At 70.5% G+C, this 56,278-nt stretch carries 53 protein-coding genes and 1 riboswitch (2 of these 54 only partly in view); of the genes, 23 read left to right on the top strand and 30 right to left on the bottom strand.

The window, feature by feature from the left end:
- On the top strand, positions 1-1,357 hold the 3' portion of the coding sequence (locus ACIQLK_RS11985) for a thiamine pyrophosphate-binding protein (RefSeq protein ID WP_400365025.1). The gene continues 302 nt to the left of window position 1, outside the view; only the last 1,357 of its 1,659 coding nucleotides appear in the window; its start codon lies off the left edge, out of view; it ends in the stop codon at positions 1,355-1,357.
- A gap of 86 nt (positions 1,358-1,443) precedes the next feature.
- Here ACIQLK_RS11985 and ACIQLK_RS11980 read toward each other — a convergent pair whose 3' ends face one another.
- From ACIQLK_RS11980 to ACIQLK_RS11970, 3 genes are all read right to left on the bottom strand, one after another.
- Positions 1,444-1,680: a PLDc N-terminal domain-containing protein gene (locus tag ACIQLK_RS11980; RefSeq protein WP_400365024.1), complete on the bottom strand. Its 237-nt coding sequence runs from the start codon at positions 1,678-1,680 to the stop codon at positions 1,444-1,446.
- A gap of 84 nt (positions 1,681-1,764) precedes the next feature.
- Complete coding sequence (locus tag ACIQLK_RS11975) at positions 1,765-3,645, bottom strand: FAD-dependent monooxygenase (RefSeq protein WP_400365023.1); 1,881 nt, start codon at positions 3,643-3,645, stop codon at positions 1,765-1,767.
- Positions 3,646-3,661: 16 nt separating this feature from the next.
- The gene (locus ACIQLK_RS11970) at positions 3,662-5,044 is read right to left on the bottom strand and encodes an MFS transporter (RefSeq protein ID WP_400365022.1); all 1,383 of its coding nucleotides are present in this window, start codon (positions 5,042-5,044) and stop codon (positions 3,662-3,664) included.
- Between the two features lie 104 nt (positions 5,045-5,148).
- On the opposite strand from ACIQLK_RS11970, the gene ACIQLK_RS11965 reads away from it, so the two are divergent.
- The 6 genes from ACIQLK_RS11965 to ACIQLK_RS11940 are packed head-to-tail and all read left to right on the top strand — an operon-like array spanning position 5,149 to position 11,605.
- Positions 5,149-6,645, top strand: a complete 1,497-nt coding sequence (locus ACIQLK_RS11965) for a fumarylacetoacetate hydrolase family protein (RefSeq protein ID WP_400365021.1) — start codon at positions 5,149-5,151, stop codon at positions 6,643-6,645.
- Complete coding sequence (locus ACIQLK_RS11960) at positions 6,642-7,325, top strand: GntR family transcriptional regulator (protein ID WP_400365020.1); 684 nt, start codon at positions 6,642-6,644, stop codon at positions 7,323-7,325. The genes ACIQLK_RS11965 and ACIQLK_RS11960 overlap by 4 nt, the downstream gene beginning before the upstream one ends.
- A 23-nt stretch (positions 7,326-7,348) precedes the next feature.
- Positions 7,349-8,860 (top strand): 5-carboxymethyl-2-hydroxymuconate semialdehyde dehydrogenase, encoded by a 1,512-nt coding sequence (hpaE, locus tag ACIQLK_RS11955; protein WP_400365019.1) that lies wholly within the window; start codon positions 7,349-7,351, stop codon positions 8,858-8,860.
- Positions 8,861-8,889: 29 nt separating this feature from the next.
- Positions 8,890-10,053: a 3,4-dihydroxyphenylacetate 2,3-dioxygenase gene (gene hpaD / locus ACIQLK_RS11950; protein WP_400365018.1), complete on the top strand. Its 1,164-nt coding sequence runs from the start codon at positions 8,890-8,892 to the stop codon at positions 10,051-10,053.
- Entirely contained in the window at positions 10,053-10,838 is a 786-nt protein-coding gene (locus ACIQLK_RS11945; RefSeq protein ID WP_400365017.1) for a 2-keto-4-pentenoate hydratase, read from the top strand. Before hpaD ends, ACIQLK_RS11945 begins: the two co-directional genes overlap by 1 nt.
- Complete coding sequence (locus ACIQLK_RS11940; RefSeq protein ID WP_400365016.1) at positions 10,823-11,605, top strand: HpcH/HpaI aldolase/citrate lyase family protein; 783 nt, start codon at positions 10,823-10,825, stop codon at positions 11,603-11,605. The genes ACIQLK_RS11945 and ACIQLK_RS11940 overlap by 16 nt, the downstream gene beginning before the upstream one ends.
- 15 nt (positions 11,606-11,620) lie before the next feature.
- Here the strand turns inward: ACIQLK_RS11940 and ACIQLK_RS11935 are convergent, their stop codons facing one another.
- Together ACIQLK_RS11935 and ACIQLK_RS11930 are read right to left on the bottom strand one after the other, a co-directional pair.
- Positions 11,621-12,589, bottom strand: a complete 969-nt coding sequence (locus ACIQLK_RS11935; protein ID WP_400365015.1) for a squalene cyclase — start codon at positions 12,587-12,589, stop codon at positions 11,621-11,623.
- A 52-nt stretch (positions 12,590-12,641) separates the two neighbouring features.
- Entirely contained in the window at positions 12,642-13,445 is an 804-nt protein-coding gene (locus tag ACIQLK_RS11930; RefSeq protein WP_400365014.1) for an NAD(P)H-binding protein, read from the bottom strand.
- A 166-nt stretch (positions 13,446-13,611) separates the two neighbouring features.
- Here ACIQLK_RS11930 and ACIQLK_RS11925 point away from each other — a divergent pair, with 166 nt between their 5' ends.
- The 4 genes from ACIQLK_RS11925 to ACIQLK_RS11910 all read left to right on the top strand — a co-directional run bounded on the left by ACIQLK_RS11925 (position 13,612) and on the right by ACIQLK_RS11910 (position 16,697).
- Positions 13,612-14,472, top strand: coding sequence for an ABC transporter substrate-binding protein (locus ACIQLK_RS11925; RefSeq protein ID WP_400365013.1), 861 nt, complete (start codon positions 13,612-13,614; stop codon positions 14,470-14,472).
- Positions 14,473-14,506: 34 nt separating this feature from the next.
- A complete protein-coding gene (locus tag ACIQLK_RS11920; protein ID WP_400365012.1) occupies positions 14,507-15,352 on the top strand; it encodes an amino acid ABC transporter permease in 846 nt (281 codons plus the stop codon).
- A complete protein-coding gene (locus ACIQLK_RS11915; RefSeq protein WP_400365011.1) occupies positions 15,349-16,083 on the top strand; it encodes an amino acid ABC transporter ATP-binding protein in 735 nt (244 codons plus the stop codon). Before ACIQLK_RS11920 ends, ACIQLK_RS11915 begins: the two co-directional genes overlap by 4 nt.
- 128 nt (positions 16,084-16,211) lie before the next feature.
- Positions 16,212-16,697: a GNAT family N-acetyltransferase gene (locus ACIQLK_RS11910; RefSeq protein WP_400365010.1), complete on the top strand. Its 486-nt coding sequence runs from the start codon at positions 16,212-16,214 to the stop codon at positions 16,695-16,697.
- Between the two features lie 134 nt (positions 16,698-16,831).
- Here the strand turns inward: ACIQLK_RS11910 and ACIQLK_RS11905 are convergent, their stop codons facing one another.
- Complete coding sequence (locus ACIQLK_RS11905) at positions 16,832-17,722, bottom strand: bifunctional methylenetetrahydrofolate dehydrogenase/methenyltetrahydrofolate cyclohydrolase (protein ID WP_400365009.1); 891 nt, start codon at positions 17,720-17,722, stop codon at positions 16,832-16,834.
- A 124-nt stretch (positions 17,723-17,846) separates the two neighbouring features.
- A complete protein-coding gene (glyA, locus tag ACIQLK_RS11900; protein ID WP_400365008.1) occupies positions 17,847-19,121 on the bottom strand; it encodes a serine hydroxymethyltransferase in 1,275 nt (424 codons plus the stop codon).
- Between the two features lie 38 nt (positions 19,122-19,159).
- A riboswitch (ZMP/ZTP riboswitch) is annotated at positions 19,160-19,243 on the bottom strand.
- 67 nt (positions 19,244-19,310) lie between these two features.
- Here glyA and ACIQLK_RS11895 point away from each other — a divergent pair.
- Together ACIQLK_RS11895 and nagA are read left to right on the top strand one after the other, a co-directional pair.
- Positions 19,311-20,789, top strand: a complete 1,479-nt coding sequence (locus ACIQLK_RS11895; protein WP_400365007.1) for a family 20 glycosylhydrolase — start codon at positions 19,311-19,313, stop codon at positions 20,787-20,789.
- Positions 20,777-21,925, top strand: coding sequence for an N-acetylglucosamine-6-phosphate deacetylase (nagA, locus tag ACIQLK_RS11890; RefSeq protein WP_400365006.1), 1,149 nt, complete (start codon positions 20,777-20,779; stop codon positions 21,923-21,925). The genes ACIQLK_RS11895 and nagA overlap by 13 nt, the downstream gene beginning before the upstream one ends.
- 150 nt (positions 21,926-22,075) lie before the next feature.
- On the opposite strand, the gene ACIQLK_RS11885 is transcribed toward nagA, so the two are convergent.
- The 5 genes from ACIQLK_RS11885 to ACIQLK_RS11865 all read right to left on the bottom strand — a co-directional run bounded on the left by ACIQLK_RS11885 (position 22,076) and on the right by ACIQLK_RS11865 (position 27,450).
- Positions 22,076-22,975 carry an ROK family protein gene (locus ACIQLK_RS11885; RefSeq protein WP_400365005.1) on the bottom strand — a complete coding sequence of 300 codons (900 nt, stop codon included), beginning with the start codon at positions 22,973-22,975 and terminating at the stop codon, positions 22,076-22,078.
- A gap of 1 nt (position 22,976) precedes the next feature.
- On the bottom strand, positions 22,977-23,939 hold the full coding sequence (locus ACIQLK_RS11880; protein ID WP_400365004.1) for a carbohydrate ABC transporter permease: 963 nt from the start codon (positions 23,937-23,939) through the stop codon (positions 22,977-22,979).
- On the bottom strand, positions 23,936-24,907 hold the full coding sequence (locus ACIQLK_RS11875) for a carbohydrate ABC transporter permease (protein ID WP_400365003.1): 972 nt from the start codon (positions 24,905-24,907) through the stop codon (positions 23,936-23,938). The genes ACIQLK_RS11880 and ACIQLK_RS11875 overlap by 4 nt, the downstream gene beginning before the upstream one ends.
- A 58-nt stretch (positions 24,908-24,965) precedes the next feature.
- Positions 24,966-26,228: an extracellular solute-binding protein gene (locus ACIQLK_RS11870; RefSeq protein ID WP_400365002.1), complete on the bottom strand. Its 1,263-nt coding sequence runs from the start codon at positions 26,226-26,228 to the stop codon at positions 24,966-24,968.
- Positions 26,229-26,313: 85 nt separating this feature from the next.
- Entirely contained in the window at positions 26,314-27,450 is a 1,137-nt protein-coding gene (locus ACIQLK_RS11865) for an ROK family protein (RefSeq protein ID WP_400365001.1), read from the bottom strand.
- 115 nt (positions 27,451-27,565) lie between these two features.
- Between ACIQLK_RS11865 and ACIQLK_RS11860 the strand changes: the two genes are divergently transcribed.
- Both ACIQLK_RS11860 and ACIQLK_RS11855 read left to right on the top strand, forming a co-directional pair.
- Entirely contained in the window at positions 27,566-27,994 is a 429-nt protein-coding gene (locus tag ACIQLK_RS11860; RefSeq protein WP_400365000.1) for a YrdB family protein, read from the top strand.
- Positions 27,991-29,358, top strand: a complete 1,368-nt coding sequence (locus tag ACIQLK_RS11855; protein ID WP_400364999.1) for an FAD-binding oxidoreductase — start codon at positions 27,991-27,993, stop codon at positions 29,356-29,358. Before ACIQLK_RS11860 ends, ACIQLK_RS11855 begins: the two co-directional genes overlap by 4 nt.
- Here the strand turns inward: ACIQLK_RS11855 and ACIQLK_RS11850 are convergent.
- Positions 29,349-29,972, bottom strand: a complete 624-nt coding sequence (locus ACIQLK_RS11850; RefSeq protein ID WP_400364998.1) for a hypothetical protein — start codon at positions 29,970-29,972, stop codon at positions 29,349-29,351. The genes ACIQLK_RS11855 and ACIQLK_RS11850 overlap by 10 nt on opposite strands.
- 118 nt (positions 29,973-30,090) lie before the next feature.
- On the opposite strand from ACIQLK_RS11850, the gene ACIQLK_RS11845 reads away from it, so the two are divergent.
- The 3 genes from ACIQLK_RS11845 to ACIQLK_RS11835 all read left to right on the top strand — a co-directional run bounded on the left by ACIQLK_RS11845 (position 30,091) and on the right by ACIQLK_RS11835 (position 32,571).
- Positions 30,091-30,519: a hypothetical protein gene (locus ACIQLK_RS11845; protein ID WP_400364997.1), complete on the top strand. Its 429-nt coding sequence runs from the start codon at positions 30,091-30,093 to the stop codon at positions 30,517-30,519.
- A 111-nt stretch (positions 30,520-30,630) separates the two neighbouring features.
- Entirely contained in the window at positions 30,631-32,055 is a 1,425-nt protein-coding gene (locus ACIQLK_RS11840; RefSeq protein WP_400364996.1) for a L,D-transpeptidase family protein, read from the top strand.
- A 63-nt stretch (positions 32,056-32,118) separates the two neighbouring features.
- Positions 32,119-32,571: a GNAT family N-acetyltransferase gene (locus tag ACIQLK_RS11835; protein ID WP_400364995.1), complete on the top strand. Its 453-nt coding sequence runs from the start codon at positions 32,119-32,121 to the stop codon at positions 32,569-32,571.
- A gap of 61 nt (positions 32,572-32,632) precedes the next feature.
- Here the strand turns inward: ACIQLK_RS11835 and ACIQLK_RS11830 are convergent, their stop codons facing one another.
- A complete protein-coding gene (locus ACIQLK_RS11830) occupies positions 32,633-34,849 on the bottom strand; it encodes an NADP-dependent isocitrate dehydrogenase (protein WP_400364994.1) in 2,217 nt (738 codons plus the stop codon).
- 114 nt (positions 34,850-34,963) lie between these two features.
- On the opposite strand from ACIQLK_RS11830, the gene ACIQLK_RS11825 reads away from it, so the two are divergent.
- From ACIQLK_RS11825 to ACIQLK_RS11815, 3 genes are read left to right on the top strand one after another with little or no spacing between them, the layout of a single operon-like run.
- Entirely contained in the window at positions 34,964-35,932 is a 969-nt protein-coding gene (locus tag ACIQLK_RS11825) for an acetylxylan esterase (RefSeq protein ID WP_400364993.1), read from the top strand.
- Positions 35,932-38,448: a glycosyl hydrolase 2 galactose-binding domain-containing protein gene (locus ACIQLK_RS11820; protein ID WP_400365570.1), complete on the top strand. Its 2,517-nt coding sequence runs from the start codon at positions 35,932-35,934 to the stop codon at positions 38,446-38,448. Before ACIQLK_RS11825 ends, ACIQLK_RS11820 begins: the two co-directional genes overlap by 1 nt.
- A complete protein-coding gene (locus ACIQLK_RS11815; protein WP_400364992.1) occupies positions 38,445-39,368 on the top strand; it encodes an N-acetylglucosamine kinase in 924 nt (307 codons plus the stop codon). Before ACIQLK_RS11820 ends, ACIQLK_RS11815 begins: the two co-directional genes overlap by 4 nt.
- Before the next feature lie 1,127 nt (positions 39,369-40,495).
- On the opposite strand, the gene ACIQLK_RS11810 is transcribed toward ACIQLK_RS11815, so the two are convergent.
- The 16 genes from ACIQLK_RS11810 to ACIQLK_RS11735 all read right to left on the bottom strand — a co-directional run bounded on the left by ACIQLK_RS11810 (position 40,496) and on the right by ACIQLK_RS11735 (position 54,822).
- Complete coding sequence (locus ACIQLK_RS11810) at positions 40,496-42,307, bottom strand: ABC transporter ATP-binding protein (RefSeq protein ID WP_400364991.1); 1,812 nt, start codon at positions 42,305-42,307, stop codon at positions 40,496-40,498.
- Positions 42,304-44,124 (bottom strand): ABC transporter ATP-binding protein, encoded by a 1,821-nt coding sequence (locus ACIQLK_RS11805; protein WP_400364990.1) that lies wholly within the window; start codon positions 44,122-44,124, stop codon positions 42,304-42,306. Before ACIQLK_RS11805 ends, ACIQLK_RS11810 begins: the two co-directional genes overlap by 4 nt.
- Before the next feature lie 311 nt (positions 44,125-44,435).
- Entirely contained in the window at positions 44,436-44,927 is a 492-nt protein-coding gene (locus tag ACIQLK_RS11800; RefSeq protein ID WP_400364989.1) for a methylated-DNA--[protein]-cysteine S-methyltransferase, read from the bottom strand.
- Positions 44,924-46,426, bottom strand: a complete 1,503-nt coding sequence (locus ACIQLK_RS11795) for a DNA-3-methyladenine glycosylase 2 family protein (protein ID WP_400364988.1) — start codon at positions 46,424-46,426, stop codon at positions 44,924-44,926. Before ACIQLK_RS11795 ends, ACIQLK_RS11800 begins: the two co-directional genes overlap by 4 nt.
- Before the next feature lie 63 nt (positions 46,427-46,489).
- Complete coding sequence (locus ACIQLK_RS11790; RefSeq protein WP_400364987.1) at positions 46,490-47,149, bottom strand: hypothetical protein; 660 nt, start codon at positions 47,147-47,149, stop codon at positions 46,490-46,492.
- Positions 47,146-47,949: a hypothetical protein gene (locus ACIQLK_RS11785; RefSeq protein WP_400364986.1), complete on the bottom strand. Its 804-nt coding sequence runs from the start codon at positions 47,947-47,949 to the stop codon at positions 47,146-47,148. Before ACIQLK_RS11785 ends, ACIQLK_RS11790 begins: the two co-directional genes overlap by 4 nt.
- Positions 47,946-48,617: a hypothetical protein gene (locus ACIQLK_RS11780; protein ID WP_400364985.1), complete on the bottom strand. Its 672-nt coding sequence runs from the start codon at positions 48,615-48,617 to the stop codon at positions 47,946-47,948. The genes ACIQLK_RS11785 and ACIQLK_RS11780 overlap by 4 nt, the downstream gene beginning before the upstream one ends.
- Complete coding sequence (locus ACIQLK_RS11775; protein WP_400364984.1) at positions 48,614-49,825, bottom strand: hypothetical protein; 1,212 nt, start codon at positions 49,823-49,825, stop codon at positions 48,614-48,616. The genes ACIQLK_RS11780 and ACIQLK_RS11775 overlap by 4 nt, the downstream gene beginning before the upstream one ends.
- 14 nt (positions 49,826-49,839) lie before the next feature.
- Positions 49,840-50,178: a hypothetical protein gene (locus ACIQLK_RS11770; RefSeq protein WP_400364983.1), complete on the bottom strand. Its 339-nt coding sequence runs from the start codon at positions 50,176-50,178 to the stop codon at positions 49,840-49,842.
- A 151-nt stretch (positions 50,179-50,329) separates the two neighbouring features.
- On the bottom strand, positions 50,330-51,169 hold the full coding sequence (locus ACIQLK_RS11765) for a hypothetical protein (protein ID WP_400364982.1): 840 nt from the start codon (positions 51,167-51,169) through the stop codon (positions 50,330-50,332).
- Positions 51,166-51,783: a hypothetical protein gene (locus tag ACIQLK_RS11760; RefSeq protein WP_400364981.1), complete on the bottom strand. Its 618-nt coding sequence runs from the start codon at positions 51,781-51,783 to the stop codon at positions 51,166-51,168. Before ACIQLK_RS11760 ends, ACIQLK_RS11765 begins: the two co-directional genes overlap by 4 nt.
- Positions 51,767-52,336 (bottom strand): hypothetical protein, encoded by a 570-nt coding sequence (locus ACIQLK_RS11755; RefSeq protein WP_400364980.1) that lies wholly within the window; start codon positions 52,334-52,336, stop codon positions 51,767-51,769. Before ACIQLK_RS11755 ends, ACIQLK_RS11760 begins: the two co-directional genes overlap by 17 nt.
- A complete protein-coding gene (locus tag ACIQLK_RS11750) occupies positions 52,336-53,598 on the bottom strand; it encodes a hypothetical protein (protein WP_400364979.1) in 1,263 nt (420 codons plus the stop codon). The genes ACIQLK_RS11755 and ACIQLK_RS11750 overlap by 1 nt, the downstream gene beginning before the upstream one ends.
- Positions 53,599-53,600: 2 nt before the next feature.
- Entirely contained in the window at positions 53,601-53,924 is a 324-nt protein-coding gene (locus ACIQLK_RS11745; RefSeq protein ID WP_400364978.1) for a hypothetical protein, read from the bottom strand.
- A gap of 108 nt (positions 53,925-54,032) precedes the next feature.
- Entirely contained in the window at positions 54,033-54,320 is a 288-nt protein-coding gene (locus tag ACIQLK_RS11740; protein WP_083199385.1) for a WXG100 family type VII secretion target, read from the bottom strand.
- Between the two features lie 214 nt (positions 54,321-54,534).
- The gene (locus ACIQLK_RS11735) at positions 54,535-54,822 is read right to left on the bottom strand and encodes a WXG100 family type VII secretion target (RefSeq protein ID WP_083199385.1); all 288 of its coding nucleotides are present in this window, start codon (positions 54,820-54,822) and stop codon (positions 54,535-54,537) included.
- A gap of 204 nt (positions 54,823-55,026) precedes the next feature.
- On the opposite strand from ACIQLK_RS11735, the gene ACIQLK_RS11730 reads away from it, so the two are divergent.
- Positions 55,027-55,311 (top strand): hypothetical protein, encoded by a 285-nt coding sequence (locus ACIQLK_RS11730; RefSeq protein ID WP_400364977.1) that lies wholly within the window; start codon positions 55,027-55,029, stop codon positions 55,309-55,311.
- On the top strand, positions 55,308-56,278 hold the 5' portion of the coding sequence (locus tag ACIQLK_RS11725; RefSeq protein WP_400364976.1) for a hypothetical protein. 589 nt of this gene lie beyond the right edge of the window; the window shows 971 of its 1,560 coding nt (coding positions 1-971); it begins with the start codon at positions 55,308-55,310; the stop codon falls past the right edge of the window. Before ACIQLK_RS11730 ends, ACIQLK_RS11725 begins: the two co-directional genes overlap by 4 nt.

Raw genomic sequence — 56,278 nt, 5'->3', positions numbered from 1 at the left:
GACATCGGGTCCTCGCCCGTGGGACGTCGACCAGCTCTCGCTCGCGTCGGCCGTCGGCGTGCGCACGTACACCGTGGGACGAACGGATGCCGCGGCCACGACCGTGATCGCCATCGAGCACGCGCTGTCGTTCCGCATCCCCGTCGTCCTCGCGATCCCGTACGACGTGGGCGGCCGCGACGCCGGCGAGATCCCACCGCCGCCCGAGCCGGTGCTGCCCGCCCCACTGGCACCGACCGGTCCGCACGCGTCCGCGACGGTGGCCGCGGTCGCGCGGGACCTCGCGTCGGCCGAGCGGCCCCTCCTGCTCGCCGGCCGCGGCGCCTGGACGGCGGGAGCGGGCGAGGAGCTCGGACGACTCGCCGACGCCGTCGGGGCACTGACGGCATCCACCGCCCTCGGCCGCGGTGTCTTCCCGCGCGGTGAGTACGACCTGGGGGTGACCGGCGGGTTCGGCGCGGAGGGGGCGATGGCCGCGATCCGCGAGGCGGACGTCGTCGTCGTGTTCGGCGCGTCGCTCAACCAGTTCACGATGCGCTTCGGCGAGCTGTTCGCGCCGGGTGCGGCGATCGCGCAGGTCGACGTGGCGCCCGCGGCGACGCATCCGCAGGTGGGCCGGTACCTGCGAGCGGATGCCGCCCTCGCGGCGCGCGCGCTCGCGGACGAGCTCGCGCGGCTCGGCGGTGCGCCGTCGGGGTGGCGCGAGACGGTGGACGTCGCGAGCCTTCGCAGCTACGACGCCGGTGACGGTCTCGCGCCGGACGGGCGACTCGATCCGCGGAGCGCGGCGGCGGCGATCGCCGAGCTGCTGCCGGAGGATCGCGTCGTCGTCTCGGACGGCGGGCACTTCATCGGTTGGGCGAACATGTTCTGGCCGGTCGCCTCACCCGACCGGATGATGATGATCGGTACGGCCTATCAGTCGATCGGGCTCGGGTTCCCGTCCGTTCCGGGAGCCGCTCGTGCACGGCCGGAGTCGACGATCGTCCTCACGACGGGTGACGGCGGCGGCTTGATGGCGATCGCCGACCTCGAATCTGCCGTCCGGGTGGCGCGAGGACGCGGCCTCGCGGTGGTGTGGAACGACAGGGCGTACGGAGCGGAGGTGCACCTGTACGGCGTCATGGGTCTCGCCCGTGGGCCCATGGAGATCCCCGAGGTCGACTTCGCCGGCCTCGCGCGCGCCGTCGGAGCGGAGGGTGTCATCGTTCGGACGCTCGACGATCTGCAGGCTCTCGCCCGCTGGCGCGATCTCCCCGCCGACGAGCGGCCGTTCCTGCTGCTCGACCTGCGCGTCTCCGGTGCCGTCCGGGCGCCGTATCAGGAGGAGATCCTGCAGGTGAACCTGCGGCGCTGAGGCTCGGCGGGGCCGAGCCGACACGAACTGACGCTAAGACGCCGTCCTCGCTGCACCTCGCGTCGGGTCGACGGCGTGCGCCGGGCTCACGCCTCGCGGCGCGGCATCCGTGCCCGCCGACCGACCGCGAGCCACGCGACGGGACCGGCGACCGGAATCAGCAGCACCACGAGCACCCACACGAGCGCCTGCGTCGAGGTCAGCCGCCGCGCGGACAGCGCCAGCGAGACCAGGGCGACGATCGCAAGCACCGTCAGCACCAGCGCGACGATCGACCAGGCGATGTCGTCCGCGGCCGGGATCAGCGGGTTCACGGTGTCCACACCCCGACCCTAGTGCGAGAGGTCTCAGATGGTCGGCGGGACGCCGCGTCAGCGACCATCTGCGACGGTTCGAGGCACCGGGGCTCAGCCGGCGGGGCGGAAGGCGCCGGACAGGAAGTCCGCCAACTCGGCGGTCGCGGTCAGCGGCAGGACAGCGGCGACGTACTGGTCGGGCCGGACGACGACGACCGCGCCCTGCGCCGAGATCCCGCGCTCGGCGAAGATGTCGACATCCGTCCACGTCGAGGGTCCGGTCGCGTAGACCTTCTCCCAGTCCATGAGGCCGAGCGGCCCCGAGTGCGGACGGAACACGGCGGGAACCTCCGCCATCTCGACGTCCTCGTACCGTCGCGGGTAAATAACCTTGGCGTCGAAGACGGCATCGGGATCGGCCCCTGCCGGCGTGTGCCGGGCGATCGGACCGGATGCCGAGGCGAACCACTCCGCCCACGCCGAGAGGTCCTCGCCCGAGGCGTCCGCGAAGGCGTACACGCGCCATCGCCCGTCCGCCTTCGCGTGGTGCCCGAGGTGCACGACGTTGCCGTCCGCGACCCGGACGACCTCGGCCGACGTCAGTCGCTTGCCGACCGGGAACCCGGTCGCAAGGCCCTCGTGCCCGGTCCCCGAAACGATCGTCGACGGCCCGTACTGCGTCATGAACCCCGATGGGAACTCCGCGGTCGCCAGGTAGTAGGTCGCGAGATCCTCGGGGTCGGTTATCTCCTCGGGCTTGCGCGCCATCAGCGACGACCACTCCTTGTCGAAGTCGATCAGCTGCTGCGCGACGGGTCGCCGTTCGGCCTCGTAGGTGGCGAGGAGGGATGCCGGTGCCAGCCCGGTCAGCACGTGACCGAGCTTCCACCCGAGATTGAACCCGTCCTGCATCGAGACGTTCATGCCCTGGCCGGCCTTGGCACTGTGCGTGTGGCACGCGTCGCCGGTGAGGAAGACACGCGGATCGCGGTCACTGCCGGCCGGCACGTCGTCGAACCCGTCGGTGACGCGGTGCCCGACCTCGTAGACGCTGTGCCAGGCGACCTGCCTCACGTCGATCGTGTACGGATGCAGGATCTCATTGGCGCGGCGGATGACCTCCTCGATGGGGGTCTCGCGGACCCGGTGGTTGTCGTCCGCCGCGACGGCGCCGAGGTCGATGTACATGCGGCTGAGGTACCCGCCCTCGCGCGGGATGTGGAGGATGTTCCCCGCCGAGCTGTTGATGGCGCACTTGATGCGCCAGTCCGGGAAGTCGGTGTCGCCGAGGACGTCCATGACACCCCACGCGTGCTTCGACGCGTCGCCGACGTGCACGCGTCCGATCGCCCGTCGCACGCCGCTCCGGGCGCCGTCGCAGCCGACCACGTACCGCGCCCGGATGACGCGTTCCTCCCCCGCCCGGGGACCGTCGACGTGGCGGACCGTCACGGCGACGGGGGCCGCGGCATCCTCGGGCACCTCGAGGTCGACGAACTCGATGCCGTAGTCGGGCACGATCCGTCCGGGGCCGTGCGCGGCCGCCTCGGCGAAGTAGTCCAGCACGCGCGCCTGGTTGACGATGAGGTGGGGGAACTCGCTGATCTTCAGGCCGTAGTCGTCGGTCCGCGACGTGCGGCGGATCCGGCTTGGATCGGCCGGGTCGGGGCCCCAGAAGTTCATGTAGCCGATGTTGTACGCCTCGGCGATGATCCGCTCCGCGAACCCGAACGCCTGGAAGGTCTCCACCGACCGCGGCTGGATGCCGTCGGCCTGCCCCAGTTCGAGCCGGCCCGTGCGCCGCTCGATGAGCCGGGTCGAGACCTGCGGGAACTGCGACATCTGGGCGGCCAGCAGCATCCCCGCCGGACCCGATCCCACGATGAGCACGTCCGTCTCGTCGGGGAGCTCCTCGGGCCGGTCGATCCCGGTGCCCGCGGCGGGCGCGACCCGCGGGTCACCGGAGACGTAGCCGTGGTGGTGGAACTGCATGGTTCTCCTCGGGCGCTCAGGCGCGGGTCAGGCCGCGGACCGGGCTGACGGCCTGCTCCGCCTCGTGATCGGGGTCGAGCGGGATGCCGCTGCGATCGCGCAGCAGCAGCGTCGCCACCAGGCCCAGCACGGTCATCCCGGCCAGGTACCACGTGACGGGTGTGGTCGAGCCGAAGGCGGCGACGAGTGCCGTCGCGATCGTCGGCGCGAAGGCGCCGCCGAGGATGGCACCGATGGCGTACGAGATCGAGACGCCCGAGAAGCGGATCGACGCGGGGAACAGCTCTGCGTAGAGCGCCGCCTGCGGGCCGTAGGTGAAGCCGAGGCCGATCGTGAGGATCGCGAGACCCAGGAACAGCACGAAGACATTGCCCGTGTTGACGAGCGGGAAGAGAGTGAACACGCCGACGAGCTGCATGATCCAGCCCGCGATGTAGGTCGTGCGGCGCCCGATCCGGTCGGAGACGAACCCGGCCACGAGAGTCGAGAGCAGCCACGTGACCGCCGATCCCGTCACCGCCCAGAGCACCGGACCGCGGTCGAGGGCGAGCGGGCCCTCGGGGTTGGTGGCGTACCCCTGGATGTACCCGCCCGTGGTCATGTAGCCGACGGCGTTGTTGCCGGCGAAGACGAAGGCGGCGATGATCACGAGGACCGCGTGCGTGCGGAACAGCTCGACGATCGGCATCCGGCTGTGCTCCTTGCGCTCGGCGAGCTCGAGGAAGACGGGGCTCTCCTCGACGCGACGGCGGACGTACCAGCCGACGAGGATCAGGACGACGCTGAGCAGGAACGGCACGCGCCAGCCCCACTGCAGGAACTGCTCGCCGGGAGCGATCGCCGACATGAGCGCCATGACGCCCGAGGCGAGCAGGAGCCCCAGCGGCACGCCGATCTGCGGGGAAGCGCCGAACGCGCCGCGCCGGGTCTTGGGGGCGTGCTCGACGGCCATGAGCACCGCGCCGCCCCACTCGCCGCCGGCGGAGATGCCCTGCAGGATGCGCAGCAGCACGAGGATGATGGGCGCGGCGAGACCGATCGACTCGTAGCTCGGCAGCACGCCGATGAGGGCGGTGGCGAGCCCCATGAGGATGAGCGTCCACATGAGCACGACCTTGCGGCCGTACTTGTCGCCCAGGTGTCCCGCGAGGAACGCGCCGAGCGGACGGAAGAGGAAGCTCACCCCGACGGTCGCGAACCCGATGAGGACGCTGTCCTTGCCGAGAGGGGCGAAGAAGAGCTGGCCGAACACGAGGCCGACGGCGGTCGCGTAGATGAAGAAGTCGTACCACTCCACGGTGGTGCCGACGACGGTGGCGAACACGACGCGGCGGCGGTCCGCGGCTGTCGCGATGGTCCCGGTGGGAGTGAACCCGTCACGGGCGGGGGAAGTGCTCATGCTGACTCCTGTGTCATCCGACGTCTTCGTCGATATCCGGTTGTCCGGGGCAGCACGATCATATACGATTTGAGATACGACGCAAGGGCGAAGGAGCTCAGACGATGCAGAACGACGATTCGGTGACGGATGCCGCGACCGCCGACCCGCGCTTCGCGGCCCTTCCCGGCCGACCGGGGAAGATCATCGCCGTCCACCTGAACTACCGCTCGCGCGCCGCTCAACGCGGGCGCACCCCCGCGGCACCGTCGTACTTCTTCAAGGCGTCGAGTTCGGTCGCCGCTTCGGGCGGCACGGTCGAGCGGCCCACGGGCACCGAACTGCTCGCCTTCGAGGGTGAGATCGCGCTCGTGATCGGTGCCGCCGCCCGCCGGGTGAGCGTCGACCGAGCGTGGGATCACGTCGCGGGGGTCACGGCATCCGACGACCTCGGCCTCTACGACCTGCGCGCGAACGACAAGGGCTCGAACGTCCGATCCAAGAGCGGCGACGGGTTCACGCCGATCGGCCCCCTCGCCCTCGACGCCCGTGCGCTCGACCCCACCCGCCTGCGCGTGCGCTCCTGGGTGAACGGCGAGCTCGCCCAGGAGGGCTCCACCGACGACCTCCTCTTCCCCCTCCCGCAGATCGTCGCCGACCTGTCGCAGCACATGACCCTCGAACCCGGCGACGTCATCCTCACCGGGACGCCCGCGGGCTCGTCGGTCATCGCCCCCGGCGACGTCGTGGAGATCGAGGTCGACGCCCTCGACACCGGAGTGTCCACGGGCCGACTGACGACGACCGTCGTCGCCGGTCCGGACGCCCCCTTCGACCCGGCACTCGGCTCGCTCCCCCAGGTCGACGACACGCAGCGCGAAGAAGCCTGGGGATCCCGCGGGGCCGCCGGGCTCGCGACGGCATCCGTCCTCTCCCCCGACCTGCGCGCGAAGCTCGAGCGCGTCCCGGTCGCAGGGCTGTCGCAGCAGCTGCGAAAGCGCGGCCTCGACAACGTCACGATCGACGGCGTCGCACCGCTCCACCCCGACGCCAAACTCGTCGGCGTCGCCGCGACCCTCCGCTTCGTGCCGAACCGCGAGGACCTGTTCCGAAGCCACGGCGGCGGCTACAACGCGCAGAAGCGCGCGTTCGACGCGGTTCGCGAGGGCGAGGTCATCGTCATCGAGGCGCGCGGCGAAGCCGGATCCGGCACGCTCGGCGACATCCTCGCGATCCGTGCCCACGCGCAGCGCGCAGCCGGCATCGTGACCGACGGCGGCGTGCGCGACGCCGCCGCGGTCGCCGCGGTCGGCATCCCCGTCTACTCGGCCGGCGCCCACCCCGCGGTCCTCGGCCGCAAGCACGTGCCGTGGGATGCCGGGGGCACGATCGCCTGCGGCGGCACGACCGTGCAGCCGGGCGACATCATCGTGGGCGACCGCGACGGCGTCATCGTGCTGCCACCGGCGCTCGCCGAGGAGGTCGCCGACGCAGCCCTCGCACAGGAGGACGAGGACGCCTGGATCGCCGCCCGCGTCGCCGAGGGCGAACCCGTCGACGGACTGTTCCCCATGAACGCGCAGTGGCGCGGACGCTACGAGGCCGAGCGGAGCAGCCGATGAGCGGGATCGCCGCGCCGAGCAAGTCGCAGCAGGCGTACGCCTGGCTCAAGGAGCGCATCGTCGACGAGACGTTCACCCCCGGCTACCGCCTGGTGCTCGGCAGCATCGCGGGCGAGCTCGACATGAGCGTCGTGCCGGTGCGCGAGGCGATCCGTCAGCTCGAGGCCGAAGGGCTCGTCACCTTCGAGCGCAACGTCGGCGCGCGCGTCGCAATGGTCGACGACTCGCAGTACCGCTACAGCATGCAGGCGCTGTCGATCCTCGAGGGCACCGCCACCGCGCTGTCGGCGCGAGCGCTCACCGGATCGGACATCCGGCGAGCGCGCGAGATCAACGAGCTCATGATCGAGACGCTCGACCACTTCGATCCGCGAGCCTTCACGCGGTTGAACCAGGAGTTCCACGCGACCCTCTTCGAGCGGTGCGCCAACCCGCGGATGCTGGAGCTCGTCCAGACCGAGTGGGCACGGCTCGGGCACCTCCGTGACTCGACGTTCAGCTTCGTACCCGGCCGAGCGCAGGAGTCGGTGCGCGAGCACGAGCAGATCCTCGTCCTCATCGAGCGGAGCGCCCCCCTCAGCGAGATCGAGCACGCCGCGCGTCGACACCGCTCGGCGACCCTCGACGCCTATATGACCCATGAACACCCCGACCAGGCCCTCGGCCTGCCGAACTTCTGACCCCTCAAGCAAGGACGCACGACATGACGGATCCCACCCTGGCGGCCCCGCACACGCCCGACGGCCTACCGGGCCGCATCCAGCACTACATCGACGGCGCGTTCGTCGACTCCGTGGACGGCGAGACCTTCGACGTCCTCGATCCGGTGACCAATCGCGTCTACCTGCAGGCCGCGGCCGGCAAGAAGGCTGATGTGGATGCCGCCGTGGCCGCCGCACGCCGCGCCTTCACCGACGGCCCGTGGCCGAAGATGCTGCCGCGCGAGCGCTCGCGCATCCTGCACCGGATCGCCGACCTCGTCGAGGCGCGCGACGCCCGGCTCGCTGAGCTCGAATCGTTCGACTCGGGGCTCCCGATCACACAGGCGCTCGGCCAGGCGCGTCGCGCGGCCGAGAACTTCCGCTTCTTCGCCGACCTGACCGTCGCCCAGTCCGACGACACCTTCAAGGTTCCGGGGCGTCAGATCAACTACGTCAACCGCAAGCCGATCGGCGTGGCCGGGCTCATCACCCCGTGGAACACGCCGTTCATGCTGGAGTCCTGGAAGCTCGGGCCCGCTCTCGCGACGGGCAACACGGTCGTGCTGAAGCCGGCCGAGTTCACGCCGCTGTCGGCATCGCTCTGGGCCGGCATCTTCGAAGAGGCGGGACTCCCCCAGGGCGTCTTCAACCTCGTCAACGGCCTCGGCGAGGACGCCGGCGATGCGCTCGTGAAACACCCCGACGTGCCGCTCATCTCCTTCACCGGCGAGAGCGCGACCGGCCAGCTGATCTTCGCCAACGCAGCGCCGTGGCTGAAGGGCCTGTCGATGGAGCTGGGCGGCAAGAGCCCCGCCGTCGTCTTCGCCGACGCCGATCTCGACGCCGCAATCGATGCGACGATCTTCGGGGTGTTCTCGCTCAACGGAGAGCGGTGCACGGCGGGCAGCCGCATCCTCGTCCAGCGCGAGGTGTACGACGAGTTCGTCGAGCGCTACGCGGCGCAGGCCCAGCGCGTGACCGTCGGCTACCCCCACGATCCCGCCACCGAGGTCGGGGCCCTCGTGCACCCGGAGCACTACGACAAGGTCATGTCGTACGTCGAGATCGGCAAGGGCGAAGCGCGCCTGGTCGCCGGCGGCGGCCGCCCCGACGGGTTCGCCGAGGGCAACTTCGTCGCCCCCACGGTGTTCGCCGACGTGCCCCCGACCGCGCGCATCTTCCAGGAGGAGATCTTCGGTCCCGTCGTCGCGATCACGCCCTTCGATACGGATGACGAGGCGCTCGCCCTCGCGAACGACACGACCTACGGCCTCGCCGCCTACATCTGGACGAACGATCTCAAGCGCGCACACAACTTCTCGCAGGCCGTCGAGGCCGGCATGGTGTGGCTGAACTCGAACAACGTCCGCGACCTCCGCACGCCGTTCGGCGGGGTGAAGGCGTCCGGACTCGGCCATGAGGGCGGCTACCGCTCGATCGACTTCTACACCGACCAGCAGGCCGTGCACATCACACTCGGCGCGGTCCACAACCCCACGTTCGGCAAGAACTGACTCCGCCCACGACCAGCAAGGACGCTGATATGAGCCACCGCGACGGCATGACCAAGACCTTCTCCGGGTTCTTCGTCTCGCAAGAAGCCCCCATCCGCACCGACGACCCCGTGCAGACGCCGACTTCGCCCGCCCCCGACATCCTGCGCTGCGCCTACATGGACCTCGTGGTCACCGATCTCGCGGCATCCCGCCAGTTCTACGTCGACGTCCTGGGACTTCACATCACCGAGGAGGACGACGAGGTCATCTACCTGCGCTCGACCGAGGAGTTCATCCACCACAACCTCGTGCTGCGGAAAGGTCCCGTCGCCGCCGTCGCCGCCTTCTCGTATCGGGTCCGCACGCCCGAGGACCTCGATCGGGCCGTCGCCTTCTACGAGGAGATCGGATGCCGCGTCGAACGCCGCGCCGAGGGCTTCACGAAGGGCATCGGCGACTCCGTACGCGTCGAGGACCCGCTCGGCTTTCCCTACGAGTTCTTCCACCACAGCGAGCACGTCGAGCGGCTGTCGTGGCGGTACGACCTGCAGATTCCCGGGGAGTTGGTGCGCCTCGACCACTTCAACCAGGTGACGCCGGACGTGCCGCGCGCCGTGCGCCACTACCAGGACCTGGGGTTCCGGGTGACGGAGGACATCCAGGACGAGGACGGCACGGTCTACGCGGCGTGGATGCGGCGCAAGCCCACCGTGCACGACACCGCCGCGACCGGCGGCGACGGGCCCCGCATGCACCACGTCGCCTTCGCGACGCACGAGAAGCACAACATCCTCGCGATCTGCGACAAGCTCGGCGCGCTCCGTCGCTCCGACGCGATCGAGCGGGGGCCGGGCCGTCACGGCGTCTCGAATGCGTTCTACCTGTACCTGCGCGACCCCGACGGCCACCGCGTGGAGATCTACACGCAGGACTACTACACCGGCGACCCCGACAACCCCGTCGTCACGTGGGACGTCCACGACAACCAGCGGCGCGACTTCTGGGGCAACCCCGTCGTCCCGTCCTGGTACACCGAGGCATCCCTCGTCCTCGACCTCGACGGCAATCCGCAGCCGGTCCGTACGCGTGAGCACCGCAGCGAGATGGCGGTGACGATCGGCGCCGACGGCTTCTCGTACACCCGCGAGGGCGACGACGAGGCGATGCCGTCGTGGAAGCAGGGCGAGTACAAGCTGGGGAACCAGCTCTGATGCTGTCCGCCGACGACGTCTCGCGCATCGCCGACGAGCTCGCCCAAGCCGACCGCGCGCACGGCGTCATCCCGCGGATCACGGCGCGCTACCCGCAGGCGACGGTCGAGGACTCGTACGCGATCCAGGGCGTCTGGCGCGACCGGATGGTCGCGTCGGGACGGCGTCTCGTCGGCCGCAAGATCGGCCTGACCTCGAAGGCGATGCAGCAGGCGACAGGCATCACCGAACCCGACTACGGCGTCATGTTCGACGACACCGTCTACCGCTCGGGCGACGGCATCCCGGTCGACCACTTCTCGAACGTGCGGATCGAGGTCGAGCTGGCCTTCGTCCTGGCGAGGCCCCTCGAAGGTCCCGACTGCACGCTCGAGGACGCCCTCGCGGCCATCGACTACGCCGTGCCCGCGCTCGAGGTGCTGAACTCGCACATCGAGCTCGAGGGACGCACGATCGTCGACACGATAAGCGACAACGCCGCGTACGGCGCGATGGTCCTCGGCACCGAGCACCGCCGTCCCGACGAGATCGACCTGCGCTGGGTGCCCGGAGTCCTGTCGCGCAACGGCGAGATCGAGGAGACCGGTGTCGCCCAGGGCGTGCTCGGGCACCCCGCGACCGGCGTCGCGTGGCTCGCGAACAAACTCCACCAGCACGGTGCGCGGCTCGAGGCGGGTGAGATCATCCTCGCGGGCTCGTTCACCCGGCCCATGTGGGTGTCGCGCGGCGACGAGGTGCGCTGCGACTATGGGCCGATGGGAGTCATCGAATGCCGTTTCATCTGAACCCGACGTTCCGCGAGGATCTGGCGGATGCCGATCGTCCCCTCGCGGGCATGTGGGTCTGCTCCGGGTCGCCGCTGGTCGCCGAGATCTGCGCGGGGGCGGGCCTCGACTGGCTGCTCATCGACATGGAGCACTCCCCGAACGGCCTCGAGTCGGTACTCGCCCAGCTGCAGGCCGTCGCGGCCGCCCCCGTGACGACGGTGGTGCGTGTGCCGATCGGGGATGTCGTGACGATCAAGCAGGTGCTCGACCTGGGCGCGCAGAACATCCTCGTGCCGATGGTCGACACGGCCGCGCAGGCGGCGGAGCTCGTCGCGGCGGTCCGCTATCCGCCTCGCGGTCGCCGGGGCGTCGGGTCTGCGCTCGCCCGTTCCGGCCGGTGGAATCGCGTCGAGGACTACCTCGCCGACGCCGACCGCCACGTCTCATTGTTCGTGCAGGTCGAGACGGTCGAGGGCGTCCGGAACGCCGCCGAGATCGCCGCAGTCGACGGTGTGGACGGCGTGTTCGTCGGTCCTAGCGACCTGGCTGCGTCGATGGGACTCCTGGGGGCGCAGACGCATCCGGACGTCGTCACCGCCGCCCTCGAGGCGTTCACGGCCGTGCGCGGCGCGGGCAAACCGGTCGGGGTCAACGCGTTCGATCCGGATGCCGCGCAGCGCTACCTCGATGAGGGCGCGTCGTTCGTCCTGGTCGGCGCCGACGTGACGCTCCTCGCGCGAGGATCAGAGGCGTTCGCCGCGCGGTGGGTGCCCCCTCGCGACTGAGCGACCGCAGGGTCGTCAGCGGTCGGCATCGCACCACCGCAGGACCCGGAGCGCGAGGAACGTGAGCCATCGCGACGGCTGCCCCTCGGGCGCGTCGATGTCGAACCATCGCCGCCCCTCGAGCGCGCGTCCCTGGAGCCAGGTGCCGTCCGGATGCCGCGCCGCGCGCACCATCTCGATCGCGTCGGCCAGCCGCGGGTCGGGAGCGGAACCGTCGTGCAGCGACGCCTCGCGGAAATGGTCGAGCGCGGCGAGCGCGCTGTAGCGGTACCGGTTGGGGTAGACGAAGTCGGTGACGAACGGTCCGACGAGGTCCCCCGTCGACAGCCGGTACGCCAGGCGCCGTTCGAGGAGGTACTCCTCGCCGCGGTTCCTGCTGGCCCGCAGCGCCGTGTCACTGCGGAACTGCTCGTAGGCGAGCATGCCGCGGACGGCATTCAGGGTCGAGTGGAACGAGCCGCGCACGGACTCACCCTCCTCGGCCTCGCAGTTCCATCCGCCGTCGGCGAGCTGATGCTCGGGGAACCAGCGCGCCAACGCCGAGACGTCGGCACCGAGCCAGGCTCCCGTCCCGAGCGTGAACGCGTTGATGCAGACGTCCACCTCGCCGCCCCAGTACGGCAGGTCGTCGTACTCCCAGCGGCTGTTGCGCGCCAGCTTCGCCGCGGTGTCCCCGAGAGCGGATGCCGGGACTCCCCACTCGCGCAGATCCTTGAGCGTCCAGGTCGTGGCCGTCCACGGCTGGCCGGGCATCTCGGACTCGGGGCTGCCGAAGAACCCGGCGGGGAAGTAGGCCCCGCCCTCCCACTGCCCGTCGGCGCCCTGCTGGGCGAGGAGCGTCGCGCCGTTCCCCTCCGTCGCGACGCGCGCACGCGTTGCCTCCCACTGCGCAGGCGGTGCGCCGAGCAGATCCCGCTCGACCTGCCACCGCAACGACGGATCGGAATCGAGCAGCCAGTCCAGGATCGCCTGCGTGGGGGTCATGTCGGCATCCTCCCGCCCTCCACCGACATCCGCCAGAGCGAGGGCGCAGGGCTCAGCCGCGCTGGGCCAGCATCTCGCCGTAGCCGTCCTCGAAGGTCGGGTACGCGAGGCCGTCGAGCACCTCACCGAGGCGCGTGCCGTCGAGGACGGTCCCGCGTCGCTCGTCGGGCTCCCCGCGCGGCGGCACCGGGACGCCGAGGCGGTCGGCGAGGAATGTGACCACCTCCCCGAGCGTCGCGGGACGCCGGTCGACGGCGTGCAGCACGGCGGGCACCTCCTCCGCGCGCAGCATGGTCAGGATCGTGCGGACGACGTCGGTCTCGTGGATGCGATTGGTCCGGCGATCGTGGTCGACGGGCGCCCCCGCCAGCACCTGCCGGATGAGCCGGTCGCGGCCCGGGCCGTAGATCCCCGCCGGCCGCAGGATGGTCGCCCCCAGCAGTTCGGCGGCGCGCACTTCGCCGTCGACGAGCTGCCGGGCGCGTTCGCTGCGCGGTCGCGGCTCATCATCCTCGTCGAGCGCGCGCTCGTCGCTGTAGCCCTCGAACACCCGCGTCGACGACACCCAGATCGTGCGTGCCGGCCGCTCGGGCAGGGCTTCGGCGACGCGGCTAACCGCTTCCGCGAGGAAGTCCGGCTGCTCGCCCGGCGGCAGCGTCACGACCACCGCGTCGACCTCGGGCAGCGCCTCATCGAGCGGGCGGGACAGGTCCGCCGCGATGTGCTGCCAGCTGTCCGAATCGGATGCCGCCGACCGCCGCAGTGCGACCACCTCGCCGCCTGCGCGGCGCAGTTCCTCCGCGACGCGCGATCCGATGCGTCCGGAACCGACCAGGAGTGTGCGCGCGGGGATCATCCCCTCATCCTCCCAGCAGCCCCGGGTGTCGGGCGTGTAACAAAGCGTCGCCGCCGCGCCCGCGGCATCCGTCCTCGCGCGAGAATGATGTCCGGCGCTCCGCGACACGCGGCGACGCCCACTCGACCCCCTCGTCCGAGCACCCTCGGCGCCCCCGGAGGCCCTCATGTCCCGTCGTCCCGCCCTGCGCACCGCCCTCGTCGCCTCCGCCGCGGCCCTCGCCCTGCTCCTCGGAGGCTGCGCCTCGACCGCCGCACCGGGCGCCGGCGCGTCCGCGGGTGCCACGCCCTCGGCCGACGACTACGTCACCCCCGGGAAGTTCACGGTCGCCACCGGCGAGACCGCGTACGAGCCCTACGTGTACGACGACGAGCCCGAGTCGGGCAAGGGCTTCGAGGCGGCCGTCGCGTACGCCGTCGCCGACAAGCTCGGGTTCGCGAAGGACGACGTCGAGTGGGTCCGCACCAGCTTCGAAGCCGCGATCGCCCCCGGACCGAAGAGCTTCGACGTCAACATCCAGCAGTACACGATCACCGACGACCGCAAGAAGGGCGTCGACTTCTCCTCTCCCTACTACTCGGCGAGCCAGTCGATCATCGCCCTCAAGGGCGGCAAGGCCGAGGGCGTCACCGACCTCGCCGGGCTCACGGACATCACGATCGGTGCCATGGCGAACTCGACGAGCGCCCTCACGCTCGACGCCCTCGACCTGGGGCTCACCCCGAAGCTCTACAACTCCAATGAGGACGCGACCGCCGCGCTCAGTGCCGGACAGGTGGATGCCGTCGTCCTCGACACCCCGACCGCGTACGTCGCCGTCACGGCCTACATCACCGACTCCTTCATCGTCGGAGAGCTGCCCAAGGTGGGCGTCGAGGATCAGTGGGGCCTGCTCCTCGCCAAGGACTCCCCGCTGACCCCCGCGGTCAGCGCCGCCGTCGACGAGCTGCGCGAGGACGGAACGCTTGCAGAGCTCGAGAAGGAATGGCTCTCGGGCCTCACCGAAGGCGTGACGAAGCTCCAGTGACGAAGCTCCAGCGAGGACGCGCTAGCGTCGATCCGTGAGTACCCGCACCCCGAGCGCGCTCGAGCTCGACCGTCGCGCCTATCGGCGCGGGCGCGAGCGACGGTCCGCGCTGATTGCGATCCTCTCGACGGCCGCCTTCGCGGTGATCGTGTGGGCGACGGTCATCAACACCGAGGGCTGGGCGAAGGTCCAACAGGCCTTCTTCGACCCCGGCGTCGCCCTCGAGGCGCTGCCCAAGGTGTGGGAGGGCTTCCTCCTCAACCTGACGGTGCTCGGTATCTCGATCTTCACGGTCGGCGGCGTCGCCCTGATCCTCGCTCTGCTGCGCACCCTTCGCGGCCCGGTCTTCTTCCCGGTCCGGACTCTGGTGGCGGGGTACACCGACCTGTTCCGCGGACTGCCCTTCATCATCGTGCTGTACCTCGCCGGGTTCGGACTGCCGACGATCGTCGGCGAGCGGATCGACGAGCTCTTCCTCGGAGTGCTGGCGGTAACCCTCACCTACTCGGCCTATGTCGCCGAGGTGATCCGTGCCGGCATCGACTCGGTGCACCCGTCCCAGCGGCTCGCCGCGCGTGCCCTCGGTCTGAACCACGTGCAGACCCTCCGCCGCGTCGTTCTTCCGCAGGCCCTGCGCAAGATGACGCCGGCGCTCATGAACGACGTCGTCTCGATGCAGAAGGATGTCGGGCTCATCTCGATCATCGCGAGCCTCGACGCGCTCGCACGGGCGAAGGGCGTCGTCGCGACGACGTACAACTTCACGCCGTATGTCGTGGCCGGCATCCTCTTCATCCTGCTCGCGATCCCCACCATCCGGCTGACGGACTGGTACACGGCACGGCTCCGCGAACGCGAACAGTCAGGATCGGTGCTGTGAGCGACATCTTGCGGGCCACCGGCATCCGGAAGTCCTTCGGGGACCGAGAGGTGCTGCAGGGGGTCGACGTGACGCTCGGCGCGCACGAGGTCGTCGCGCTGATCGGTGCCAGCGGATCGGGCAAGTCGACGCTGCTGCGCTGCTTGGGGCTCCTCGAACCCATCGACGACGGGCAGATCTTCCTCGGCGAGGAGGACATCTCCGACCCGCGCGTGGATGGCAACCGCGTGCGGGCGCGCCTGGGTGCGGTGTTCCAGAGCTTCAACCTCTTCCCGCACCTCTCGGTGATCGACAACGTCACCCTCGCGTCTCGCGTGGTGCACCGGATGCCGCGCCGCGACGCCGAAGCCCGCGCGGTCGAGCTGCTGGCCCGGGTGGGGCTCGCCGACAAGGCGAAGGATCACCCCGACCGGTTATCGGGAGGTCAGCAGCAGCGCGTCGCGATCGCCCGTGCGATCGCGACCGACCCCGAGGTGCTGCTGCTCGACGAGATCACCTCCGCACTCGACCCGCAGCTGGTGGGAGAGGTCCTCGAGCTCGTCCGCGACCTGGCGTCGGAGGGCGCGACGATCCTGATGGCGACGCACGAGATGGCCTTCGCTCGCGACGTCGCCGACCGCGTCGTGTTCCTCGACGCCGGCACGATCGTCGAGCAGGGTCCGCCGTCGGCCGTGCTGCGGCATCCGCGTGAGGAGCGCACCCGCGCCTTCCTCGCCCGCTTCACCGCCTGAGCCGCGGCGGGGCGTCGACGGGGCGTCGACGGATGCAAGGGATGCCGGGCGACACCCGGCATCCCTCGTCACCTCACCGGCGTGTCGCGCGCGATCTATTGCATCCGTGAACGGGAGAGGATGGTCGGGTGAGCCTGTCTATACGACCCGCCCGCCTGGAAGGGGCCGATGGACGCGCGGTCGCCGCGATGCTGACGGCATACCACGCGCAGACCGAGGGCGAGAAGATCGCGCACGGCGTCGCTGAACCCGGCGACCTGCCCGAGCGATACGCGGCCGAAGTCAGCGATCCCGCGGCGTCCTTCGCCGGCGCCGAGGTCGTCCTCGCGGATCGTGACGGCGAGGCGATCGGGATGGCCGTCCTGCACGGGTCCGAGTCCGACCTCGAGATCAAGCGCCTCTGGGTCGCGCTCAGGGGGCGCCGGACAGGCGCCGGAACTGCCCTGATGGCGGATGCCGCGACGCGCGGCCGAGCCGCTGGCGCGATCGGTCTGCGGCTGTCGGTCTGGGACTGGCGCATGGAAGCGCTCGCCCTGTACGCGCGCCAGGGATTCGCCCGGGTCCCGTCGTGGGAGTCGCGCGAGCGGCTCGTGTGTCTTCGCCGCGAGCTCTGACCTCCGAACCGCCGCCGGGGCGTCGACGGGGCGTCGACGGATGCAAGGGATGCCGGGCGACACCCGGCATCCCTCGTCACCTCACTGGCGTGTCGCGCGCGATCTATTGCATCCGCGAACGGGCCGAGAAGGCCTCAGACCCGAAGGCCCGCGGCGCGCTCGGCGACCTCGACCACGTTGGTCATCAGCAGTGCGACGGTCATCGGGCCGACGCCGCCGGGGTTGGGCGAGACCCAGCCGGCGATGTCCGCGACGTCCGGGTGCACGTCGCCGTAGACGCGGCTCTTGCCGGTCTCGGGGTCGTCCTCCCGGGTGACGCCGACGTCGAGGACGGCAGCGCCCGGCTTCACGTGCTCGGCGGTCACGATGTGCTTGACGCCCGCCGCGGCGACGATGACGTCGGCCTCGCGCAGGTGCGCGCCGAGGTCGGTCGTGCCGGTGTGGGTGAGCGTGACGGTCGCGTTGTACTCGCGGCGCGTGAGCAGCAGGCCGATCGAGCGGCCGATCGTAACGCCACGGCCGACGACGACGACGTGCTTGCCGGCAAGGTCGTACCCGTTGCGCACCAGCAGCTCGATGACGCCGCGCGGCGTGCAGGGCAGCGGCGACGTGATCGGGGTGTTGACGTTGAGCACCAGACGGCCGAGGTTCGTCGGGTGAAGGCCGTCGGCATCCTTCTCGGGATCGATCCGCTCGAGGATGCGGTCGGTGTCGAGGTGCTTCGGCAGCGGCAGCTGCACGATGTAGCCGTGGCACGTGGGGTCGGCGTTGAGCTCGTCGATCAGAGCTTCGACCTGCTCCTGCGTCGCGTCGGCGGGCAGCTCGCGCTGGATCGAGTTCATCCCGATCGCCTCGGACTGCCGGTGCTTCATCCCGACGTAGAGCTGGGATGCCGGGTCCGCACCCACGAGCACGGTGGCGATCCCGGGCGTCACGCCGTGCTCCTTCAGCACGGCGACGCGCTGGGCGAGCTCGTCCTTGATCGCGGCCGACGCCGCCTTGCCGTCGAGAACCGCCGCGGTCATCGTGTCTCCTGTCCTCGCCCCTGACCCGCGAGACCGCACCGGGCGATCGACCCAGCGGTCCCGGACCACAGTCTCGAGGCGTGCGTGCAATCTCGCGAGCGGAGGAGGGGTCGGATGCCGGGGGTCACTGCTGCAGCCCGGGGTACAGCGGGAACGCGTCGGCGAGCTTCGCGACGCGTGCGCGGAGAGCCTCGTGGTCGGCGCCCGGCAGCAGCGCGAGAGCGATCACGTCGGCGACCTCGGTGAACTCGGCGTCGCCGAAGCCGCGGGTCGCGAGGGCGGGCGTGCCGATGCGCAGGCCCGACGTGACCATCGGCGGGCGCGGGTCGTTCGGGACCGCGTTGCGGTTGACGGTGATCCGGATGTCGTGCAGCAGGTCCTCGGCCTGCTTGCCGTCGATCGCCGCGTCGCGCAGGTCGACGAGCACGAGGTGCACGTCGGTGCCGCCGGAGCGCACCGCGACACCGGCTGCCTTCACGTCGTCCTGCGTGAGGCGGTCGGCGAGGATCGCCGCGCCTCGGATCGTCCGCTCCTGACGCTCCTTGAACTCCGGGGTCATCGCGAGCTTGAACGCGGTGGCCTTCGCGGCGATCACGTGCATGAGGGGGCCGCCCTGCTGGCCCGGGAAGACCGCCGTGTTGATCTTCTTCGCGATGTCGGCGTCGTTCGTGAGGATGAGACCCGAGCGGGGGCCGCCGATCGTCTTGTGCACCGTGGTCGACACGACGTGCGCGTGCGGGATGGGCGAGGGGTGCAGGCCCGCAGCGACGAGACCGGCGAAGTGCGCCATGTCGACCCAGAGGAGCGCGCCCACCTCGTCGGCGATGGCACGGAAGGCGGCGAAGTCGAGCTGTCGGGGATAGGCGGACCAGCCGGCGATGATGACCTTCGGCTTGTGCTCGAGGGCGAGGCGGCGGACCTCGTCCATGTCGACGAGCGAGGTCTCGGCGTCGACGCCGTAGGCGACGATGTCGTAGAGACGGCCCGAGAAGTTGATCTTCATGCCGTGCGTGAGGTGACCGCCGTGGTCGAGCGAGAGACCCAGGAGCGTGTCGCCCGGGCGGGCGATCGCGTGCAGGACGGCGGCGTTGGCCGACGCGCCCGAGTGCGGCTGGACGTTGGCGAACCCGGCGCCGAACAGCGCCTTGGCACGCTCGATCGCGAGCTCCTCGGCGACGTCGACGACCTCGCAGCCGCCGTAGTAGCGGCGGCCGGGGTAGCCCTCGGCGTACTTGTTGGTGAGGACGGAGCCCTGCGACTGCAGCACCGAGACGGGAACGAAGTTCTCGGAGGCGATCATCTCGAGGAACCCGCGCTGACGGTCGAGCTCGCGCTCGAGCACATCGGCGATCTCGGGATCGACCTCGGAGAGGGGGGCGTTGAACAGCGAATCGGTCATGACGATCTCCTGACGACGGCTTTCGGGATGAGGAATCTCGCATCGGCCCAGGCGCGCGGTCGAATGCCGTGTCAATCGCTCCCCGGTGGTGGCCCACCTCAACGCCAGTCGCGACACTGCGAGCATAACGGATGGGCCCGCTGGTAGGCTGGCCCGAACGGTTTTGTTAGGACACCTTACAGAACGGCGGTGGCTCCGGTGCCCCTCCCCCTCGTGCCCTTCCCCGCACACATCGACGTCCGGAGAGGGCCCGCGTTCGACCTGTCCGGGGCCGGACTCTCGGCCGACCCGGATGCCGCGACCGCCCTCCGCTCCCTCGTCGCCGCGCGCACGGGCCTCGACCTGCCGGACGGCGACGGCATCGTGCTCACCGTCCAGGACGGCGGCCCCGCCGAGTCGTACGTCCTCGAGGCGGCGGCCACCGGCATCCGGGTCACGGGGGCGGATGCCGCGGGCCTGCACTACGGCGTGCAGACGCTCGGGCAGCTCATCCGCCGCGACGGCGACCGCTGGGCGGTCCCGCCCGTCCGCGTCGAGGACGCGCCGCGCTTCGCCTACCGCGGCGTCATGCTCGACGTCGCACGTCACTTCCACGACGTGCCGACCGTCCGGGCATACATCGACCGGGCGGCATCCCTCAAGGTCAACGTCCTGCACCTGCACCTCTCGGACGACCAGGGCTGGCGGCTCGAGCTGCGCTCGCGCCCCGAGCTCACCGCGACGGCGTCGGCGACCGCGGTCGACGGCGCCGAGGGCGGGTTCTACACGCAGGACGACTACCGCGCGATCGTCGCGTATGCGGCATCCCATCACATGACCGTCGTGCCGGAGTTCGACATGCCGGGCCACACGCACGCCGTCTCGCTCGCCTACCCCGGGATCGCCGAGGCACCCGTCACCGACGTCATCACCGAGGGCGCGATCCCGGTCGAGGGCGAGCCCTACACCGGCACCGCGGTGGGCTTCTCTTCGCTACGCGTGCACGACGAGGCGACGTACGCCTTCGTACGCGATGTCTTCGCGGAGCTCGCCGAGCTCACCCCCGGACCCTGGCTGCACTTCGGCGGCGACGAGTCCCACGGGACGACGCCCGAGGACTTCGCCCGCTTCGTCTCCCGCGCGAGCGCCGTCATCGCCGACCTCGGCAAGACCCCGATGGCCTGGCATGAGGCGGGTGCCGCCACCGGCCTGGCCCCCGGCACGGTCGGCCAGTACTGGGGCTTCGTGACGCCGGTGGATGCCGCGCCGCAGCACGCCCGCGGGTTCGCCGACCGCGGGGGCCGGGTCGTCCTCTCCCCCGCCGACGCGGTCTACCTCGACATGAAGCCGACCGACGACGCGCCGCTCGGACTCACCTGGGCGAACGGCGCGACGAGCCTCGAGCGCGCCTACTCGTGGGAGCCGGCGGATGTCGTCGACGGTCTCCCGGAGGACGCGATCCTCGGCGTCGAGGCTCCGCTGTGGACCGAGACGGTCGCGACCCTCGCCGACATCGACGCGCTCGTGTTCCCCCGGATCGCCGCGGCGGCCGAGATCGCCTGGTCTCCCGCGACCGGCGCGGAGCGCACGTGGGAGTCGTTCCGGACGCGCGTCGGCGGACTCGGTCCGCTGTGGACGTCCCTCGGGGTCCGATTCCCCGCCCTCGCGGAGGTGCCGTGGACGACGTGACCCGCATCATCCACTCGGCCCGGCTGCTCGACGGTGGAACGGAGACGCCGGACGCGTGGATCCGCACCGAGGCCGGGCGCGTCGCGGCATCCGGAACCGGCGATGGGTGGCGCACACTCACCGCGGACGAGGTGGTCGACGCTCGCGGGCTCGCCGGAGACGGCGCGGTGCTCACCCCCGGGTTCGTCGACCTGCACGGGCACGGCGGCGGCGGACGTGCGCACGAGGAGGGCGTCGAGGCGATTCGGATCGCCCGCGCGACGCACCGCGCGCACGGGACGACGCGCGCGGTGATCTCGCTCGTCGCGGGCTCGCCCGACGACCTCGCGACGCGCCTGGGCACGATCGCCGACCTCGCTGAGACGGACGGCTCGGTCCTCGGGGCGCACCTCGAGGGCCCCTTCCTCGACCCGGGCCACCACGGCGCCCACGATCCGGCACTGCTCCTCGACCCCACGACCGAGAGGGTCGCCGGACTCATCGAGGCAGCGCGCGGATCGCTCGTCCAGGTGACGCTCGCACCCGAACTGCCCGGCGGACAGGAGGCGATCGCGCAGTTCACGGCGGCCGGTGTGGTCGTCGCGGTCGGCCACACCGACGCCGACGTGGAGGCGACGCGCAAGGCGTTCGACGCAGGCGCCACCCTGCTCACCCACGCGTTCAACGCGATGCCCGGCCTCCACCACCGCGCACCGGGACCGGTCGGCGCCGCGACCGGTGACCCGCGCGTGATAATCGAGGTCATCGCCGACGGCGTCCACGTGCACCCCGACGTCATCCGGATGCTGTTCGCCGCCGCCCCCGGCCGCATCGCATTCGTCACCGATGCGATGGCCGCCGCCGGCGCGTCCGACGGAACCTACCTGCTCGGCTCGCTCGAGGTGACGGTCGAGGCGGGCGTCGCGCGCCTGCCCGACGGCACGATCGCCGGCTCCACCCTGACCCAGGATGCCGCGCTCCGCACAGCTGTCGCCGCGGGAGTCTCGGTGCCCGACGCCGTCGCGGCACTCACCCGCACCCCGGCTCATGCGATCGGCCGGTCCGACCTCGGCTCGCTCGCGGTCGGTGCCGTTGCCGACGCGGTGATCCTCGGCGCCAACCTGCAGGTGCGGCGGGTCTTCACCGGGGCCGCCTGAGCCGCGGCAGCCGTCGGGGCCTGCTGCTGTTCGCGGCGCCGCGTTCCGTATTCAGTCCCGTCCGATGCGACCGCTGAGCCAACACGCGGAATTCCGGCCCAGTACGGCCGCACGGCTCGCGTCCAGACTGAATACGGCGCGATGCCGCACTCAGGGGCCGGACACCCCGACGGGCGAGCCCGCCAGCAGCGCCGCACCGAGCGCACCGACCGGCACCCCCTCGGGGACCGGCACGACGCGACCGGCCAGATCGAGCGAGGCGAGGAAGCCCGAGCCGGATGCCGCGGCCCGCAGGTTCGTGCGGACCGGCGCGAACAGCCGCTCCCCCAGGTGCGACACCCCGCCGCCGAGCACGACGACCTCCACGTCGGCGGTGAGGACGAGCAGCTGGACCGCGGCGGTCACCCCGCGAACCACCTCCGCGCGCAGCGCGACGGCGCGCGGGTCGCCCGCATCCGCGGCGTCGAACACGTCCACGACGGGAAGCGCCGACACACCACCCCACCGGGCAGCGACCGCGGCGCCGCCTGCGAGCGCTTCGATGCAGCCGCGTTGTCCGCAGGGGCAGACCGGGCCGGCGGGGTCGACGCTGAGGTGCCCGATCTCGCCGGCCGCGCCGCGCGCGCCGGGCCACGGCATCCCGTCCCGGACGATCCCCGCGGCGACACCCGTTCCGAGGTTCAGGTAGGCGAGCGAGCCTACGTCGGGCAGCATCGCCGCGGCTCCGACGGCGCCGGCGCGCACGTCGTTGTCCACGGCGACCGGCAGCCCCACGCGCGAGGCGAGGGCTGCTGCCAGGTCGAGGTTCGCGATCCCGAGATTGAGGGCGTGGCGGACCACGCCGTCCCGTCCGATCTGGCCGGGCACGCCGACACCGAGGTCATCGACCCGTCGACCCCGCGCGAGCGCGTCGACGACCGCCACGATCCCGTCGAGGACGGCATCGGCTCCGCGCCCCGTCGCGCGGAGCTCGGTCGCCACGACGCGCCCGCCGTCATCCACCGCGACGGCGAGCGTCTTCGTGCCGCCCACGTCGACTCCGATCCGCATCTCAGCCCTTCACGGCGCCCGAGACGAGCCCGCCCGACATCCGCCCCTGGACGATCAGGAAGAACACCACGACGGGGATCGAGATGAGGGTGGATGCCGCCATCACGGCGCCCCAGTTCGTCGCCTCCGTCGCGGACTGGAACGACAGCAGCCAGGGCGGGAGGGTCAGGTTCTGGCCGCGGAGCAGGAGCAGCGCCATCGTGAACTCGTTCCACGACTGGATGAAGGCGAAGACACCGGTCGCGACGAGGCCGGGGGCGAGCAGGGGGAAGGTGACCTTCCAGAAGGCCTGCGAGCGCGTGCAGCCGTCGATCATCGCCGCCTCCTCGAGGTCGACCGGGACTCCGGCGACGAAGCCGCGGAGGGTCCAGATCGTGAACGGGATGACGGCGGCGACGTACACGATCCCGAGACCGACGAGCGTGTTCATGAGGCGCCAGTCGTCGATCATGTCGTAGATCGTGAACATCATCGCCTCACCGGGGATCATCTGGACGATGAGGACCGACACGATGAACGAGCGGCGCCCCCGGAAACGGATGCGGGCGACGGCGATCGAGGCGAGGAAGGCGACGAGCAGGGTGACCACGAGGACGCCGACGGTGACGAGGCCCGAGCTGATCAGCCCGTGGACGAAGTCGGTCTGGCCGGGCGCCGCCGGGCGGTTCCACGCGGTCTCGTAGTTGCGCAGCGTGAAATCCAGCGGCACGAAGCTCGGTGTGCGGCTGATGATCGACTCGCCGCTCGTGAACGACATGTTCAGCATCCAGTAGACCGGGAACACCGAGCATGCGAAGACGATCAGCGCGGCGATGTTCAGCAGGACCCGGCCGGCGGGCCATCGACGTCGCCGTCTGGCGGCGAGCGAGCCCGGCAGGGGTGTCCGGGCGTCGCCGACCGGCCCGGCGACCTCGTCGACGCCGACGGTCGACAGCTGCGCGGCGGGGGTGATCTGCGTGCTCACAGCTCCTCCTCCTGGAGGGTCGTCCGGACGTATCCCCATGAGAGGGCGAGCAGCAGGATGACCGTCAGCACGCCGATCGCGCTCGTGACACCGAACTCCCCCACTCCCTGCCGGAAGATGTACGTGCCGAGGACGTTCGTCTCGGAGGCGAGTCCGCCGCGCTGCTGCAGCGTGTACACCTGCGTGAAGATGCGGAGGTTCCAGATGACCTGCAGCACGACGACGACGGTGACGACGTTGCGCAGATACGGGTAGACCACCAACCGGAAGCGCTGGAGGCCCGTCGCGCCGTCGAGGGACGCCGCTTCGAGCACCTCGCCCGGCACCTGACCGAGCGCGGCGTAGAGGGTGAACGCGGCGAAGGGGACTCCCTGCCACACCACGATGATCGCGAGGACGGCGAAGAACGACCAGGGGTCGAGCAGCCAGGAGTGGTTGGTGAAGTCCGTGGACCCCGTGACGGAGTTCAGGAACCAGTTCACGAGCCCGTACTGCGCGTCGAAGATCCACCCCCAGACGGTCGTCGCGGCCAAGGGCGGCATCGCCCAGGCGAGGAGCAGCCCGATGGACACGAGCAGTCGCCAACCGCGGGCGAGGCGGGTCATGAGCACGGCGACGAGCGCGCCGAGCCCCACGATCAGCACCGTCATGACGAGCATGAGGCCGAGGCTCCGCCCGAGTACGGCCGGGAAGTCCGACGCGGTGAACACCTCGACGTAGTTCTCGAAACCGACGACGTCCGGGAGGGTCCCCTGCACCTTGTTGCGGATCGAGTAATCCGTGAACGACTGGACGACCATGAGGACCGCCGGGTAGCCGACCATCACCGCGAGGATGACCAGCGACGGCCCGAGGAGCGTGAGGGCTGCCGCGCCGTCCTTGCGGCGGCGGTCGCGATCGCGCGACCCCGTGGCGAGAGGATCGCGCAGCGCCCGAGGACGGGCGGGGCGCGTGAGGGTTCCGGACATCATCGTCTCCGCGGTAGGGGAGCGGTGCAGGGGGCCCATCGCCCCCTGCACCGCCGGGTCAGGAGTTGAGGATCGATTCGATCTGAGCGTCGAGGGCGGTCGCGATCTCGGTGACGTCGCCTCCCTGCGCGATCTTGACGAGGGCGTCCTTGATGATGCCCGCCGATTCGACCTCGACCCACTTGGGGCTGGCGGGGACCGCCTTGGAGGATGCCGCGGCCTTCGCCGCCTCGGCGGTGATCTGCCCCTCGGGCAGGTACTGCGCGAAGGAGGTGCGCGCCGGGATCAGTCCGTTCTCGGCGAGGATCTTCTGGTACCCCTCCGAGAGGATGATCTCGAGCGCGGCCTGGGACTTCTCGGAGGCGTCGGACTTCGCCGCGATCGCGATGCTCGATCCGCCGGCGAACACGGGGGCGACCTCGCCCTCGGTCATGCCGGGAAGCGCGTAGGCCGCCAGCTCCTTGCCCGCCTCGTCGGGGCATCCCGGCGCCTCGGCGTCGGCAGGCGCGAGGATCGACCACTGGACCCAGCTCGGCGCCGAGAGGAAGCCGACCTCGCCCGCGCAGAACGGCACCTGGGGGTCGGTCTCATCGGCGTCAGCGGGCGCGATCGTCGCATTCTCGTACACGTCCTGCAGCATCTCGAGACCCTTGATGCCGCCTCCGCTCGAGAACCCGCCGACCCACTGGTCGCCCTCGAGCGTCGCGATCTCGCCGCCGTTGGCCCACACGTAGGGCAGGGCGTTGTACCAGTCCTTGCCAGGCGCGTAGATGCCGGATTTGCCGGCGCTCGTGTTCTCGATGCCGGCCTGGACGTATTCGCTCAGCGTCGTCGGAAGCTCGCCCGAGTAGGTCTCCGGCGAGTAGAAGACGACGCGCGAGCCGGCGTAGTACGGCGCGGCGTAGAGGGCACCGTCGAGGGTCGCGCTGTCGACGAACGCGGGCAGCATGTCATCTCCCCCGAGGTCGTCGCGGATGTCGGTGATGTCGGCGAACAGCCCCTGGTCGATGAACCCGGGTGCCTGGGTGTTGCCGACTTCGACGAGGTCGGGGGCGTCGTTCGACGAGAGCGCCGCCACGTATCCCTCGGTCGTGTCGGCCCAGGTCTTCTCTTCGATCGTGAGCGTCCAGCCGTCGTTCTGGTCCTCGAACGTCTTCTTCAGGTAGTCGCGCGCGTCCTGCGGGGTGTCCGTTCCGACCAGCCACACGGTCAGATCGCCGGTCTCGGCGCTCCCGCCGGTGGGCGTGCCGCCGCCGGCGCAGCTGGTCAGGACGAGGGCCGACGCGCCGAGGAGCGACAGTGCTCCGAGGGTCTTCTTCATAGCGGTTCCTTCACTGTGTGGGATGCGGCGGCCCGGTCGAGCCGTCGCGGATAGGGGTGATGCGGGGTGAAGCGGGTGGTGCGGGTCAGGAGACTCCGAGGCGGCCGGACAGGACCATGACGGCCGCACCGCGCAGGACGATGTCCTCGCTGTGGGTCGACATGCGCACCTGGAGTCCGTCGTGGAACGTGGCGAGGGTGCGGGTGCGGACGGTGTCGGCCGCCGCCTCTGCGAGCGCTCCGTCGAGGAGGTCGGCGGGCCCGGACAGCGCGATCTCCGACAGGTCGAGCGCGCCGACGATCGGGGCGAGCGCGATGCCGAGCCGCTCGCCGGCGTCACGCAGGACGCTGTATGGGTCGTCGGTGGCGGCGAGGCGCTCGGTGAGGGCGGGGACTGCGAGCCAGGCCTCGAGGCAGCCGATCTTGCCGCAGGCGCAGGCAGGGCCGCCGTCCGTGCCGACGGTGACGTGACCGATCTCGCCGGCGGCGAATCGGGCGCCGGCGAGGGGCTCTCCCCCGGTCAGCAGTCCCGCACCGACACCGCGACCGACGCGCACGAGGATCACGTCGTCGCCGGCTCCGCCGAAGGTGTGCTCGGCGAGGACCGCGGCGTTCGCGTCGTTGGCGACGAGGACGGGGAGGCCGATCTCCGCTTCGAGCGCTCCGGCGAGGTCGAGGTCCGCCCAGCCGAATCCGGGCGCGGCGAGGACGACGCCGCGATCGTCGACGACACCGGGTGTCCCGACACCCAGGCCCAGGACGGGGGCGTGTGCGTCCGACACGACGGTGCGCGCCAGGTCGATGATCGCGCCGAGGACGTCGTCCTGACGAGCGGGGACGGGGACGCTGTGCCGGGCGACGATCTCGCCGTCGAGGGTGAGCACCGCACCGAGGAAGCTCTCACTCCCGGACAGGTCCAATCCGACGATCCGGTGACCCTCCCGGGCGATGTCGACGAGGATCGCGGGTTTGCCGGGACCGGATGCCTCGCGCACGCCCTGTTCGACGACGTACCCGTCGTCGATGAGCGACCCCACGAGATCGGAGATGGTGACCCGCGTGAGTCCCGTCTCGCGCGCGAGGTCGGCACGGCTCATCGCGCCCGCCGAGAAGAGCGACTGGAGCACCAACGCCCGATTGTGCGCGCGGGCGTGCTCGGGAAGGATCTTGCCCGCGGCGCGTCGGGAACGGGACACGGCGGTGGATCGGGTCGGCGTCGGCATGTTTGTTAGTAAGCCTTACGAATAGCCGCACCGCAAGAGTCCGATCGCATTTGCAAGCAGTCTTAACAAACTCGTTACACTCCGGGGGCCGCGGCGCCCGCCGTAGAATCGACGCATGTCCGAGCTCCCCCACGTCCGGCCCGAACGACCCGCGGAGCCCGCACCCGCCGCCACCGTACCCGCTGCCGCCGCGCCGGAGGCGCCCGCGCCCGAGCGACTGTCGGCCCTCGACCTCCTGAGCTTCCTGTGCACGCTGTTCGCCGTCGCCTCGCTCGCGATATGGGGCTTCACGGCGTGGGAGCTCCCCTGGAACATCGTCTTCGGTATCGCCGCGCCGCTGGCGACGCTGATCGTCTGGGGCCTGTTCGCCTCCCCGCGAGCGGTCATCCGCGTGCACCCGTTCGTGCGGGGCCTCGTAGAGCTGCTGATCTACCTGTCGGCGACGATCGCCTGGTGGAGTGCGGGACAGGCGTGGATCGGCCTCGGCTTCGCAGTGGTCGCCATCGTGGTCGGCGTTCTCGCAGGACGCCGCCGCCTGTCGTGACCGACGTCGCCGCGCTCCTCCGCGACGCGCTCGGTGAGCGCGTCGACACCTCGGAGGCGGCCCTCGAAGCCGCCCGGGCGGACAAGTCCGGGCATCGGACGGCGGGGCGTCCGCTCGCGGTCGTGCACGCGGCATCCGTCTCCGACGTCCAGACGACGATGCGGATCGCCACGGCGACCGCCACACCCGTCGTGACTCGTGGGGCGGGAACCGGGCTCGCCGGCGGCGCGAACACCGGCCCGGGCGAGATCGCCCTGTCGGTGCGGGGCATGAACCGGGTGATCGAGGTCCGCCCCGACGACCTGCTCGCGGTCGTGGAACCCGGCATCCTCAATGCGGACCTCGGCCGCGCTCTCGCGCCGCACGGCCTGTGGTGGGCGCCCGATCCCGCGAGCCGCGAGATCTCGACCGTCGGTGGCAACATCGCCACCGGCGCGGGCGGACTGCTGTGCGCGAAGTACGGAGTCGTGCGCGACGCCGTCCTCGCCCTCGACGTCGTCCTCGCCGACGGCCGCCTCATCTCCACCGGCCACCGCAGCGTGAAGGGCGTGACGGGGTACGACCTCACTGCGCTCATGATCGGGTCGGAGGGAACACTCGGCATCGTCGTGGGTGCCACCCTCAAGCTCCGCCGGCTCGTTCCCGGCGAGACCCGCACGCTGACGGCGCAGTTTCCCGACGTGCGCACCGCCGCCGCGGGAGCCGCGGCCGTGACGGCTTCCGGCGCGCAGCCCGCGATCATGGAGCTGATGGATGCCGTCAGTCTGGCGGCCGCGCACGCGCTCCTGGGCCTCCCCTCCCCCACGCCCGGCGCGACCCAGCTGACGGTGCAGACCGATGGCGTCGCTGCCGCTGAGGAGCAGGCGGCTATCGCCGACATCCTGACCTCGATCGGGGGCGCGGTCCGTCTCGCCGCTGACGATGTCGAGGCCGCGCAGCTCTGGGCCGTACGCCGGGCGATGCATCCGGCGATGGAGAGCCTCGGCACGGCGCTCATCGAGGACGTCTCGGTCCCGCGCAGCGCGCTCCCCGCGATGTTCGATGAGATCGCTCGCATCGAAGCCGAGTTCGACGTGACCATCCCGACCGTCTGCCACGCGGGCGACGGCAACCTCCACCCCAATTTCGTCTTCCACGGCGAGGAGGTGCCCGACCGCGTGTGGCAGGCGGCCGACGCGCTGTTCCGCGCGGCCGTCGCCCTCGGCGGGACCCTCACAGGAGAGCACGGCATCGGCGTCCTCAAGAGCCGCTGGCTCGCCGACGAACTCGGTGAGGATCAGTGGTCGCTGCAGCGCGGGATCAAGTCGGTCTTCGATCCGACAGGGATCCTCAACCCGGGGAAGGTGTTCGCCTCTCAGCCGTGACGCACGGCCGCACCGGACGGCGTCCGCGAGGCGCGACCCGGCGACGGCCGCGTCGTGAGTGCGAGCACCATCGACACGATCCCGACGACGACCGGGATCGTGGCGGGGAGGACGCCGACCGGACCCCCGATCCCGGGGGCCAGGACGGTGGCCGCCGCGAAGACGACCGCGAGCCCCAGACCGAGAGTGATCGCGGCGAGAGGGATCCAGCTCCACGGGCGAGGGATGACCCCGATGCGCAGAATCGCGATCGCCGCGCCGATCGCGAGGACGTAGGAGGCGATCGCTCCCAGAGCGGCGGTCGGCTCGGCGCCGACCCCCGCGGCGTAGCCCGTCGGCCCCGCCCACCAGACCGCGCGCACGAGGACGAACGCCCCCAGCGCGAGGAGCACCGCCACCCCGGCAGGGCGGCGCGCGACGACGCTCTCCGCCGGTCGCAGTCCGAACGCGTAGACGAGGCAGGCGGCGGCGGTGAGCACGGCGGCACCCAGCTCAAAGGGGACGGCGGCGGCATTGCCGGAGCCGACGGCGAGCGCGGCGAGCACGCCGAGGATCCCCTGCCCGATGAGCAGGAACCCGCCGAGCAGCCACGACCACACCGTTGTGCGTTGCATGGGCACACGATAGCCCCGGGGGTCCGGCGGCGTCATCCGCCGTGCCGGGCAGGAGTCCACTGTTCGCCCAGCGAACCCGTGGCAGGCTCGAACGGTTCCGACCCGAGGAGGCCCCGTCGTGCCCGCACCCCGCTCCGCCCGCATCGTCGGCGCGCTGCTCGCCGTCGGCTCGGTGACCGTATTCGGCGCGGCGTGCGCCCCCGAGCCCTCCCGGGGCGAGAACCAGACCGTCGCTTCCGCCTGCACGGCCGTCGCAGACACCGTGGGCGACGCGATGGCGGTATTCGCCGAGACGGATGCCGCTGATCCGTCCGCCGCTGCGACCGCCACGGCGGACGTGAGCGCACAGCTGACCACGCTCGCGCCCTCCGTCCGCAACCCCGACGTCGCCGCCATCGTCGCCGACCTGCGGTCGGGATTCGATGTCCTCGCCACGGCGACCGCCGCCGCCGCGGGCGGCGATCTCGACGGCGTCTCCGGCCTCGGCGATGCGACCGACCGCATTCGTGCCGGTGTCTCGGAATATCACGATCTGTGCGCGGGGTGAGCTGCACGCACCCCTGGTCGCGTACCCTTTCGTGAAGCGACATACGCCCTGGCGACGGACCCCGGATCCCCGTGACCTCCGGAACGCCGGGCAGCAGCTCGGGGGAGAGGGATGTCCGAGATCATCACACGCCAGGACGCCGGCGACACCGTCGCCTCCGGCGCACCCGTCGACGTGCGCTGGGCGCCCGCCGACCCGCCCCGGAAGCCTCGCCGCCTCTGGCTGAAGGTGGGTGCTCCGGTCGCGGCCGTCGTGGCCGCGGCGACCGTCTGCTCGCTCATCCTGATCGCGCCGGGCACGACCGCCGCCGGCGTGCCGGTGGGCGGCCAGACCTCCGGGGCGGCCGCGGACTCGATCGCAAGCCGCCTCGCCACCATCGAGGTGTCGCTCGGCGAGGGCGGCCCCACGGTCTCGGCCGCCGACCTCGGCGCATCGGTGGATGCCTCGGCTCTGGCCGATGCCGCATTCGCCGGCAGCCCCATGTGGAACGTCACGGCGTGGTTCGCCGAGTACGGGGATCCCGAGGTGACCCTCGATGCCGAGCGCGCCGCGAACGCGCTGCGCGCGGCGCTGCCCGACGCCTACGCCGACCCGACCCCCGCGGCCGTCGCGTTCCAGGACGGCGCCTACACCGTGACCCCCGCCGCCGACGGCACGGGCGTCTCGCTCGACGCGGTGCGCAGCGCCCTCGAGTCCGCGCTGAGTTCCGGAGCGGCGACGGCGACAGTGGATCCCACGCCCGAGCCCGTCGCCTCCGTGGTCACGACGGAGGCGGCTCAGGCCACGGCGTCCAGTCTCAACGACATGATCGCCGAGGCGGGCTTCTACGTGGGCGACGACCGCGCCGTCCCCGTGTCGGCCGGCACGCTCGCCTCCTGGCTGGATGTGACGACGGACGAGTCCGGAGCGTTCTCGTTCACGGTGGATGCCGCGGCGATCCAGACCGCCGTCGACGGCCTTCCCGACCAGGTCAACCAGGACCCCGTCGACGCCGCCGTCCTCTCCAACGAGGCGGGTACGGTGCTCACCACCCTCGTCGAAGGGCAGGACGGACGAGTGCTGGGCGACACGTCCGGGGTGGCGCGCGACTTCGCGGATCAGCTCGCCGGCGGCGACGCCTCGTACGATCTGACAGCCGACGTGACCCCGCGTGGAACCGTCAGCACGGTCCGCCTGGCGGAGGTCGACCTGGGAGAGCAGCGCCTCTACTTGAAGGAGAACGGCAAGGTCGTCGACACCTGGCTCATCTCGAGCGGGCGCGACGGCGCGATCACCTATCAGGGCCACTACTCCATCGGCTGGCGCACGCCCCTTCAGGACATGAAGGGCACCTCCCGCGACACGGGATCGAAGTACACGCAGCCCGACGTCCCCTGGGTGATGTACTTCAACGGCAACCAGGCCTTCCACGGCGCCTACTGGCACAACAACTTCGGTCACCAGATGAGCGCCGGCTGCGTCAACATGCCGCCCGCCCTGGCCAAGAAGCTGTACGACTGGATGCCCGACGGCGGAGACGTCTGGATTCACGCCTGACACATTCGGGAGCATCGGCATCCGTGCTGTGCGCGGGACACCGATCGCGGTTAGCCTGTGCTCATGGCTGACCTCCGCGTGGAAGAACTGTCGGCGTCGACGATCGTCGCCGTGAACACCCTCTCGCTCAAGCCGGGCCAGGAACGCTTCATCGCGCCCGAGAGTTACGCGATCGCGGCGACCGTCGTCGATCCCGCCACCTCGTGGCAGCGGGTGATCCTCGACGGCGACGAGGTCGTCGGCTTCGTGAGCGCCGGTTTCGATGAGGATGCCCCGCACGAGCATTTCCGCTCGGTGCTGTGGCGGATCAACGTGGATGCCGACGATCAGGGCCGAGGCATCGGTCGCTACGCCGTCGATCAGCTCGTCGATGAGGCACGCGCTCGCGGCTTCGACCACGTCAACGTCATCTACGAAGCCGGCGAGGGCGGCCCGGACGCCTTCTTCCGTCGCGTCGGCTTCACCCCCGTCGACGAGACCGAGTACGGCGAGGTCGTCGCGCAGATCCGCCTCTGACGCTCCCCGAACGCACGGATGCCCCGGCCCGCTCTCGCGGCCGGGGCATCCGTGCGTCGGATCAGAGTCCGTCGATGATGCCGTTCAGCGTGGCCGACGGGCGCATGACCTTCTCGACCAGTGCCGGGTCGGGACGGTAGTAGCCGCCGATCTCGGCAGGCGAGCCCTGCACCGCGACCAGCTCGGCGACGATCGTCTCCTCGTTCGAGGTGAGCGCCTCGGCGACGGGGGCGAACGCCGCCGCCAGCTCGGCGTCGGTGCTCTGACGGGCGAGCTCCTGCGCCCAGTACGTCGCCAGGTAGAAGTGGCTGCCGCGGTTGTCGATGGTGCCGAGAGCACGGCCCGGGGACTTGTTCTCCTCGAGGAACGTGCCGGTGGCGGCGTCCAGCGTGTCGGCGAGGACCTTGGCGTGCGCGTTGCCGGTGTAGTCCGCGAGGTGCTCGAAGGATGCCGCCAGCGCGAAGAACTCGCCGAGCGAGTCCCAGCGGAGGTAGTTCTCCTCGACGAGCTGCTGCACGTGCTTCGGAGCCGAGCCGCCCGCACCGGTCTCGAACAGCCCGCCGCCGGCGAGCAGCGGCACGATCGAGAGCATCTTGGCGCTCGTGCCGACCTCGAGGATCGGGAACAGGTCGGTCAGGTAGTCGCGGAGCACGTTGCCGGTGACCGAGATGGTGTCCTCGCCGCGGCGGATGCGCTCGAGCGAGTACCGGGTCGCCTCGGCGGGAGCGAGGATCTCGATGGTGAGGCCCTCGGTGTCGTGATCGGCGAGGTAGGTCTTCACCTTCGCGATGAGGTTCGCGTCGTGGGCGCGGTTCTCGTCGAGCCAGAACACGGCCGGGTCGCCGGTCGCGCGGGCACGGGTCACGGCGAGCTTCACCCAATCGCGGATCGCGACGTCCTTCGTCTGGGTCGCGCGCCAGATGTCACCGGGCTGGACGGCGTGCGAGAGCAGCACCTCGCCCGCGGACGTCACGACCTCGACGGTGCCTGCGGCCGAGATCTCGAACGTCTTGTCGTGCGAGCCGTACTCCTCGGCGGCCTGCGCCATGAGGCCGACGTTGGGGACGGAGCCGATCGTGGCCGGGTCCAGCGGACCGTTCGCGATCACGTCGTCGATCGTCGCCTGGTACACGCCTGCGTAGGAGGAGTCCGGGATCACGGCGATGGTGTCTGCCTCGCCGCCGTCGGCGCCCCAGAGCTTGCCGCCGTTGCGGATCAGCGCGGGCATCGAGGCGTCGACGATCACGTCGGAGGGGACGTGCAGGTTCGTGATGCCCTTGTCCGAGTTGACGTAGGACAGGCGCGGGCCCGCGGCGATCGCTGCGTCGAACGCCGCGCGGATCTCGTCGCCGCCCTCGACGCGGCCGAGACCCGCGAGGATCGCGCCCAGACCGTCGTTGGGGGTGAGACCCGCGGCGGCGAGCGTGTCGCCGAAGCGCGAGAACACGTCGGCGAAGAAGGCGCGGACGACGTGGCCGAAGATGATCGGGTCGCTGACCTTCATCATGGTTGCCTTGAGGTGCACCGAGTAGAGCACGTCCTCCGCCTGCGCCTGCGCGACGGTGTCGGCGAGGAATGCGTCGAGCGCGGTCGCCGAGAGGAACGTCGCGTCGACGACCTCACCGGCGAGGACCTTCAGACCGGACTTCAGTTCCGTCGCGGTACCGTCTTCGCCCGTGAAGCGGATCGACAGGACGTCGTCGCCCTCGAGGACCGTCGAGGTCTCGTTGGATTTGAAGTCGTCGTGGCCGAGGGTCGCGACGCGGGTCTTGCTGCCGTCGGCGAACGCCTTGTTGCGGTGCGGGTGCTTGCGGGCGTAGTTCTTCACCGAGAGAGGAGCGCGACGGTCGCTGTTGCCCTCGCGCAGGACGGGGTTGACCGCCGATCCCTTGACGCGGTCGTAGCGGGCGCGGACGTCCTTCTCGGCGGCATCCTTCGGCTCGTCCGGGTAGTTCGGGACGTCGTAGCCTGCGGCCTGCAGCTCGGCGATCGCGGCCTTGAGCTGCGGGATGGATGCCGAGATGTTCGGCAGCTTGATGATGTTGGCCTCGGGCCGGGTCGCGAGGGCCCCGAGCTCGGCGAGCGCGTCGCCGACCTGCTGCTCGGCGGTGAGCTTCTCGGGGAAGAGGGCGAGGATGCGGCCGGCGAGCGAGATGTCGCGCGTGTCGATGCGGACGCCCGCCTTGCCTGCGAAGGCCTCGACGATCGGCAGGAAGGACGCCGTCGCCAGCGCGGGGGCCTCGTCGGTGTAGGTGTAGATGATGGTGGAATCAGGCACGTGTCGTCTCCAGGAAAAGGGCGTCGCGGATGCCCCTCAGCGTATCGCACCACCTCGGTTTCTCTCGATGTCGAGATATCTCCGGCGGTGACCCCCGACCGCTAGTGTGAGCCAATGCCGCGCTTCGATCTGCCTCTGCCCGACCTCCGCGACTACCGCCCCGAGATCCGCGTCCCGGCGGACTTCGACGACTTCTGGACGAGCACCATCGCCGGTGCGCGAGAGGCCGGCGGCGCCCCCGCCGCCACCCCCGTCGAGACCCCTCTCCGCGGCATCGACGCGTTCGACGTGACCTTCCCCGGCTTCGCGGGCGACCCCGTGAAGGGATGGCTGCTGCTCCCGGCTCAGCGCGAGGGCGCGTTGCCGGCCGTCGTCGAGTTCAACGGATACGGCGGCGGTCGCGGGCTCCCGTTCGAGCGCCTCGGGTGGGCGGCATCCGGGTACGCGCACTTCTTCATGGACACCCGCGGGCAGGGAAGCGCCTGGGGCTCCGGCGGCGCGACCCCCGATCCGCACGGCGCCGGTCCCGCGTTCCCGGGATTCATGACTCGTGGCATCGACGACCCCGAGACCTACTACTACCGACGCGTCTTCACCGACGCGGTGCGGGCGATCGACGCGGTGCGCTCCCTTCCCGAGGTGGATGCCGCCCGCGTCGCCGTCTCCGGCGGGAGTCAGGGCGGCGGCATCGCGATCGCCGCCGCAGCCCTCAGCGACGACCTCGTCGCGGCGATGCCCGACGTGCCGTTCCTCTGCCACTTCGAGCGCGCCGTGGGCATGACGGGGCGCGACCCCTACGAGGAGGTCGCCCGCTACCTCGCCGTCCACCGGGGTGCCGAGGAACGGGTCTTCGAGACCCTCTCGTACTTCGACGGGGTGAGCTTCGCGGCGCGGGCGAAGGCGGCATCCCTCTTCTCCGTCGCACTGCTCGACCCGATCTGCCCGCCATCGACCGTCTTCGCGGCGTTCAACGCGTGGGCGGGAGCGGACAAGGAGATCGAGGTCTTCCCGTTCAACGAGCACGAGGGCGGTCAGGCGCACCAGTGGCTGCGACAGGCCGAGTTCCTGGCGGCGCGGGTCTGATCGTGCGCCTCTCACGACGCGCGCTCGACAGCGCCTGGACCGTCCGCGCCACCGCGGGACCGTTCCCCGATTCCCTCGGGGGGCTCACCGTCCCCGCCACCGTGCCGGGCAGCATCCACGTCGACCTCCTCGAGGAAGGTCTGATCCCCGACCCCTTCCACGGTGACAACGAGTCGCTGCTCGCATGGATCGGCCTCGTGGACTGGACGTACCGGACCACCTTCGCGTGGACACCCGACGGCAACGATCGGCATGATCTCGTCTTCGAGGGGCTCGACACGGTGGCGACCATCCGCCTCAACGGCGAGGTCATCGGCGAGGTCGCCAATCAGCACCGCTCCTACCGGTACGACGTGGGCGCGCTCCTGCGGGACGGCGACAACGACCTCGAGGTGGCCTTCCGCGCGCCCGTCCCGTACGCGAACCGGGCGAGCCTCGATCTCGGAGCGCGACCCCGACCCTACCCCCTGCCGTACGAGGCGATCCGCAAGTCCGCCTGCAGCTTCGGTTGGGACTGGGGCATCGCGACCTACACGAGCGGCATCTGGAAGCCCGTCCACCTCGACTCCTGGTCGACGACGCGCCTCGCGCAGGCGCGTGTGGTCGCGACGCCGCACGGTGACGGTGGACGGGTCGGCGTCGACGTCGTCCTGGAAGGGACGGGTGCCGGTGCTCACTCCGACGCCGTCCGCGTGTCCGTGCGGGGGCCGGGTGCCGAGGGCAGCGCCGTGGCGACGATCGAGGGCGGGGAGGGCCGCGTCGAGGTCGAGCTGCCCCAGGTCGAGCGCTGGTGGCCGGTCGGCTACGGGGATCAGCCGCTCTACACGGTCGAGGTCGTGCTGGAACACGACGGCGCCGCCATCGACGCCACCTCGCGTCGCGTCGGGTTCCGGACGGTGCGATGGAACACCGAACCGGATGCCGCCGGCACCCCGTACGAGCTTCACGTCAACGAGCGTCCGGTCTTCGTGAAGGGGGTCAACTGGATCCCCGATGACGCCCTCCCCGTTCGTGTCGACCGCGGCCGTTACGAACGCCGCCTGCGGCAGGCCGTCGAGGCGAACGTCAACCTGGTGCGTGTCTGGGGCGGCGGCTTGTACGAGTCCGACGACTTCTACGAGCTCGCCGACGAGATGGGCCTGCTCGTCTGGCAGGACTTCCTCTTCGCCTGCGCGGCATATCCCGAGGAGGAACCGCTGCGCTCCGAGATCGAGGCCGAGGCGCGCGAGAACATCGTGCGGCTCGCCTCGCACGCCTCCCTCGTCCAGCTCGTCGGCAACAACGAGAACCTCTGGGGCTTCGAGGAGTGGGGCTGGAAGCTGAGCCTCGACGGCAAGAGCTGGGGTGCGACGTACTACTACGAGCTTCTCCCCGCACTCGTCGCGGAGCTCGCTCCCCACGTGCCGTATGCGCCGGGCAGTCCCTTCAGCCCGGAGACGGGATGGGATGCCGCGTCCGGCCGACAGACCGGCCCGCACCCGAACGACGAGACGCGCGGCAGCGTCCACCTCTGGGCGCAGTGGAACTTCCGCGACTGGTCGACCTACCGCGAGCACACGCCGCGCTTCGTTGCCGAGTTCGGGTGGCAAGCGCCGCCTGCCTGGACGACGCTGACCGGCTCGGTGGACGACGATCCGCTCACCCCGGAGTCGCCGGGCATGATCGTCCACCAGAAGGCGATCGACGGCAACAAGAAGCTGACGAGCGGGCTGCTCCCCCATTTCCGTGTCCCCGCGGACATGGAGACCTGGCACTGGGCGATGCAGCTGAACCAGGCCCTCGCCGTGGGAGCCGCACTCGATCACTTCCGGTCGTGGGCGCCGCACACGATGGGCGCGATCGTGTGGCAGCTCAACGACTGCTGGCCCGTGACGTCGTGGGCCGCGATCGATGGCGCAGAACGGGTGAAGCCGCTGTATCACGCACTGAAGCGGGCCTTCGCACCACGCGTTCTGACCGTGCAGCCGCGCGGCGCGGGCCTCGCCGCCGTCCTCGGCAACGACACCGACGAGGCGTGGCGCGCCGCGGTGCACCTGCGGCGGATGACGTTCGGCGGCGACGTGCTCGCCGAGACGACCACCGACGTGACGGTCGACCCGCGCAGCACGCTCACAGTCCCGGTGGGCGCCGCTCTCACGGCGGCGACCGATGCCGCCGGTGAGGTCCTCGTCGTCGACGCCGGCAGTGAGCGCGGGGTCTGGTACTTCGCTGAACCGCGCGACTCGGCGCTCGGCGACCCCGGACTCTCCGTCTCGACGCGGGCCGTCGTCGGCGGGACCGAAGTGAGCATCACCGCGGCCGGGTTCGCCCGCGACGTGAGCCTGCTCGCCGACAAGGCGCATCCGTCGGCCCAGCCCGAGGACGGTCTGCTGACGCTCCTCCCGGGCGAGACGGTACGCATCCTCGTGCAGCACCCCGACGACGTCCGGCTCGAGGCCGATGCGCTGGCCGACCCCCGGGTGCTCCGGTCCGCGAATCACCTGGTGGTCGGCTCCGGCACGGGAGACGCACGATGACCGGGGCCACCGTTCTCGCGATCGACGCCGGCCAGAGCGGCATGAAGGTACGGATCGAGACCGGTGAGCGTCGCGAGCAGTTCGGGTTCGGCGGCATCCACACCGGCATCGAACTGCTGCCGCAGCTGGCGCAGGTCGTCCACGAGGCGACGGCTCGTTCGGGGGTCGCGCCCGACCTCGTCACGGCGGGTGTGTCCGGGCTCACCGATCGCGAAGCCGATGCCGGGGCCCTGCTGGACCTGATCCGGCGCGACGGCGTGCAGGGCGTGGTCCTCGCCCACGACTCGACGACGTCGTTCCTCGGGGCTCTCGGCGATCGGCCCGGCGTCGTGGTGGCCTCGGGAACCGGCGTCGTCACGCTCGGCGTGGGTCGGGCGACGACCGCCCGGGTCGACGGCTGGGGCTGGATCATGGGAGACGCCGGGAGCGGATACTGGATCGGCCGCGAGGCCCTGGACGCCGTCATGCGCGCATTCGACGGCCGCGGTCCCGCGACGACGCTGACGGATGTCGCCCGCGGGCTCTGGCCCGACCTCACCCAGGCCTACATGGAGCTGCAGGCGAATCACGATCGGGTGCGCGTCGTGGCGTCGATGGCGCGCGAGGTCGCCGCCGCCGCGGAGGCTGGAGACGCGGTCGCGCTCGACATCTGCGCCCGCGCGGCCGATGAGCTGGCGCACAGCGTGCGGACGGCCGCGTCGGCGGTGCGGACCGACGAGATGAACCTGCCCGTCTGTGCGATCGGCGGTGTCTTCTCCTCCGCACCGCTACGGGCGGCGTTCACGCGGGCGCTCGACGCGGACGCGCATCTCACGCTCGTCGACCCTGCAGGCGTCGGCATCGACGGCGCCGTCGCGCTCGCGCGGCTCGACCCGCGGCATCCGCTCGGTGCCGTCGTGCACCGCGCCGGCACGGTCTGACCCCGGCGGTTGCCCGGGCTGACGCGCTCGGATTCGGAGATCCGGCTCGGATCCGGACTGCCAGGCGTCTGCGCATCCGGATCCGGGCGCGCGATCCGAATCCGTCCCCGAGGGCCGGCGTGTGCTGCGCCCCTGCACAGATGACGCGGCGTGGAGGCCGTCCCCCGGTCGGGGCGTGGACGACGGGCGGATGCCGGCGGACAGCAGGCTCGTCACATGGACTACGGCGCCTGGGTCGAGCAGCGCGGCGGGATCGTGCATCGGACGGTGATCCTGGCCGCCGGCGGGACGCCCCGCGGACCGCAACGAGCCTGTGCCACCGGCGAGCTCCAGCGACTCCGCCGCTACTGGGTCACGACGGCATCAGCCCCGGGCGACCTCCGCGCCGCGGCGTCCGCGACGGCGAAGGTGGCGTGTCTTTCAGCAGCGCGTCGTCGCGGATGGTGGATGCCTCCCACCGCCGACGACCGGCTCCACCTGCACGTCCTTCCCCATGCCGAGCGACCTCGCACGGACCACGTGATTCATTGGACTCGTCCCCTCGTGCCCGTCGGCAGAACCGCTCTGATCGAGTCCGTGCACGACTCACTCGATCACATCGCGGTGTGCGCAGAGGCGGAGACGGCCGCCGTGCTCTGGGAATCGGCCTGTCGCATCGAGCGCCTCACACCGGCCGATCTGACGCGCGTGCGATGGCGGTCGGCATCCGCCCGAGAGCTCTGCGAAAAGATCACGGGACTGCACGACTCGGGCTTGGAGACGATCTTCGCGGTGAGGATGCGAAATGCCGGCGTCGCGGTGCGGTTCCAGCAGGTCGTCGCCGGGCACCCGGTCGACGCGCTGATCGGTGAGCGCTTGGTGGTGCTTCACGTACGCCGAGGTGCTGCACCGCTGGCACGAGGTAGAGCGCGCGATCGCGCGCGCCGTCGCTCAGGGTGCGCATCTGGATTGCTGAGCGGGCCGCGGCGTCCCGCGCTCGGATTCGGAGATCCGCCTCGGATTCGGACCGTCAGGCGTTCGAGCATCCGAATCCGGGCGCGCGATCCGAATCCGGCGCATGTCCGCGAACGACGGATGCCGGGGCCCCGACATCGGGCCCCGGCATCCGTCAGCGGGTCAGCGCCGGCTCAGACGAGCGACTCCCGCCAGGCGCGGTGCAGCTGGGCGAACTTGCCCGTGCCCGCGATGAGCGCGTCGGGGGTGTCGTCCTCGATGATGCGGCCGTGCTCCATCACGAGCACCCGGTCGGCGATCGCCACCGTCGACAGGCGGTGCGCGATGATGATCGCCGTGCGGTCGGCGAGCAGGGTGCCGAGGGCCTCCTGGATCTGCCGCTCGCTCGGGATGTCGAGCGACGCCGTCGCCTCGTCGAGGATCAGCACCGCCGGGTCGGCCAGGAAGGCGCGTGCGAACGAGATCAGCTGACGCTGACCCGCCGACACGCGACCGCCGCGCTTGTTCACGTCGGTGTTGTAGCCGTCCGGCAGCTTCTCGATGAAGCCGTCTGCGCCCACCGCCCGTGCCGCCGCACGGATCTCATCCATCGTCGCGTCGGGCTTGCCGAGCGCGATGTTGTCGGCAACGGTCCCGCTGAACAGGTAGGCCTCCTGCGTGACCATGACGATCGCGCGGCGCAGGTCCTTGGGGTGCAGCTCCCGCAGGTCGACGCCGTCGAGCGTCACCGCCCCCTTCGTCGGGTCGTAGAACCGCGCGACCAACTTGGCGAGCGTCGACTTGCCGGCACCCGTCGTCCCGACGAGGGCGATCGTCTGCCCGGCGGGGATGTCGAGCTGGAAGTGCGGCAGGATCGTCTTCGTCTCGGAGTACCCGAAGGTGACGTCCTCGAAGCGAAGGTGCCCGCTGGCCTCGCGCAGGTCGACGGGCCGCACCGGGTCGGGGACGGTCGGGGACTCCTCGAGGACGCCCGACACCTTCTCGAGCGCAGCCGTGGCGGACTGGTAGGAGTTCAGGAAGAACGCCACCTCCTGCATCGGCGCGAAGAAGTTCCGCACGTACAGGACCGCCGAGAGCAGGAAGCCGAGCTCGAGCGCTCCGCTCACCACGCGCAGACCGCCCCAGAGCAGGACCGCCGCAAGGGCGAAGGATGCCAGGGCCATCATCGCGGGCTCGAAGGTGCCGAACAGGCGGATGGAGCGCATGTTGATGTCGCGGTAGTCGCTCGCCAGGCCACCGAACTCGCGGTCGTTCGCCGGCTCCTTGCGGAACGCCTTCACGGCGCGGACGCCCGTCATCGTCTCGACGAACTTCACGATGACCTTGGCGCTCACGACGCGCGACTCGCGGTAGACGACCTGCGAGCGCAGATAGAACCAGCGCATGAGGAAGAACAGCGGGACCCCCATGAAGGCGAGCACGAGGCCGGACTGCCAATCGAGGAGGATCAACGCGACGAGGGTGAACCCGCCGTAGAGCAGCCCCGAGACGAGCTCGTTCAGGCCGCCGTCGAGCAGCTCGCGGATCGTGTCGAGGTCGCTCGTCTGACGCGAGATGATGCGCCCCGACGTGTAGGACTCATGGAACTCGAGGCTCAGCTTCTGCGTGTGCAGGAAGATCCGCTTGCGCAGGTCCAGCATGACCGCCTGCGTCAGCCGCGCCACGACCACGGCGTACCAGCCGATCAGGGCGGCGCCGCCGATCGCGGTGATCAGGAAGATGATGACGACGACGATCGTCGGCATCCAGTCGGCTTCCTTCTGGACCGCCGGCAGCGCGTTCGCGATGCCCCAGCCGACGAGGGCGGGGCCGGCGACGCGGAGGACGGTCGAGATGATCAGCACGATCCCCGCGAGGACGAGCTGCATCTTCAGCGGCGTGACGAGCGACCCGAGCAGTCGCAGCGAGCGACGCCGGATCTGCCGGCTCTCCTCGCGGGTGTAATCGGAGCGGTCTTCGCCGCTGGTGCCCGTGACGGTGCTCACAGGGACACCTCCCTCTCGTGCTGACGTTCCTGCTCGTCCTCGAGACTCGAGATGACGTGCCGGTAGTGCTCACTGGTGCGCAGGAGCTCGGAGTGCGTGCCGACGGCGGTGACGCGGCCCTCTTCGAGGAGCGCCACCCGGTCGGCGAGCGTGACCGTGGACGGCCGGTGCGCGACGACGAGCGCCGTCGTCTCGGCCAGCACCACGCGGAGGGCGTCTTCGACGAGCGCTTCGGTGTCGACGTCGAGCGCCGACAGCGGGTCGTCGAGGACGAGCACGGCGGGACGGGCGGCGACGGCTCGTGCGAGCGCGAGGCGCTGACGCTGACCACCCGAGAGACTGAGCCCCTCTTCGCCGATGACCGTGTCGACGCCGTCAGGCAGGTCGTCGACGAACGCGGCCTGCGCGACCTGCAGCGCTTCGCGGAGGACGCGCTCACCCTCGGCGCTCTGCGGATCGAGATCCTCGCGGCCGAGCAGGACGTTCTCGCGCACGGTCTGCGAGAAGAGCGTCGCATCCTCGAACGCCATGCCGACGTGGCGGCGGAGCTCCGTCAGCGGCAGGTCGCGGACGTCCACGCCGTCGAGCAGTACGCGGCCGCCGGTCACGTCGTAGAGGCGTCCGGGCAGTGTCGTCAGCGTCGTCTTGCCCGAGCCGGTGAGTCCCACGAGAGCCATGGTCTCGCCGGGACGCAGCGCCAGGTCGATGCCGTCGAGCAGGTCGCGCTCGGTGGCCGCGGCATCCTGATACCGGAACCGCGCCCCCTCGAAGACGAGCTCGCCGCGGGGTTCCGCGATCGAGACGGGGTTCTCGGGGTCGACGATCGTGTTCTGCTCGTCGAAGACCTCGAAGATGCGGTCCGTCGCCGTCCGCGCATCGACGAGGAACGAGAACAGGAACCCGATCGACTCGACCGGCCAGCGGAGGATCGTCGCCATCGCGAAGAACGCGATGAGGGCGGCCGTGTCGATCTCGCCGACCGAGACGAGGTAGATGCCCGCGCCCAGGCACAGCGCGAAGGCGATGTCGGGAAGCAGCACGAGCCAGAACCAGATCCAGCCGACGGCCTTGGCCTTGCTGATCTCGGTCTCGCGCAGCGTCTCGGCCTGGCGCGTGAACTTGCGCAGCGCGTGGCTGCCGCGACCGAACGCCTTGAGGACGCGGATGCCGTGGACCGATTCCTCGACGGCCGTCGCCAGGTCGCCGGCCTGGTCCTGGCTCTGCCGCGACAGCATGCCGTACCGGTTCTCGAACACGAAGCCCGCGATCCACAGCGGCGCCGAGACGACGACGAAGATCGTGCCGAGCAGCCAGTGCCAGCTGAAGAGGATGACGGAGCCGACCACGATCGTGATCATGTTCACGACGAGCAGGACGACGCCGAAGGCCATCCAGCGTCGGATCAGGCCGATGTCCTGCATCATGCGGCTGAGCAGCTGCCCCGACTGCCAGCGGTCGTGGAAGGCGACCGGCAGGCGCTGAAGGCGACCGTAGAAGTCGGTGCGCAGCTCGTATTCGACGGCGGTGGCGGGGGCGAGCACGAACCAGCGGCGGGCCCAGACCATGAGCGCCTCGAGCAGGCCGAGCAGCAGCACCGCGCCGCCGCCGAGGGCGATCAGCCACGGGTTGCCCGACGCGATGGGGCCGTTCGTGCCGACGATCTGCTCGAGGACGAGCGGGATGGACAGACCCAGCAGGCTCGCGATGAGCGCGCTGAGAGCGCCGAGCCCGAGACGCGGGAGCACGGGCTTCGCGAAGGGGATCAGGCGCGCGAGGGAGCGGGCGGTGGACAGACGGGGATGCGTCGAGGAGGTCATGATCCTGCAGAGGTGAGGAGCGGATGCCGGGCGGCGAGGAGCGCAGCGTGGCGCGGACGATCTGGGTCGCGGGGACCCGTCGAGGGTGAACGAAGAGGGGCGCGCGAAGCTTCCGCGCGGGTCAGGTCTTCGGTGTCATCCCCGACGGACGGGGCGTCCGGCGACGAGGAAGGCGGCGGACTTCGTGTAGACGATCTCCGGGGACATGGCTTCCTCCTTGATGGGGCCGGACGAGGCGCCCGCATCGCGCGGGAGCCCTCCAGGATATCCCTGGGGATTCGCTGTAAGCAAGCGTTTACCCGAGATCCGTGTCAGATCGTCGCCTCGCGCTCCAGCAGTCTCCGCTTGACGTCGAGCCCCCACGCGAACCCGCCCAGGGCTCCCCCGGTGCGCAGGACGCGATGGCACGGCACGAACAGAGCGGGGGCGTTCCGCGCGCAGATGGATGCCGCGGCTCGGACCGCAGCCGGCGACCCGAGGTGCACCGCGAACTCGGCGTAGGTGAGGGGCCGACCCGCCGGGATGCGGCGGAGCGCAGCCCAGCCGGCGGCCTGCATGGCCGTCCCGACCTGGGTCACGGGCACGAGGTCGATCGCCGTGAGGTCGCCGTCGTAGTAGGCGGCGACGGCATCTGCGGCGCGAACTCGACCCGGTGCGACGCTCGCCGGCTGATGATCCGGCCGCAGCCTGGCCAGGATCGCGTCGGCATCGGCGGTCCATCCTGACGCGAGGACGCGACCGTCCTCCTCGAGGATCGTGAAAGCGCCGTCGGCGGTGTCGAGGGTCTGCAGGACCGCGCTCATCGGTCGTCCTTCCGGAGTGAGGGATCGGGGCTGGGCACGCGCCAGGCCTGCGTGACCGGGGCGGCGTACCAGAGGTGCGCCATGAGGTAGCTCCGCCACGGCGCGACCCGTGTCGACCACGCGGTGAGCCCCGCGGCATCGGAGGGGATGCCGGCCGCCGCGGCTCCCGCTCGCGCGGCGACGTCACCGGGAAGCAGGACATCGGGGTCGCCCAGAACCCGCATCCTCACGTAGTCCGCGGTCCAGGGGCCGATTCCGGGGAGTGCCAGCAGCCTCTCGCGCTGCTCGACGGTGTCGTCTCCTGGACTCAGGCGCAGGGAGCCGTCGGCGAGCGCGGTCGCCGCGTTCACGATGGCGCGGATGCGTGCGCCCGGCCCGCGGAGCACCTCTCCCCCGCGCTCGGCGATGGCGGCGGGCGTCGGAAAGAGGAACGAGGGCCCGGAGGGCGAGTCGACGGGTTCGCCGAGCGCGGCGGCCAATCGGCCCATGACCGTCCGCGCCGACGCGACGCTGATCTGCTGCCCGATCATCGCCCGGATGAGCATCTCGTCGGCGTCCATCGCTGCGGGCAGTCTCACGCCGGGGATGCGGGTGACGAGTCCCCTCAGTTCGGGATGCGTCGACAGCGCCGCATCGATGGCCGCCGGGTCGGCATCGAGATCGAACAGGCGACGGACCCGTGAGAGGAGCGGGGCGAGGTCGCGGAGCGAGGTCAGCTCCGCGCGCAGGCGCAGCCGGCCCGCGGCATCCTGTCTCACCTCGAACCAGGCGGGACCGCCGTCCAGACGGATCGTGCGCGCGAAGGATGTCGCATCGCCGGTCTCGACGCCCGGGATGGCGTGCGCGCGCATCCACCCGAACAGCCCCACCTCGTCGAACGGCTCGCGGACGGGGAGGACGAGGTCGAGGCGCCCCGGCGTCGCCGACGTGCCGCGGCGACGTGCTCGCAGCTCCGTCGGCGGGAGGGCGAAGACCTCGGTCACCGTGTCGTTGAATTGACGGAGGCTGCCGAATCCCGCCGCGAAGGCGACATCGGGCATGGGCAGGTCGGTGTCGACGAGGAGAGTGCGCGCCGTGTGCGCACGGTGCGCACGTGCGAGGGCGAGGGGCCCGGCGCCGAGTTCGGCGGTCAGCAGACGGGTGAGATGGCGGTCCGAGTACCCGAGTCGTCCGGCCAACCCGGGGACCCCCTCGCGGTCGACCACGCCGTCCGCGATGAGTCGCATCGCTCGCCCCGCGACGTCGCCGCGAAGATTCCACTGCGGAGACCCGGGTGTCGCTTCCGGCAGGCACCGCTTGCACGCCCGGAAGCCGGCCTCGTGCGCAGCGGCGCTCGTCGGGAAGAAGCTCACATTGGCGGCCTTCGGCGTCCGCGCCGGGCAGCTCGGGCGACAGTAGATCCCGGTCGAGTGCACAGCGGTGACGAACTGACCGTCGAAGCGGGCGTCGCGCGCATCGATCGCGCGGTACCGCTCGTCGAAGGTCATCGCGATCGTCATGACCTCAGCCTGGCACGCCCTCCCGACACGGTCTCGCGGAAATCGGACACGGCAGCGGAAGGGTCACACCCCGACAGGCGCCCGCTGCCATTCGAGCGAGGACACGCACAGGTCGAGAAGGGCCTTCATCACAACGTTCGGACGGTCGTCGACCGGCGCGTCGTCGGGTCGGATGACCGCCGCCGTCAGCTGGAGAGCCCGCCGACGTCCCGTGCCGGGGATCGGGGTGAGGTAGACGATCTGAGTGACCCGCACGGTCGCATCCTCGAAAGTCTGCCGGGTCTCCCGTTCCACCCGCAGGAAGCGCTTGTCCTCGAGCAGCGGCGTGGCGCCCTCCTCTCGGATGAGCGTCTGGACGAGTCCGTCCAGGGTGTCCCCCGGGGTCATCGGGGTGCGCACGGACGCGACGAGCGACGCGGGAAGGGCGAGTGCTTCGTCGTTCCCCGCCTCCGGCGCGAAGAAGGCGATGACCGAGGCGTCGGCCATCCGCGCGAAGGCGTCGGTCAGGAGCGGCCGGATCTGCGCGTAGAGGTCGGGCCGGTGCGCATCGCGCAGCCGCGTGCGCACCTGCGCGTCGAGCGATTCGCGTTCGGCGTCGGTGGCTTCGCGCCTGGCCCACCCGGTGGGGAGGGCGAGGGTGAACTCGGGGTCGGGCGCCGCTCCGAGCTGAGCTCGCACACTGATGCGAGGGCCGCGGCCGTCGGAGGTGGGGGTGTCGGTCATCGTCGCACCTTCTTCGTCTTGTGGTCGAGCAGGTACAGCGCCCCCAGCTCGGAGGCGATGGCATCGCGGAATGTCGTGTCGTCGATCTGTCCACGGGAGTGCAGGATCCCCAGGGCACCGTCACGATCGGCGCGGATCGCGTCGCGCTCCGCGGTCGCCAGTCGCGAGATCGTCTCGCGGACCTCGTCGAGGCCTCCCGGATCCGACGCCGTCGGCGGCTCGTATCGGGCGCGGAAACGGGCGAGGATCGCGATCGTGGCGATCAGTGAGACCGCGACGGACACCACGACCGGGGGGTACCACTGCCCCCACGCCGAGAAATCGTCCGTGTGCGCCGTGTTCGGCACGGACATGAGACCGAAGGCAGAGAACACGAGGCCGACGACGAAGACAGCGGCGATCACCGGCTCCCAGCGCGCCCGCTGAGACACCCAGAGGCCGACCGTCACGACCTGTGCCGCAGCGGCGACCGCGTAGAGGACGGAGGCGATGGGAACCGACCGCTCGGCGGGGATACGCCAGAAGTCGAACCGGTCGCCGCCGAGGACGGCGATCGCAGCGATCGGAGCCAGCGCCGCGAGAACCACGAAGACGGCGGTGACCCACGAGCCGACGCGTCGTACGTCGGCCGGCACCTTTCCGGCAGAGCTCTTCGCCTCGGTCGCACCGGTCGCTCCGAACGATCGGAAGATCTCCGGATGCCGCTGGAACGCCACCGTCTCGAGGCGACCGAAGCTCACGCTCATCGTCGTGGGGTGGGAGTGCGCCCACTCCACCGCACTGTCCTCGTAGATCGTCATCCAGGCAGCACGCTTCCCGACCAATCGTCGTCGATGTCGGCGGCCGGCAGCCCTTCGGGCACGACGGCGCGGACGGTGTGCCCCTCGGGATCGACGAACTCGAGCGTGTGGACGAAGGCGTGGAACTGACCGACCAGCACGGAGAACAACTGCGCCACCGTCGGCTCGAATCGAACCACGACCATCGTGCGGTCGCTGAGGAAGGTCATCTCGAGGCCGAGCAGCGTCGTACCCGACTCGGGGTCATCCAGTCCGATGACGGTGGCGACGCCGGCGCCGAGGCCTTCGGCGACGTAGCGCCTCCCCTCGACGAGCCCGGCGGGCAGCACCTCGGGGCGCTCACCGAAGAACACGCTCACCTGCGCGATCACCGGGGCCGGGAGAGGCCAGATCTGGAACGCGAGCGCCGCTCCTTCGGGACGCGCGTCCACGCCCGCCTGAAGCAGCTCCGGCACCGCATCCCGCCATCGCTCGTCCCAGTGCTCCCCCCACGCTTCGCGGATCTCGTCCACGCGGCCGGTGACCCAATCGTCCGGGGCGTCGACAGCTGCCGGGATCGCGAGCCATCCGGGGACCTCGCTGTGGCCGGTGATGCGCCACGAACCCGCGCCCCAGCCCTCCGGCATCCGCTCGTTCTCGTCGACGGCGGCGATCATCGCATCGGTCACAGGAGAGCCCCCACCCACGGAAACATCTTGCTCGGCTTCTGGTCCGCGTTACCCGTCCAGGTGACGATGTTGTCGACGGCCTTCCAGCTGCCCGAGATCGTCGTGTACGCGAACTCCCAGCTGGCAGCCGCCTTCTGCCACCCCACGTTGTCACCGATCGCTGCAGCGAGCTCCGTGAACTTCGTCGTGTTCTTGCCGAACATGAACCGCGTCATGATGTCGCCGAGGATGGTCGGGTTCTCCTGCGCCCAGGTGTTTCCGAGCCCCTTGAGGAAGCCGATCGCCCCGCCGCCCGAGGTCCGGGCGACAGTGGAGATGTTCGCGAGCTGGCCGGATGCCGCCGACCACGACGAGGGCCGGAAGGCGGTGAACGTCTCACCGGCGAACGTCAGGAGTCCGGGCTTGCCCTTGAACAGCAGACCCACCTTGCCGAAGGGGATGATGCCCACGGCCGCGATGATGAGCTTGTCCATCCCCGCGTCGTCGCGCAGCACTTGGTACGCGGTGAGGAGGAGGGTGGCGATGCCGACGATCGCGCCGATGAGCGCGAACAGGGGACCGCCGATGATGATCCCCGCGATGGCGACGATGATGGCGACGACGCTGAGCACCTGGAGGACGACCTCGACGACGCCGTCGACGTTGTCCCAGAATCCGTCCTCGATCGACCCGTCCAGGACGTCGCCGATGCCGTCGACGGCCGCGTCGAACGCGTTCTCCCACGTGTCGACGTGGCCGTCGAACGTGCGCGCCTCGGAGAGGAACTCGTCGTAGAGCTGACGCTTCCTCTCGTCGTCTTCGGCATCCTGCTCCTGCATCTCCTCGGTCAGAGCCGGGAAGAGGCGCTCCCCAGTCTGGCCGGGTGCGGAGTGGTAGCGCTGCCAGGCATCCTCGCAGGCGTCGACCGCCGCCCGGATGAGCGGCTGCGCATCAGCGACCGCGTTGCCGTAGTGGACGAGCACGGGACCCGTCGGCTGATACATCTCCCCCGCGCGACGGAGCTCCTCGTACGTGTCGCCCACGATCTCGCGGATCTTGTCGATCGCCTTTCCCCGCTGCTCGCCGCCGTCGTCGGCGAGCTGCTGGAGCACGTTGGCGCTGGCGATCATCTGGTTGCCGATCGACCCGATCCGCTGGCCACGACGCGTGATGGTCTCCGCGTCGCCCTCGAGGGTCTCGATCGTCCGGCCTGCCGGTGAGTGTTCCATCTTCGCTCTCTTCCTCAGGCCGGGCTCGGCCGCGTCGCGTCGGTCGTCCCCGACGCATCGATGTCCATCTGAGAGGCCGTTTCGGCGTCCCAGTCCGAGAAACCGTCGAGCACTCCTTGGACGTGCTCCTGGATCTTCGTCACGTCGCGGATGAGGTCTCTGCGGCGGTCATCCCACCGGGACTCGAAGTCGCTCACCTTGTTCGAGAGAGCGTTCTTCCCGTAGGGATGCCCGATCGCACCCGTCAGCTCGTCGGCGAGGTCGCCGGCATCTTCGAGCTCGCCGACGATGTTCCTCAACTGGGTGCTCGTCCGCTCCAGCGTCGAGAAATTTATCCACACCGCATCCGTCACGATTTCCCCCCTCAGGCGTGTCCGGGATCAGTCCCGGTTGATGTCTGAGATCACGCTACCGACGCCCGGCATCCCGGGCGATGGTGAGAACTTCCCTCTTGACAGAGCGCGACGGGGTGGTCGGTTGCCGCCCGGCGCGAGTGCGCCCGGATCATCCGCGTCGGATCAGCTCGTCGACCGTGCGCGCGTCGACGTGTCCTCCGTACGCGGCCCACGCCACGTACGCGAAGGGACCGAGCCGTTCGGCCTGCGTCCGGACGGCGTCGTCGACCGAGGCGCCGTCGCGCGCCATCACCGCAGACCATGCACGGCGCTCGTCCGTGCCGTACGCGAAGCGACTCGCGGCTCGATCGGCGGACACGGCGACGTCGCGCGCGGCGTCGTCCGGGCGGTCGGCACGACGGTCGGTCGGTCCGGCGGGCGCGCTGATGACGCGCACCGCCAGCGCCACCGACGCCACCAGGACCGCGGCTGCGGCGGCCCACCACAGCACATAGGCGGGAGCGCCCGCCGCCCCCATGAGGATGTCGCGTCGCAGGAGCGCGAACACCGCACCGGCGATCGCCGCGACAGCAGCGATGATGGCGCAGGCAAGGGCTGTCGCGTTCCGACGCATCGCGGACGGCACGGTCACGAACGCCAGCGCGAGGAGCACCGCCGCGCCGACGACCATGGCGGGGACCGCGACGGCCATGGCCAGGGCCGGATCCTGGTTGCCCTCGTTGCGCGGCGGCAGGAGCACCGTGGCACCGGCGAACGACGCCGCGACACCCGCGACGAGGGCGATCCACCGGCCGGTGGGTCGGGGAGCCGCGTCACCCGCTCGGGGACCGGGCGACGCCGTCTGCACTCTCGTCCGCTTGTTCGCCACCCCCGCGACCTGACTCGACCAGGCCGCGCGCTCTCCCTCCGGCACGCGCCGGACCGCCAAGGCCACAACCGACCTGATGTCGTCGGCGTCCCCGGCCAGAACGACCTCGCGGACGATCATGAGGCGGTGTCCGCCGGCGTGACCCAGCTGACGGTCGAGGCGATCGCGGCGAAAGCGGCGCTGCTCGCCACAACGGCATCCGAGTCCTCGGACGCGCCCTCCTCGATCATGACCGTCCCCGTCAGGAGGAGTCCCTTCTTGCGGTCCGTGTCGGGAACCGGGAGAAGGTAGTTCGATTGGATCTGCTCGACGCCGGCCTCAGTGCCCGGTTTGCGAGAGCGCCAGGTGACGATCCGCCCGCTGTCATCGAGCATCTGCGCGCCCTCACGGAAGCGCTGCGCGACCCACGCGTCGAGCGGCAGCCCGTTCTGACCGGAGATCACCGAGACGATGAGCGAGACGGGCGCGCTCCCCCGCTCAGCGGATGCCGGGGGCAGGATGACGTAATCCGCACCGGCCCGAGCGAGATCACGCATGCTGCGCCGCAGGATGCTGGCGAAGGCGCCGTCGAGGTCCGGGCGGCCGGCGCGCCGGAAGACGTCGCCGGCTCGTTCCTCGAACGACGCCGCCGTGTCCTCCGAGATCGGATGCGACGTCCACCCCTCCGGCAGCAGCAGACGGAAGGCGGGTTCGACGCTCGGGGCGCCGAGGATCTCGTCACGCAGACTGGCCAAGGGGCGATCCTTCCGTGGCGGCGGTGTCGACGAGCGCTACCCGCGCGGTGAGTTCCGTGAACAGCGGGAGTCCGGCGCCGAGATGGTTCAGGCTCGGGCTCGCGACGATCGACTCGATCAGATGACCGTCGACCAACCGCTGCAGTTGGAGGATGCCGAGCACCCCGCCCTCGGGAAGCTGCTGCACCGTGCTGATGATGCGGGCCCGCGAGGCATCCACCTCCCCGAAAGGGAGCACTTGACGCGGGATCGACGCGGGGGCCTCGTCGAAGAGGTCATCGAGCGATGCAAGATCCGTCGGGGCTGCGTAGACCGACACGATGGCGCGGCCGGGAAGCCCATCGGGGCAGAAGAGCAGGTTCGCGACGGCATCCTCGTCTGCCAGCTCAGCGAAGCCCCGCAGGTCGTCGGCAACCGTCTGCGGATCGTCCTCGCGCTCCGGCTCGATCAGCAACTCGGAGGTCGACCGCGTCACCCACTGCTCGATCTCGTTCGTGGCCGGGATGGCCAGGAACCAGCGATCGTCGAGGGTCACCTCCACCGCGGTGGGCATCACCAGCCGCCGGTCGCGCGGTCGTAGACGAATCCGGCACCGGCTTTGCCGAGGTTGTCGACGACGTCGAGGACGCCGTTTCCGCCCGCGAGCATGTCCTGCATGATGTTGCCGTTCGTCGCGTTGCTGAGGAACTGGTTCAGGTTCGAGGTCGCCTTGTTCGAGAGGCCGGATGCCGCCTCCGAAACGGTCCGCTGCATGGCTCCCTCCCCACCGAAGAGCAACCGCTGACCGATGGACGGCCCGTCGAGGCCGCGGAAGAAGTTTCGCATCACCCGGGTCCCGTTGGCGTTGACGACGGTACCGGCCGCGTCGTGGAACACCTGGCCGGTGCGGCCGCTGGAGAGGAGGGTCGTGAGACGCGACCCGTTCCGCCAACCCGCCCCGACCATGTCGCCGCCCATGTCGACGAGTCCGCGGCCGAGCGCGCCGAGCCGACCCATACCGCTGGCGGCGCGAACGGCACCGAAGGCGGAGAAGGCTTTACCGAACGGGAAGACGCCGATCGCAGCGAAGGCGATGTCGACCCAGGTGCCGCGGCCGCCCGCGACCTTGAGACAGGTCACCGCAAGCGCCGCGAGTCCGACGAGAGCCGCGGCGAGGATGAAAGGTCCGCCGATGATGCAGGCGGCGATCGCCAGCACGATGCCGGCGTACGACAGGATGTCGCCGAGCACCTCGAGGGCGGGGAGAGCGTTGTCGAGCCAGCTGTCCTCGACGCCGTCGTCGTTGGCATCCTTCACACCGTTGCGGGCGTCCTCGTACGCACCCCACCACGTGTCGTACACGCCTTCGTACTGACGCGCGAGGGACTCCCACTCGCCACGGGCGCCGTCGACGTCGCCTTGGGTCGTGCGGTCGTCGGTCTGCCCCTCCTCCGGCTCGGGCAGCTGCGAGTCTTCGGCGAACTGGCCGCGAGCGCTCTCGTACTCCTGCCACTTCTGCTCGAGGTCGGGCATGAGCCGGCGCAGGTCGGTCTGCACGCCGTCGAGGGCGCGCCCGTACCGCAGGATGGCGGTACCGCTGGGGCGGTATCGTTCGCCGGCGGTCCGGAGGTCGCCGGTCATGTCACCGACCTTGTCCTTGATGGCGTCGAGGCTCTTGCCGCGGCACGTCGCGCCCAGGTTGATCGTGTCGAGCAGGTTCGCGGCAGCGATCATCTCGTCGCCGAGTGTCTCGATGTCGATTCCGCGACGCTCGATCTCGTACGCGTCTCCGGTGATCTCGAGGATCTCGTAATTCTTCGAAGGTGTGCGGTCCATGGTCACTCCTCGACCTGGGGGGTCCGAGTGGTGTTGTCGAGGCTCGCGGCCGCCTCGGAATCGAAGTCCGCCCAGGACTTGCCGACCGTGGCAACCTGCTCCTGCACCGAGATGACGCTGTCGCGGAGCGTGTCGCGCTTGTCGTTCCACGCGCTCTCGAACCGGTCGATCTCGTCCCGGAGACCGCTCTCGCCATGCGGGGTGCCGATCCAGCCCTCGAGCTGGTTGGCATTGCGACCGGCGTGCTCGAACTCGTCCGCGATGTTGCGCAGCGCCTTGTCGAGCGACTCGAGGTCACTCATCGGGATGTCGATGTCTCTACCCATGGGATTCCTTCATCATGAGAAACAGCGGGATCTGGTTGCGGGTCGAGCCCGCGGGAATCGCAACGAGTGGGCACCGAAGCGGTGCCCACTCGTTGCGATGAAGACGGTTCAGCCGCCGGCGAGCTGCTGGTCGAGGTCCTGGATCGCCCGCATCATGCCGAGCAGAGCCTCGGACATGTCGTTGATGCCGTCGGTCGCGGTCTTCAGACCGGTCGTGAGCTCCCCGTAGCCCTCACCGAACTTGCCCGACGCGTGCTGCGTCTTGAAGTCCTCACCCAGCAGGGTGTCGACCTGCGACTTCAGCGAGTCCAACTGGCCCTGAATGTCATCACGAGCCTGCGACAGCGACGACGCCACCTGCTCCATCTCTGCATAAGACGCACCGAAATCGGCCATCGTCCACACCTCCACGAATCTGAGAAACCGACCCACCCCGGGCCGACACCAAGAGTCAACCAAACACCAAGCGATTGACCAATGGGGAGTCCTCCCCACTTGACAAACGCCCCCGCATCCCAGCGATCAGGCGTTGGTGCGCCGTCGTATCCGGTCGCACCAACGACAACGAGTGGGCACCGAAGCGGTGCCCACTCGTTGCGATGAAGACGGTTCAGCCGCCGGCGAGCTGCTGGTCGAGGTCCTGGATCGCCCGCATCATGCCGAGCAGAGCCTCGGACATGTCGTTGATGCCGTCGGTCGCGGTCTTCAGACCGGTCGTGAGCTCCCCGTAGCCCTCACCGAACTTGCCCGACGCGTGCTGCGTCTTGAAGTCCTCACCCAGCAGGGTGTCGACCTGCGACTTCAGCGAGTCCAACTGGCCCTGAATGTCATCACGAGCCTGCGACAGCGACGACGCCACCTGCTCCATCTCTGCATAAGACGCACCGAAATCGGCCATCGTCCACACCTCCACGAATCTGAGAAACCGACCCACCCCGGGCCGACACCAAGAGTCAACCAAACACCAAGCGATTGACCAATGGGGAGTCCTCCCCACTTGACAAACGCCGCCCGACCGGGGACGGATGGGGAGAACGACCCATGGGCCCGAGACCATCGCGACCATAGTCTGGCGGCGACTCAGGAGAAGGAGATGCCGCTCATGGCCGACGTCAGGATGGATCTCGACAGACTCGAGTCCGCCGCCGAGAGCGCACGAGAGCTCGCCACCACGTTCGACGATGCGGAATCGTTCGCAGACGATCTCGGGTCGCTCACCGGGCACGGTGGCCTCGCCGACAAGATCGCGGACTTCGGCGGAAAGTGGGACATCGCCCGCGAGGACCTCCGCGAAGGTCTGCGTTCTCAGGCGGACTTCATACAGGCGATCGTCGACACGTTCCGAGACCTCGACCGGACGTTGGCAGAGGACGGAGACCAGCCGTGACGGTACTCCCCGGCGAACCCGATCTGCTCACGACGCGTGCGGCCCGCCTGACGGCGTCCGCCGAGGTGATCCTCGCCGTCGTGCACGAGATGCGCGGCATCGTCGACGACGACGAAGGACGGGCCGTCCAGGCTCTGCGGGAGCAGAACGAACAGATCGCGTCGGACCTCGAACGGATCCATCCGCGATACTCCGGCACGGCGTCGGCGGTCACCGAGTACGCCGTCGCTTTGACGGCCGCTCACGATGCGGCCGAGCGCGCCCAGGACGACCTCGACGATGCTCTGCAGGAGCAGTCGCGCGCGGACGGCACGGTGCGGTCCCTGTCGAACCGCGTCGAGGCCTCGGCCGATTCGCCGTCGTCGCTGACGGACCAGCTGCCCGGGGCGCGCCGCGCAGCGGAGGCCGCGCAATCCTCCGTCGACGACGCCCGGGCGCGGATCGATGCGGCACGCCAGGACATGATGGATGCCGCCGAGGAGGCGATCCGTCGCATCGACGACGCCATCGACGCGACGAATGAGGGGTTCTGGGACCGGGTCGGGGACGTCTTCTCCGACATCGGGGACTGGCTGGCCGGCATCGGCGAGTGGATCACGGACTTCCTCGCAGAGGTCGTGGGGCTGCTGAAGCGCATCCTCGCCACCATCGTGGCGATCCTGGGTGTCCTGCTGGTCTTCCTCCTGATCCTCGCCATCGGATGGCTCTTCGGGACGATCGGCCTGATCATCGCCGCTGTCGTCGTCGGCATCATGGCGGCCTTCCTGTTGGTGAGCATCTTCTCCGACGTCACGAAGCCGACGCCGACGGTGACACCGACGGACCCTTACGCCGACGACCCGTTGAACCGGACCGACCCGCCGACGATGCAGACCGTGCTCGACGGGACGGCCGAGGTCGACACGCTCGGTGGCGAGGAGGAGTCCGTCATCCGGATCACGAAGGTCCTGGGGCCCGACGGCTGGCA

Source organism: Microbacterium sp. NPDC091382, from assembly GCF_044757025.1.
Classification (GTDB): Bacteria; Actinomycetota; Actinomycetes; order Actinomycetales; family Microbacteriaceae; genus Microbacterium.
This window is presented reverse-complemented; position numbering and strand designations above follow the sequence as displayed.

What these genes read in the sequence shown, in the direction of transcription:
- ACIQLK_RS11755 (WP_400364980.1), bottom strand. Translation starts at nt 52,336, where the DNA reads ATGCCCACCGCGGTGGAGGTGACCCTCGACGATCGCTGGTTCCTGGCC.
- ACIQLK_RS11840 (WP_400364996.1), top strand. Translation starts at nt 30,631, where the DNA reads ATGTCCGAGATCATCACACGCCAGGACGCCGGCGACACCGTCGCCTCC.
- ACIQLK_RS11930 (WP_400365014.1), bottom strand. Translation starts at nt 13,445, where the DNA reads ATGATCCCCGCGCGCACACTCCTGGTCGGTTCCGGACGCATCGGATCG.
- ACIQLK_RS11965 (WP_400365021.1), top strand. Translation starts at nt 5,149, where the DNA reads ATGCAGAACGACGATTCGGTGACGGATGCCGCGACCGCCGACCCGCGC.
- ACIQLK_RS11870 (WP_400365002.1), bottom strand. Translation starts at nt 26,228, where the DNA reads ATGAAGAAGACCCTCGGAGCACTGTCGCTCCTCGGCGCGTCGGCCCTC.
- ACIQLK_RS11865 (WP_400365001.1), bottom strand. Translation starts at nt 27,450, where the DNA reads ATGCCGACGCCGACCCGATCCACCGCCGTGTCCCGTTCCCGACGCGCC.
- glyA (WP_400365008.1), bottom strand. Translation starts at nt 19,121, where the DNA reads ATGACCGATTCGCTGTTCAACGCCCCCCTCTCCGAGGTCGATCCCGAG.
- ACIQLK_RS11940 (WP_400365016.1), top strand. Translation starts at nt 10,823, where the DNA reads ATGCCGTTTCATCTGAACCCGACGTTCCGCGAGGATCTGGCGGATGCC.
- ACIQLK_RS11750 (WP_400364979.1), bottom strand. Translation starts at nt 53,598, where the DNA reads ATGGACCGCACACCTTCGAAGAATTACGAGATCCTCGAGATCACCGGA.
- ACIQLK_RS11795 (WP_400364988.1), bottom strand. Translation starts at nt 46,426, where the DNA reads ATGACGATCGCGATGACCTTCGACGAGCGGTACCGCGCGATCGATGCG.
- ACIQLK_RS11935 (WP_400365015.1), bottom strand. Translation starts at nt 12,589, where the DNA reads ATGACCCCCACGCAGGCGATCCTGGACTGGCTGCTCGATTCCGATCCG.
- ACIQLK_RS11905 (WP_400365009.1), bottom strand. Translation starts at nt 17,722, where the DNA reads ATGACCGCGGCGGTTCTCGACGGCAAGGCGGCGTCGGCCGCGATCAAG.
- ACIQLK_RS11775 (WP_400364984.1), bottom strand. Translation starts at nt 49,825, where the DNA reads ATGGAACACTCACCGGCAGGCCGGACGATCGAGACCCTCGAGGGCGAC.
- ACIQLK_RS11885 (WP_400365005.1), bottom strand. Translation starts at nt 22,975, where the DNA reads ATGCGGATCGGAGTCGACGTGGGCGGCACGAAGACGCTCGCCGTCGCG.
- ACIQLK_RS11745 (WP_400364978.1), bottom strand. Translation starts at nt 53,924, where the DNA reads ATGGGTAGAGACATCGACATCCCGATGAGTGACCTCGAGTCGCTCGAC.
- ACIQLK_RS11765 (WP_400364982.1), bottom strand. Translation starts at nt 51,169, where the DNA reads ATGATCGTCCGCGAGGTCGTTCTGGCCGGGGACGCCGACGACATCAGG.
- ACIQLK_RS11835 (WP_400364995.1), top strand. Translation starts at nt 32,119, where the DNA reads ATGGCTGACCTCCGCGTGGAAGAACTGTCGGCGTCGACGATCGTCGCC.
- ACIQLK_RS11790 (WP_400364987.1), bottom strand. Translation starts at nt 47,149, where the DNA reads ATGACCGACACCCCCACCTCCGACGGCCGCGGCCCTCGCATCAGTGTG.
- ACIQLK_RS11785 (WP_400364986.1), bottom strand. Translation starts at nt 47,949, where the DNA reads ATGACGATCTACGAGGACAGTGCGGTGGAGTGGGCGCACTCCCACCCC.
- ACIQLK_RS11825 (WP_400364993.1), top strand. Translation starts at nt 34,964, where the DNA reads ATGCCGCGCTTCGATCTGCCTCTGCCCGACCTCCGCGACTACCGCCCC.
- ACIQLK_RS11970 (WP_400365022.1), bottom strand. Translation starts at nt 5,044, where the DNA reads ATGAGCACTTCCCCCGCCCGTGACGGGTTCACTCCCACCGGGACCATC.
- ACIQLK_RS11875 (WP_400365003.1), bottom strand. Translation starts at nt 24,907, where the DNA reads ATGTCCGGAACCCTCACGCGCCCCGCCCGTCCTCGGGCGCTGCGCGAT.
- ACIQLK_RS11805 (WP_400364990.1), bottom strand. Translation starts at nt 44,124, where the DNA reads ATGACCTCCTCGACGCATCCCCGTCTGTCCACCGCCCGCTCCCTCGCG.
- ACIQLK_RS11800 (WP_400364989.1), bottom strand. Translation starts at nt 44,927, where the DNA reads ATGAGCGCGGTCCTGCAGACCCTCGACACCGCCGACGGCGCTTTCACG.
- ACIQLK_RS11730 (WP_400364977.1), top strand. Translation starts at nt 55,027, where the DNA reads ATGGCCGACGTCAGGATGGATCTCGACAGACTCGAGTCCGCCGCCGAG.
- ACIQLK_RS11975 (WP_400365023.1), bottom strand. Translation starts at nt 3,645, where the DNA reads ATGCAGTTCCACCACCACGGCTACGTCTCCGGTGACCCGCGGGTCGCG.
- hpaD (WP_400365018.1), top strand. Translation starts at nt 8,890, where the DNA reads ATGAGCCACCGCGACGGCATGACCAAGACCTTCTCCGGGTTCTTCGTC.
- ACIQLK_RS11960 (WP_400365020.1), top strand. Translation starts at nt 6,642, where the DNA reads ATGAGCGGGATCGCCGCGCCGAGCAAGTCGCAGCAGGCGTACGCCTGG.
- hpaE (WP_400365019.1), top strand. Translation starts at nt 7,349, where the DNA reads ATGACGGATCCCACCCTGGCGGCCCCGCACACGCCCGACGGCCTACCG.
- ACIQLK_RS11860 (WP_400365000.1), top strand. Translation starts at nt 27,566, where the DNA reads ATGTCCGAGCTCCCCCACGTCCGGCCCGAACGACCCGCGGAGCCCGCA.
- ACIQLK_RS11945 (WP_400365017.1), top strand. Translation starts at nt 10,053, where the DNA reads ATGCTGTCCGCCGACGACGTCTCGCGCATCGCCGACGAGCTCGCCCAA.
- ACIQLK_RS11740 (WP_083199385.1), bottom strand. Translation starts at nt 54,320, where the DNA reads ATGGCCGATTTCGGTGCGTCTTATGCAGAGATGGAGCAGGTGGCGTCG.
- ACIQLK_RS11735 (WP_083199385.1), bottom strand. Translation starts at nt 54,822, where the DNA reads ATGGCCGATTTCGGTGCGTCTTATGCAGAGATGGAGCAGGTGGCGTCG.
- ACIQLK_RS11850 (WP_400364998.1), bottom strand. Translation starts at nt 29,972, where the DNA reads ATGCAACGCACAACGGTGTGGTCGTGGCTGCTCGGCGGGTTCCTGCTC.
- ACIQLK_RS11815 (WP_400364992.1), top strand. Translation starts at nt 38,445, where the DNA reads ATGACCGGGGCCACCGTTCTCGCGATCGACGCCGGCCAGAGCGGCATG.
- ACIQLK_RS11925 (WP_400365013.1), top strand. Translation starts at nt 13,612, where the DNA reads ATGTCCCGTCGTCCCGCCCTGCGCACCGCCCTCGTCGCCTCCGCCGCG.